Origin of the sequence: Microcoleus sp. PH2017_35_SFW_U_B, from assembly GCF_020737865.1 — a bacterium.
GTDB lineage: Bacteria > Cyanobacteriota > Cyanobacteriia > Cyanobacteriales > Microcoleaceae > Microcoleus.
The window spans coordinates 1-55,459 of the sequence record NZ_JAEQDE010000037.1 but is presented as its reverse complement, the minus strand read 5'-3'; the positions used below and the strand labels follow the sequence as shown (position 1 = coordinate 55,459).

General features: G+C 45.5%; 43 protein-coding genes and 1 pseudogene. 19 read left to right on the top strand and 25 right to left on the bottom strand.

Going from position 1 to position 55,459, the window contains the following annotated elements:
* Positions 1 to 164: 164 nt before the first annotated feature.
* Positions 165 to 635, bottom strand: a complete 471-nt coding sequence (locus JGK36_RS10305; RefSeq protein WP_293176780.1) for a hypothetical protein — start codon at positions 633 to 635, stop codon at positions 165 to 167.
* Between the two features lie 180 nt (positions 636 to 815).
* Here JGK36_RS10305 and JGK36_RS10300 point away from each other — a divergent pair, with 180 nt between their 5' ends.
* Positions 816 to 1,028, top strand: coding sequence for a helix-turn-helix transcriptional regulator (locus JGK36_RS10300; protein WP_193974409.1), 213 nt, complete (start codon positions 816 to 818; stop codon positions 1,026 to 1,028).
* 58 nt (positions 1,029 to 1,086) lie between these two features.
* Here JGK36_RS10300 and JGK36_RS10295 read toward each other — a convergent pair whose 3' ends face one another.
* Complete coding sequence (locus JGK36_RS10295; RefSeq protein WP_293144835.1) at positions 1,087 to 1,305, bottom strand: type II toxin-antitoxin system HicB family antitoxin; 219 nt, start codon at positions 1,303 to 1,305, stop codon at positions 1,087 to 1,089.
* Positions 1,306 to 1,367: 62 nt separating this feature from the next.
* Positions 1,368 to 1,838, bottom strand: coding sequence for a hypothetical protein (locus JGK36_RS10290; protein WP_293176782.1), 471 nt, complete (start codon positions 1,836 to 1,838; stop codon positions 1,368 to 1,370).
* A gap of 200 nt (positions 1,839 to 2,038) precedes the next feature.
* On the opposite strand from JGK36_RS10290, the gene JGK36_RS10285 reads away from it, so the two are divergent.
* The gene (locus tag JGK36_RS10285) at positions 2,039 to 2,233 is read left to right on the top strand and encodes a hypothetical protein (protein ID WP_236506337.1); all 195 of its coding nucleotides are present in this window, start codon (positions 2,039 to 2,041) and stop codon (positions 2,231 to 2,233) included.
* Between the two features lie 47 nt (positions 2,234 to 2,280).
* On the opposite strand, the gene JGK36_RS10280 is transcribed toward JGK36_RS10285, so the two are convergent.
* The 6 genes from JGK36_RS10280 to psaA form a co-directional block, all read right to left on the bottom strand.
* Positions 2,281 to 2,817 (bottom strand): hypothetical protein, encoded by a 537-nt coding sequence (locus JGK36_RS10280; RefSeq protein ID WP_293176786.1) that lies wholly within the window; start codon positions 2,815 to 2,817, stop codon positions 2,281 to 2,283.
* Positions 2,818 to 2,819: 2 nt separating this feature from the next.
* Positions 2,820 to 4,175, bottom strand: a complete 1,356-nt coding sequence (locus JGK36_RS10275) for a ParA family protein (RefSeq protein ID WP_293176787.1) — start codon at positions 4,173 to 4,175, stop codon at positions 2,820 to 2,822.
* Positions 4,176 to 4,238: 63 nt separating this feature from the next.
* Positions 4,239 to 4,445 (bottom strand): hypothetical protein, encoded by a 207-nt coding sequence (locus tag JGK36_RS10270; RefSeq protein ID WP_293176789.1) that lies wholly within the window; start codon positions 4,443 to 4,445, stop codon positions 4,239 to 4,241.
* Between the two features lie 400 nt (positions 4,446 to 4,845).
* Positions 4,846 to 5,352, bottom strand: a complete 507-nt coding sequence (locus JGK36_RS10265) for a hypothetical protein (RefSeq protein ID WP_293176791.1) — start codon at positions 5,350 to 5,352, stop codon at positions 4,846 to 4,848.
* A 75-nt stretch (positions 5,353 to 5,427) separates the two neighbouring features.
* Positions 5,428 to 7,656, bottom strand: a complete 2,229-nt coding sequence (gene psaB / locus JGK36_RS10260; protein WP_293176793.1) for a photosystem I core protein PsaB — start codon at positions 7,654 to 7,656, stop codon at positions 5,428 to 5,430.
* A gap of 108 nt (positions 7,657 to 7,764) precedes the next feature.
* The gene (gene psaA / locus JGK36_RS10255; RefSeq protein WP_293176795.1) at positions 7,765 to 10,059 is read right to left on the bottom strand and encodes a photosystem I core protein PsaA; all 2,295 of its coding nucleotides are present in this window, start codon (positions 10,057 to 10,059) and stop codon (positions 7,765 to 7,767) included.
* A 638-nt stretch (positions 10,060 to 10,697) separates the two neighbouring features.
* Here psaA and JGK36_RS10250 point away from each other — a divergent pair.
* From JGK36_RS10250 to JGK36_RS10240, 3 genes are all read left to right on the top strand, one after another.
* The gene (locus tag JGK36_RS10250; RefSeq protein WP_293196643.1) at positions 10,698 to 12,395 is read left to right on the top strand and encodes a hypothetical protein; all 1,698 of its coding nucleotides are present in this window, start codon (positions 10,698 to 10,700) and stop codon (positions 12,393 to 12,395) included.
* Between the two features lie 101 nt (positions 12,396 to 12,496).
* On the top strand, positions 12,497 to 13,465 hold the full coding sequence (gene arsM, locus JGK36_RS10245) for an arsenosugar biosynthesis arsenite methyltransferase ArsM (protein WP_293196642.1): 969 nt from the start codon (positions 12,497 to 12,499) through the stop codon (positions 13,463 to 13,465).
* Between the two features lie 290 nt (positions 13,466 to 13,755).
* The gene (locus JGK36_RS10240) at positions 13,756 to 14,913 is read left to right on the top strand and encodes a DNA cytosine methyltransferase (RefSeq protein WP_293176801.1); all 1,158 of its coding nucleotides are present in this window, start codon (positions 13,756 to 13,758) and stop codon (positions 14,911 to 14,913) included.
* On the opposite strand, the gene JGK36_RS10235 is transcribed toward JGK36_RS10240, so the two are convergent.
* Both JGK36_RS10235 and JGK36_RS10230 read right to left on the bottom strand, forming a co-directional pair.
* A complete protein-coding gene (locus JGK36_RS10235; RefSeq protein ID WP_293196641.1) occupies positions 14,876 to 15,625 on the bottom strand; it encodes a hypothetical protein in 750 nt (249 codons plus the stop codon). The two genes, JGK36_RS10240 and JGK36_RS10235, sit on opposite strands and share 38 nt — an antisense overlap.
* Positions 15,603 to 15,854, bottom strand: a complete 252-nt coding sequence (locus tag JGK36_RS10230) for a helix-turn-helix domain-containing protein (protein WP_293176859.1) — start codon at positions 15,852 to 15,854, stop codon at positions 15,603 to 15,605. Before JGK36_RS10230 ends, JGK36_RS10235 begins: the two co-directional genes overlap by 23 nt.
* 212 nt (positions 15,855 to 16,066) lie before the next feature.
* On the opposite strand from JGK36_RS10230, the gene JGK36_RS10225 reads away from it, so the two are divergent.
* On the top strand, positions 16,067 to 17,707 hold the full coding sequence (locus tag JGK36_RS10225; RefSeq protein ID WP_293196640.1) for a thioredoxin-like domain-containing protein: 1,641 nt from the start codon (positions 16,067 to 16,069) through the stop codon (positions 17,705 to 17,707).
* Between the two features lie 176 nt (positions 17,708 to 17,883).
* On the opposite strand, the gene JGK36_RS10220 is transcribed toward JGK36_RS10225, so the two are convergent.
* From JGK36_RS10220 to JGK36_RS10190, 7 genes are all read right to left on the bottom strand, one after another.
* On the bottom strand, positions 17,884 to 18,585 hold the full coding sequence (locus JGK36_RS10220; RefSeq protein ID WP_293196639.1) for a polysaccharide deacetylase family protein: 702 nt from the start codon (positions 18,583 to 18,585) through the stop codon (positions 17,884 to 17,886).
* A gap of 413 nt (positions 18,586 to 18,998) precedes the next feature.
* Positions 18,999 to 24,743, bottom strand: coding sequence for an AAA family ATPase (locus JGK36_RS10215; protein WP_293196638.1), 5,745 nt, complete (start codon positions 24,741 to 24,743; stop codon positions 18,999 to 19,001).
* 242 nt (positions 24,744 to 24,985) lie between these two features.
* Entirely contained in the window at positions 24,986 to 25,276 is a 291-nt protein-coding gene (locus JGK36_RS10210; protein WP_293176811.1) for a hypothetical protein, read from the bottom strand.
* A gap of 170 nt (positions 25,277 to 25,446) precedes the next feature.
* Positions 25,447 to 26,865 carry a tetratricopeptide repeat protein gene (locus JGK36_RS10205; RefSeq protein ID WP_293176813.1) on the bottom strand — a complete coding sequence of 473 codons (1,419 nt, stop codon included), beginning with the start codon at positions 26,863 to 26,865 and terminating at the stop codon, positions 25,447 to 25,449.
* A gap of 161 nt (positions 26,866 to 27,026) precedes the next feature.
* Positions 27,027 to 27,926 (bottom strand): tetratricopeptide repeat protein, encoded by a 900-nt coding sequence (locus JGK36_RS10200; RefSeq protein ID WP_293176815.1) that lies wholly within the window; start codon positions 27,924 to 27,926, stop codon positions 27,027 to 27,029.
* 370 nt (positions 27,927 to 28,296) lie between these two features.
* Positions 28,297 to 29,079, bottom strand: a complete 783-nt coding sequence (locus JGK36_RS10195; protein ID WP_293176817.1) for an SAM-dependent methyltransferase — start codon at positions 29,077 to 29,079, stop codon at positions 28,297 to 28,299.
* Positions 29,076 to 30,455, bottom strand: coding sequence for an AAA-like domain-containing protein (locus tag JGK36_RS10190; protein ID WP_293176819.1), 1,380 nt, complete (start codon positions 30,453 to 30,455; stop codon positions 29,076 to 29,078). The genes JGK36_RS10195 and JGK36_RS10190 overlap by 4 nt, the downstream gene beginning before the upstream one ends.
* A 531-nt stretch (positions 30,456 to 30,986) precedes the next feature.
* On the opposite strand from JGK36_RS10190, the gene JGK36_RS10185 reads away from it, so the two are divergent.
* From JGK36_RS10185 to JGK36_RS10155, 7 genes are all read left to right on the top strand, one after another.
* Positions 30,987 to 32,132 (top strand): sigma-70 family RNA polymerase sigma factor, encoded by a 1,146-nt coding sequence (locus tag JGK36_RS10185; protein ID WP_293196637.1) that lies wholly within the window; start codon positions 30,987 to 30,989, stop codon positions 32,130 to 32,132.
* A gap of 157 nt (positions 32,133 to 32,289) precedes the next feature.
* The gene (locus JGK36_RS10180; protein WP_293196636.1) at positions 32,290 to 32,712 is read left to right on the top strand and encodes an ATP-binding protein; all 423 of its coding nucleotides are present in this window, start codon (positions 32,290 to 32,292) and stop codon (positions 32,710 to 32,712) included.
* A gap of 254 nt (positions 32,713 to 32,966) precedes the next feature.
* Entirely contained in the window at positions 32,967 to 35,300 is a 2,334-nt protein-coding gene (locus JGK36_RS10175; RefSeq protein ID WP_293196635.1) for an amino acid ABC transporter substrate-binding protein, read from the top strand.
* 316 nt (positions 35,301 to 35,616) lie between these two features.
* Positions 35,617 to 36,480, top strand: a complete 864-nt coding sequence (locus tag JGK36_RS10170; protein ID WP_293196634.1) for an RNA polymerase sigma factor — start codon at positions 35,617 to 35,619, stop codon at positions 36,478 to 36,480.
* Entirely contained in the window at positions 36,420 to 38,156 is a 1,737-nt protein-coding gene (locus JGK36_RS10165; protein WP_293196633.1) for a tetratricopeptide repeat protein, read from the top strand. The genes JGK36_RS10170 and JGK36_RS10165 overlap by 61 nt, the downstream gene beginning before the upstream one ends.
* Before the next feature lie 1,493 nt (positions 38,157 to 39,649).
* The gene (locus JGK36_RS10160; RefSeq protein ID WP_293196632.1) at positions 39,650 to 41,317 is read left to right on the top strand and encodes an ABC transporter ATP-binding protein; all 1,668 of its coding nucleotides are present in this window, start codon (positions 39,650 to 39,652) and stop codon (positions 41,315 to 41,317) included.
* 43 nt (positions 41,318 to 41,360) lie between these two features.
* A complete protein-coding gene (locus JGK36_RS10155; protein WP_293196631.1) occupies positions 41,361 to 42,224 on the top strand; it encodes a class I SAM-dependent methyltransferase in 864 nt (287 codons plus the stop codon).
* A gap of 532 nt (positions 42,225 to 42,756) precedes the next feature.
* Here JGK36_RS10155 and JGK36_RS10150 read toward each other — a convergent pair.
* From JGK36_RS10150 to JGK36_RS10125, 6 genes are all read right to left on the bottom strand, one after another.
* Positions 42,757 to 42,945 (bottom strand): NfeD family protein, encoded by a 189-nt coding sequence (locus tag JGK36_RS10150; protein ID WP_293176837.1) that lies wholly within the window; start codon positions 42,943 to 42,945, stop codon positions 42,757 to 42,759.
* 155 nt (positions 42,946 to 43,100) lie between these two features.
* Positions 43,101 to 43,496 (bottom strand): NfeD family protein, encoded by a 396-nt coding sequence (locus JGK36_RS10145; RefSeq protein WP_293190056.1) that lies wholly within the window; start codon positions 43,494 to 43,496, stop codon positions 43,101 to 43,103.
* A gap of 282 nt (positions 43,497 to 43,778) precedes the next feature.
* Positions 43,779 to 43,964 (bottom strand): NfeD family protein, encoded by a 186-nt coding sequence (locus tag JGK36_RS10140; RefSeq protein ID WP_293176841.1) that lies wholly within the window; start codon positions 43,962 to 43,964, stop codon positions 43,779 to 43,781.
* An 84-nt stretch (positions 43,965 to 44,048) separates the two neighbouring features.
* The gene (locus tag JGK36_RS10135) at positions 44,049 to 44,300 is read right to left on the bottom strand and encodes an NfeD family protein (RefSeq protein ID WP_293176843.1); all 252 of its coding nucleotides are present in this window, start codon (positions 44,298 to 44,300) and stop codon (positions 44,049 to 44,051) included.
* 15 nt (positions 44,301 to 44,315) lie between these two features.
* Positions 44,316 to 44,498, bottom strand: coding sequence for an NfeD family protein (locus JGK36_RS10130; protein WP_293144766.1), 183 nt, complete (start codon positions 44,496 to 44,498; stop codon positions 44,316 to 44,318).
* A 135-nt stretch (positions 44,499 to 44,633) separates the two neighbouring features.
* A complete protein-coding gene (locus JGK36_RS10125) occupies positions 44,634 to 44,816 on the bottom strand; it encodes an NfeD family protein (RefSeq protein WP_293176845.1) in 183 nt (60 codons plus the stop codon).
* Positions 44,817 to 45,031: 215 nt separating this feature from the next.
* Between JGK36_RS10125 and JGK36_RS10120 the strand changes: the two genes are divergently transcribed.
* The 3 genes from JGK36_RS10120 to rodA all read left to right on the top strand — a co-directional run bounded on the left by JGK36_RS10120 (position 45,032) and on the right by rodA (position 49,528).
* Entirely contained in the window at positions 45,032 to 47,452 is a 2,421-nt protein-coding gene (locus JGK36_RS10120; protein ID WP_293176847.1) for a tetratricopeptide repeat protein, read from the top strand.
* Positions 47,453 to 47,511: 59 nt separating this feature from the next.
* Positions 47,512 to 47,859, top strand: coding sequence for a VOC family protein (locus JGK36_RS10115; protein WP_293176849.1), 348 nt, complete (start codon positions 47,512 to 47,514; stop codon positions 47,857 to 47,859).
* A gap of 409 nt (positions 47,860 to 48,268) precedes the next feature.
* Complete coding sequence (gene rodA / locus JGK36_RS10110) at positions 48,269 to 49,528, top strand: rod shape-determining protein RodA (RefSeq protein WP_293176851.1); 1,260 nt, start codon at positions 48,269 to 48,271, stop codon at positions 49,526 to 49,528.
* A gap of 150 nt (positions 49,529 to 49,678) precedes the next feature.
* On the opposite strand, the gene JGK36_RS10105 is transcribed toward rodA, so the two are convergent.
* On the bottom strand, positions 49,679 to 51,034 hold the full coding sequence (locus JGK36_RS10105; RefSeq protein WP_293176853.1) for a proton extrusion protein PcxA: 1,356 nt from the start codon (positions 51,032 to 51,034) through the stop codon (positions 49,679 to 49,681).
* A gap of 197 nt (positions 51,035 to 51,231) precedes the next feature.
* On the opposite strand from JGK36_RS10105, the gene JGK36_RS10100 reads away from it, so the two are divergent.
* From JGK36_RS10100 to JGK36_RS10090, 3 genes and pseudogenes are all read left to right on the top strand, one after another.
* Positions 51,232 to 52,479 (top strand): transposase, encoded by a 1,248-nt coding sequence (locus tag JGK36_RS10100; RefSeq protein ID WP_293176855.1) that lies wholly within the window; start codon positions 51,232 to 51,234, stop codon positions 52,477 to 52,479.
* Positions 52,480 to 52,481: 2 nt separating this feature from the next.
* Positions 52,482 to 54,731, top strand: coding sequence for a recombinase family protein (locus JGK36_RS10095; RefSeq protein WP_293196630.1), 2,250 nt, complete (start codon positions 52,482 to 52,484; stop codon positions 54,729 to 54,731).
* 338 nt (positions 54,732 to 55,069) lie between these two features.
* Positions 55,070 to 55,459 (top strand): annotated as a pseudogene (locus tag JGK36_RS10090) (RNA-guided endonuclease TnpB family protein); the annotation flags it as partial.

The window sequence follows — 55,459 nt, the reverse complement described above, 5'->3', positions numbered from 1 at the left end:
GCCATAGAGTTGGCGTTCAGTCAAGTTACATCATCAAATATTTTTAACTGGTTTACACACTGCTGTTATTGTACCTCATCTTTGTGAGAAAGGCTATATTAATCATCAATACTTGTCCGCCACCATTGACAAACAAATCAAAATTATCAGTATTCGATCGCACTTTAAAATCTTTCCATCAAATCTTTTTCTTGGGAATAAACATCTCGTAGCTGTTGCAGCCCTGAAGCAGAAATCACCGATTTAAGTTTAGCTACCAACATTCCCCACTCCAGCAAGCTGTCAACTGACACAGCCTCTTTGAACTTGTGCGTATAGAATTTAGTCCAAAATCCCGGTGCTAGCTTGCTTTTCCAGCGTTTGTACCATCTGCCAAAATCTTGAGGGGAAGGCGGATTGACTCGTAAGATTGGGGGAAAATCGGCGTAGCTGACAAACCGGCTGATGCCTTTGGCGTGGACATACACCATGTAGCGGCAGCATTCGATCCGGTAAATGTCGTCTGTTGAGATGTTGAACAGCAGTGCTACTGTGTCTTCTGTGACGAATCTCGCCAGCGGATGCAGGATTGGAGATTTGTGAATTATCTTGGATTCTGCGATCGTCCGCGATTTTGCCGGAGTTTCTGATATCATGGCTAGTATACCTCTGGATATGGTTAGTAGACTTCTGGATATGGCAAATGCGCTTTTGATAGAAAGAAATAATCTGTCTAGATTGAGTTTTTAAGACGATCGCCCTTTAGTTTTCGAGGCCGGGGGGCGATCGCTCTTTACATATACAATTATACGACGCAATTGCATCAACTGTCAAGCATGGGTTTAGTCAGGCTAAAAATTCGGGAACTAGCTGCTGAGAAGGGCTGGACGCTTAAGGAAGTATCCGATCGTTCTGGGGTAATTTATAGCACCGTCAGAAGCTATGCTCGTCGTCCTGAAATGGCAATGGTTGACTTTACTTGCCTGCGGAGGTTAGCTCGAACTTTTGATGTGATGATTGAGGATTTGGTCGAGGTTTTGGAGGAATAGGGCGGCTTTTTAGATATCTAATATTCAACGACAGCAGATTTTCGGCTTGGGATTCTACTCAGGCAATTTGAAGAATGCTAGGTTCCGGGATGGGCGAACCTTCTTCCTGCCAAGCTTCTAGATACATTTCGATCACTTCTTCGCCATGTCGGATAGCTGCTTCGCGGGTTTCACCGTGTGTACAGGGCATAATCACGCGATCGGCAAATTCTGGAATCGTCACTAAGAAAAGTTGATCTTCGTCAGACCATTGGACGATCGTACTGTATCGATTCATCGCCATTTATTTTAATTTTTCCTTTCCTCATTCTCGCAGTTCTTCGTCGGTCGATCGCATATTCAAAAATTTTCCCGCCAATATTTTTCGTATACATAAGCATCTCGCAGTTGCTGCAATGCTATTGCTGAAAACAGGGATTTCACTACAGCTACCAAGAGACCCCATGCAAGCTGTTTATCCGCAGTAATAGCGTTTTTGAATTGATGGGTGTAAAACTGTGTCCAAAAATTAGGTGCTTTTTTGCCTTTCCAGCGTTTGTACCATCTGCCAAAGTCTGGAAGTTTCGGCAATTCTACTCCTAAAATTGGTGGAAAATCAGCATAGCTGACAAACCGGCTGATGCCTTTGGCGTGGACGTAGACCATGTAGCGACAGCATTCGATGCGGTAAATCTGGTCTGTTGAGATATTGAACAGCAGTGCAACTGTTTCTTCGGTGACAAATCTTGCCAAGGGGTGAAGGACTGGGGACTTGTGGAGAATTTTTGAGCAGGCGAGGGTGCTTGATTTTAGCTGGAATGCTGCTATCATGATGGATAACTTAGACAGTTGATACCTGTCTAGATAAGTTTTAAAGGCGATCGCCGCTAAGTTGTCAAGACCGGGGGCGATCGCCTTTTTGTATTTTTTACACTATAGCATGATTAACTATGATTAGTCAAACATTATCATACTTAATCTGACTTAGGATGCTAACATCAAGAAAAGTTATTAATAGTTGATTATTCTTCGTGGCAAAAACTAATACGGCGATCGCGGTCAGTTCCGTGATTAAGGAAGTCATTCAAAAACAAGCCCAAGCGACCAGACTCACCCAGAAGGAAGTCGTGTACTTGGGAATGCTGGCAATTGATGCACTCGACAAGGAAAGTCGCCAAGAGTTGGCGGACAAGGTGCATCAGATGCAAGTTAATGGTGAGATTTGAGGGGTTCAGAGCGATCAAACTTCTCAAAACTTCAAGAACTGGCGAGCTTAGCTTTTTGATTGCTTGTATGCTCTTAGCCAATTTAAGCCCCGCTTAGCACCTAGTTTTTTCTGCATATCTTCCAGAGAACTGTAAACACGCCGATCGCGGATCAGCTTTGCGTATCCATCTTTAACTCCAGGGATTGAGGTAAGGTCAGATTTTGGATTGTTAATAAAATCCAAGAAATCTGTAATATCTTGAGGCTCAACAACCCTTTCATTCAACTTTGACTGCAAAAGTGCTTGTTCAATAGCCTTTTCTGCTTCTGGTTGTTTAGCTGCAATTAGAAATACCCAAATTCGCTCAAGCTCTGCTTCAACTGCTGCTTCATAGATTGGTAGCCCAGTTAGCAAGTGGTATTTGTCTTCCTCATCAGTAATACAAACGATTGGCAGGGCCAAGTTAAATTCCCACACCTTTAAGCTTTCGGAAACTTTTTTTAAATCAGACTTTGAAATTCCAGATTTTTCTTGAGAAACCTTTATCTGATTTAAAACAACAAGGCTAGGCTGACTCTCAATACCCGTATAAAATTTGACCATTTCTACATTCCTACTGAACTTTCAATCTGATTTATTCTTGTCATTATCTGTTGGGTTAATGCTGAGAATTGCGTTGCAACTTCGGCTGCTCCTTTATTATGTTCAGCAAACAAAGAGATAGGCTGACGTACTTGAGATGCTTGACCAACAGCAGCAGCTCTCTTTATTTCTTGCAGAATCGTGAGTCCCTGAAATCTTTGCTGTACTGACTGCTTAATTGTAGTATGGATTTTCACATTTTTTTCTGTCATCATTGGTACAATTCCCAGAATTACTCCCCGCTTTCCCATTTCCTCTTGAACTTCTTTAGCTCGGCTAATTGGGGTTCTGATGCCATAGACTGAAAGATATTCCATCTGGGATGGGATAACCACATATTGAGCTGCATAGAGTCCATTGCTAGTGATCGTAGTAGCGCTTGGCGGTGTGTCTATAAGTACATAATCATAATCATTAGCTATACCGGATTGTTGCAAAGCCTTATTTAATCGCTTTTCACGAATACCGATTAAGTTGGCGAGAGCAGAATCTTTGGTTTTATAGCTACTGGGTAAAACATCAATTTTCCCAGAACAGCCTGTTTTACTAAAAACTTTATTAATAGGGGAACTCTTGATATATTCTTTGTACTTAAAACTTGGGGTGTCATAGTCTTTCAAAAACTCTATAACTTCTTTTCTATCCAGAAAAGAATCCAAAACTGTGTCAAATTCTGCTAAGGTAGAAGCTTTGTCAAACTCATCAGCTTTGTTGACCCCCAAGGATAGGCTAGCATGGGCTTGATCGTCTAAGTCAATAACTAAAACTCTGTTACCTAATTTTGCCAGCTCATAGGCAATGTTGACAACCAAAGTAGTTTTACCAACCCCGCCCTTGGATGTATGAATTGCAATTGTACGCATTTTAACTATATCCAAAAAAAATCTAACGAAATTTGCTACTGGTTGAACTTGTTCTGGGTTTTCTATATTGTGCTTACACTTTAGTGTCGCACTCCCTTGTGTATATTCGTAAATCTCAACTGAAAATGGGTCAATCAGTATCCCAAATCTTGTACGAGAGTATTTCAGATATTTTTCTAATTGAATGCGAGCTTCCGCATTAAGTTTGGTTTTAGCCGTCTTAATTTCAACCAGAAAGTTAATATACCTACTCAAATCTTCAACTAAGAAATCAACCTCTTTTTGAGTCGAAACTATCTGACCATTGGTAGTCAGCCTGGGTACTTTAACCTTAAACTCTGGAATCCAGTGAGAATAACTACTCTTGCGAGGCAAACCCGCCATCTCCAGCATTGTCTGAACCAGATGCAGAGACACATAAGCCTCATTATTCCAGTCAGAAGACAGTTGAACCATGTTGAAAACTCAGGCTTTTCTCTATTATTACCCAAAATGAGGTTTAGAGGATCGATCGTACTTTTATTCCTGCTTGACAGACTCAGCCAACCGCTTCGCATTCTCCCGCCGATAAACATTAATCGGACTGTTGCGAATATCAGCTTCAACCATTGCAATTAGTTCATCTAGTGTTTGAGTCCAAGCTTCCAGCATTCGGTTGCTGTCCCGAAGCATAGCAACAGTTTGCTTAACTTTCTCTGGATCGGGGAGTTTGGGTGTTTCACTCATGGCAGGTTAAAATCTCTTTTCGCTTCCTGGATAGTGGCTTAGATCGCATCGGCGTCAGCTTCTGCTTGCTCAATAGTTTGACCTACTGAATTCGGCGTAGCAGAAGAAAATTATCTAAAGATTTGCCATATCTGCTGTGTTGACAACCAAATTACAGCGATCGCTCCCAAGTATAATGTCACAATATCAAAACCTAAAAGGGTTTCCAATTCTTTCAAAGTAATGGCTCGGTATATCAAGCTACAACTTGATATAATCGCTGTTGTAGCCAAAGCTAAATTCATAAAGTCTGCCAACTTGAAAACAATAGGTCTACGGCGAACATATAACGAACTGATACCTAAAACTATGGTCACAAATGTTAAACAAGCCCAGCTAGAGACTAAAATTTGGTTCTGACTCATTTAACATCCCTACTATCTTCTGTCCTATCGGACGATCGAGAATTTCTCCCGTACCACAATCCAAGGGCAGCACCAGCTACAGCACCGGGTACAGCACCAGGTATTCCAACCACCATATTTCCGATTAAAGCACCGCCTGATGCCCCAACAATCATCTGATTTCCAATGGTCTGAATAAGTTTTTGTCTGTTCTCCGTTTTATCATCTGAAATAGTCCCTAATTCTTGACAAATCGCTTTCATTTCGGCTGCAAATTCTGCATCTTCATACATTGCCACTTGTAAATACACAGCAACTTGCTGCAAATCAGATTTTGAACCATGTTCAGCAGCAAATATAGCACTTCCTGCTTTTGGGTTTTCTTTTAACTTATCGGTAATCCTTTGACGCAACCGACTTATTGTAAGGTTTTGGCTTTCGGTGAGTTCACCCACAGCAACTTTAGGATCAGAGGGGAAAGCCCATAAGACGAGGTTAATGACGATTAAATTCAATGATTCCATAAAAATTTTATAAAAAAAATCCCCCGCCCGAAGGCAGGGGATTTAATTTAATTACCTAGAAACCAGAGTTCAGAGTTATCCGAATTTCCCGGCCGTCGAGGCAATTACAAAGGCTGCGTAAGTGAAGACGTTGCCCACAGTAAAGTGAACTAAGCCAACCAAACGACCTTGGACGATCGACAAAGCAACAGGCTTGTCTTTCCAGCGAACCAAGTTGGCCAAAGGAGTGCGCTCGTGAGCCCAAACCAAGGTTTCGATCAACTCTTGCCAGTAACCTCTCCAAGAGATCAGGAACATGAAACCAGTTGCCCAAACTAGGTGTCCGAATAAGAATATCCAGGCCCAGACTGACAGGTTGTTAGTACCATACGGGTTGTAACCGTTGATCAACTGAGAAGAATACAGCCAGAGGTAATCGCGGAACCAGCCCATCAGGTAGGTAGAAGACTCATTGAACTGAGCGACGTTACCTTGCCAGATGCCTAGGTGCTTCCAGTGCCAGTAGAACGTTACCCAAGCTAGGGTGTTCAACATCCAGAAGACAGACAAGTACATCGCGTCCCAAGCAGAGACATCGCAGGTACCGCCACGGCCGGGGCCGTCGCAAGGGAAAGCATAACCGAAGTCTTTTTTGTCCGGCATCAGCTTAGAACCGCGTGCATCCAGAGCGCCCTTGACCAAAATCAAGGTGGTGGTGTGCAAGCCAAGTGCGATCGCATGGTGAACCAAGAAATCGCCAGGTCCGATCGCCAAGAACAGAGAATTTGTACTACTGTTGATTCCTTCCAACCAGCCTGGGAGCCATACGTTGCCGTAGTTTGGCCAAGCAGTCGCCGCAATGCTGTCTGGGTTAGAAAGTAGCACGTCCATGCCGTACAGAGCCTTCCCGTGAGCAGCTTGGATGAACTGTGCGAACACTGGTTCAATCAAGATTTGCTTTTCAGGAGTTCCGAAAGCGACTACAACGTCGTTGTGAACATACAAGCCGAGAGTGTGGAAGCCCAAGAACAGCGACACCCAGCTCAAGTGAGAGATAATCGCTTCTTTGTGCTGCAACACGCGATCGAGCACGTTGCCTTTATTAGCTTCAGGATCGTAGTCCCGCACCAAGAAGATAGCTCCGTGGGCGAAAGCACCGACCATGATGAAACCAGCAATGTACTGGTGGTGCGTGTACAACGCAGCCATTGTCGTATGATCCTGCGCTATGAAAGCGTAAGGAGGCATCGCGTACATATGCTGAGCGACCAAGGAGGTGATTACACCTAAAGCAGCGAGGTGAAATGCCAGTTGGAAGTGCAGCGAGTTGTTGTAGGTTTCGTAAAGGCCTTGGTGAGGCAGGTTGAACTGACCTTCACTCTTACCGCCTACCAAACCAGCTTTTGAATCCAACATCTCTTTGATGCTGTGACCGATACCGAAGTTAGTCCGGTACATATGACCGGCAACGATAAACAGAACTGCGATCGCCAAATGGTGATGAGCAATGTCTGTGAGCCACAGGGATTCTGTTTGAGGGTGGAAGCCGCCCAAGAAAGTCAGAATTGCAGTTCCAGCGCCTTCGGCAGTACCGAATACGTGGCTTGCTGCATCTGGGTTCTCGGCGTATACGCCCCAATTACCAGTGAAGAACGGAGCCAAACCAGCCGGGTGAGGAGGGGTAGACAAGAAGTTTTCCCAACCTACGTGCTGTCCGCGAGATTCGGGGATAGCAACGTGAACCATGTGACCAGTCCAGGCCAAAGAGCTGACACCGAACAAACCAGCCAAGTGGTGGTTGAGGCGAGATTCAGCATTCTTGAACCAAGACAAGCTCGGGCGGTACTTCGGCTGGAGGTGCAACCAACCTGCGAACAGCATGACAGAAGCCAACAGTAGCAAGAAGATAGCTCCTTGATACAAGTCGCCATTTGTCCGAACCCCTTGGGTGTACCACCAGTGGTAAACACCAGAGTAGGAGATGTCCACTGGGTTAGAAGCGCCCGCTTGAGTGAAAGCTTCTACTGCTGGAGCACCGAATTGAGGGTCCCAAATCGCGTGAGCGATCGGGCGGACGTTTAGAGGGTCTTTAATCCACTGTTCAAAGTTACCTTGCCATGCTACGTGGAACAGGCTGCCCGAAGTCCACAAGAAAATGATTGCTAGGTGGCCGAAGTGAGAAGCAAAAATCTTTTGGTAAAGATTTTCTTCGGTCATGCCATCGTGGCTTTCAAAGTCGTGCGCTGTGGCAATCCCGTACCAGATCCGCCGTGTGGTCGGGTCTTGGGCAAGGTCTTGGCTAAATTTTGGAAATTTCGTTGCCATAAGCCTTGATTAATCCTGAATCCTGAACGTTGAAGAGGTTCGGTTCCGAGGTTTGGATTCTGGGTTTGAGATTGCTCCCAAATCCTGAATCCAAAACCTAAAGGTAGTTTACCCTACCGAGATGATTCGCGCTAGGAAAAATGCCCACGTAGTGACAATTCCTCCTAGGAGGTAGTGAGCTACGCCCACAGCCCGACCTTGAGTAATGCTCAGAGCGCGAGGCTGAATGGAAGGAGCTACCTTGAGCTTGTTGTGAGCCCAAACAATGGACTCAATCAGTTCTTGCCAGTAGCCGCGGCCGCTGAACAGGAACATCAAGCTGAAGGCGAACACGAAGTGTCCAGCTAGGAACATCAGACCGTAGGCCGACAGTGCCGAACCGTAGGACTGAATTACTTGAGAAGCTTGCGCCCACAAGAAGTCCCGCAGCCAGCCGTTAATCGTGATCGCACTTTGTGCGAAGTTGCCGCCGGTGATGTGAGAAATTGTGCCGTCTGGCGATACTGTTCCCCACACGTCCGACTGCATTTTCCAGCTAAAGTGGAAAATCACGATCGAGATGCAGTTGTACATCCAGAACAAGCCGAGGAACACGTGATCCCAACCAGAAACTTGGCAGGTACCGCCACGGCCTGGGCCGTCGCAAGGGAACCGGAAGCCTAAGCTGCCTTTGTCAGGAACCAAGCGAGAACTGCGTGCGAACAACACGCCTTTCAAAAGAATCAGAACTGTAACGTGAATGGTGAAAGCGTGGATGTGGTGGATCATGAAATCCGCCGTACCCAACTCGATCGGCATCATCGCTATTTTGCCACCGACTGCTACTGCACCGCCGCCAAAAGCGTGGCTGACGATTTCCATAGCATTAGGCGCTGTGTTACCTGGTGCCAAAGCGTGGATATTTTGTACCCATTGGGCAAATATCGGACGCAATTGGATACCGGTATCTGAGAACAAATCTTGAGGACGACCGAAAGCTCGCATTGTATCGTTGTGAACGTACAAACCGAAGCTGTGGAAGCCTAAGAATATGCAAACCCAGTTAAGGTGAGAGATGATTGCATCTCTATGGCGGAGTACGCGGTCGAGCAAGTTATTAACGTGCTGAGCCGGATTGTAATCCCGCACCATGAAAATTGCTGCGTGAGCTGCTGCTCCAACAATCAGGAATCCGCCAATCCACATGTGGTGGGTGAACAGGGATAGCTGAGTTGGGTAGTCAGTCGCGATGTACGGATACGGAGGCATCGCGTACATATGGTGAGCCACGAGGATGCTGATAGAGCCCATCCAGGCCAAGTTCCACGACAGTTGGGCGTGCCAAGACTGCGTGAAGATTTCGTACATCCCCTTGTGGCCTTCGCCAGTGAAGGGGCCTTTGTGAGCTTCCAAAACTTCTTTGAAGCTGTGGCCAATGCCCCAGTTAGTACGGTAGAAGTGTCCGGCGATGATGAACAACACTGCCAACGCTAAGTGATGGTGTGCTGTATCGCTCAGCCACAAACCGCCTGTGGTGGGGTTCAGACCACCTTTGAAAGTCAGGAAGTCGCTGTAGGCGCCCCAGTTGAGGGTGAAGAAGGGCGTTAAACCTTGAGCAAAGCTGGGGTAGATGTCAGCCATCAAGGCTGAGTTGAAAAGCCACTCGTGTGGCAGTGGGATATCGGCAACTGTTTTAATCAGTTTGCCACCTACTGTCAACGGTGAGCCTGCATCGATCGCGTCCATGCAAGCGTTGATCGGCAGAGCAACGTGAATTTGTTGTCCTGCAAAGCCCAAGCATCCGCAGCCTAGCAAACCTGCCAAGTGGTGGTTCATCATCGATTCTACGTTCTGAAACCATTCCAGTTTCGGAGCGCGGACGTGATAGTGGAACCAACCGGCAAATAGCATCAGGGCTGCCATTACCAAGGCGCCGATCGCAGTGCAATATAGCTGGTATGAGTTAGTGATGCCGTTGGCGCGCCACAGTTGGAACAAACCAGAGGTGATCTGAATCCCGTGAAAGCCGCCGCCTACATCTGCATTTAAAATTTCTTGACCAAAAATCGGCCAAACCACTTGAGCGCTGGGCTTGATGGCTGTAGGATCTGTCAGCCAAGCTTCGTAGTTGGAGAATTTAGCGCCGTGGAAATATGCGCCGCTCAACCATACGAAAATTACTGCCAAGTGGCCGAAGTGAGCGCTAAAGATTTTGCGCGAAACGTCTTCTAAATCACTTGTATGACTGTCGAAGTCGTGAGCGTTAGCGTGGAGGTTCCAAATCCAAGTGGTGGTTTTTGGCCCCTTAGCTAGAGTGCGATCGAAATGACCTGGTTTTGACCACTTCTCGAAGGAAGTTGGAACCGGATCTTTATCGACTACTACTCTAACTTTTACCTCTCGCTCTGGAGGACTAATGGTCATGAAGACTCTCCTCTCGATAAGACAAGGAACGAGAACTGAATACTGTATCTGACACTCCCCACGCTTAATTAGGCGGGGGATTCTCGGTTCCCCGAAACAGCTTGCACTTCGCTCTTTCCAGAGTTACACGCAGGTCGATCGTCTCCCCAAGCATTTTGCTTCTTTGTAAAGAAGCCAGTTCCCCAGTGTCGCTAACAATGTCCCTGGGTACTGCCAACTCTTCTCGCCAGAGCTGCCGATCGCCTCCTTGATTCAGGTTTGATGCGGCTGCTCCTTTTGAGGGAGTTTTATGAATTATAAGCCTGCTAGAGAAGTATTAATCGCTTGTTAACAATACTTAAAAAAGCCTCAATTCTTGATGCAATTACCCCCTTTAATTTCCACAGCCCATCAAAAAAGTCAAGGGGTATTGCCATTAAGTTTACAAAACTCAAAGATAAAGCAATTGAGGAATACTCATTTATAGAGAGATGTTTAAGAAAATGGCTGGGGCAGTTATTAGTGGGATCGGATTGGTTGCCGGCACAGCCTGAATCCGCGACACAGGGGGCCCTGAATTGCCGATCGGCAATTCGGCAATACTAAATTCAGTTTTGGGCTATAGTTCCCTATGAGAAGGCTTCTAGGAGTATAGTTGCGTGATTGGCATCAATTGGCAGAGAACGGTTGCAGGCAGGCTGCTGGCATTGTTTGCAGCAGCAGTATTGATTTTGGGTGTAGCAAGTTGTGGCGCGGGCCATCCCTCCATGCCCAAATCAGGAAACAAGAGCGGCTCAGCTACCGCCGAGGTAAACAGAATCTCAGAGGTTTCTCCCCCAGAAGCCATTCAACAACTGCGTCAGGCTCTAGAAATTTACCAGCCTCAAATAAGTATTTTGAATCCAAAACCTGACGAAGTGCTTCAGGATATAAATGTGTCTGTTAAGTTCCAAGTCAAGGACTTCCCCATTTTCAAAGAAGCAAACTTGGGTTTGGGGCCCCACCTGCAAGTTTTATTAGACAACCAACCTTATGCAGCAGTTTACGACATCAACCAAACTTTAACGCTCTCCAACTTAGAACCCGGAACCCATACCCTGCGGGTGTTCGCAGCTCGACCTTGGGAAGAAAGCTTTAAAAACGAAGGTGCTTTGGCCCAAACCACCTTTCACATTTTTACCAAAACACAGGACAACAATCCCGATCGCACATTGCCCCTACTAACGTACAACAGCCCGCAAGGCAGCTACGGGGCAGAACCAATCCTGCTCGATTTTTACTTGACAAATGCGCCTTTGCACCAAGTGGCTCAAGCAAATTCCCAAGATGACATACTCGATTGGAAAATTCGAGCCACAGTGAACGGGGAAAGTTTCGCGATCGACCAGTTGCAACCTATATATCTTAAAGGATTCAAACCCGGGAAAAACTGGGTGCAGCTAGAATTAATCGACGAACAGGGAAATACCGTCAAAAACGCCTTTAATAATACAGTCAGACTGATAGATTACCAACCCCAGGGGCAAGATACTTTTTCTAAATTAGTGCGGGGCGAGATCACAGTAGCAGAAACTCGCGGTATAGTCGATCGCAGCTACCAAGTACCAACCCCAACCCCGACACCCGAACCGACACCCGAACCGACACCCGAACCAACACCCGAACCGACACCGACACCTGCATTAGAAAAAACACCAGTAGCCGAACCCTCACCAGCGGTTCCAGAAACCCCAGCTACCGAGCCGAGCTTAGAGCCAAAAGTTGCTCCCGTTCAAACAATAGAACCGACACCAACAGCAACCCCCCAACTCGAAGCACCAAAACTTGTAGAACCAGTTCAAGTCATAGAACCGACACCGACACCGACAGCAACCCCACAGCTAGAAACCCCCAAAGTTGTGGAACCAGTTCAAGTCATAGAACCCAAACCCATAGCAACTCCACAGTTAGAAACCCCCAAAGTTGTTGTACCCGTTAAAATAATAGAGCCGAAACCAACACCATCTCCCCAAACACAGAAACAGGAATACAAAGGATACTACAATCGGTTTCGCAACTTTTTGAATCAAGTTACCGAACCTGCCAATCCTTCAGTACCCCCAACCCTGCCAGAAATAACAGACAAAGCTCCTGTACCTAAAGTAGTCGCTCCTGCGATACCAGAAGCATCTCCCAATCTGGTAGCACCAGCGCCCTCGGTTGCCGCTCCCAAAAGCACCGAATTAGCAGTTCCCGAAACAACAGTTTCAGAACCAGAAAACACACCAAAATCAGAACAAAAAGCAGTTCCCGAAACAACAGTTTCAGAACCAGAAAACACACCAAAATCAGAACAAAAAGTCGAATTTGAAACCTAAAAAATATTTCTGAATTCATCTGCGTACCCTTCGGGAAGGCTTCGCCTACATCAGCCTAAATTCGCCTACATCTGCGGTCAAAAAACACAGGAAAATCGAACATGACATATTTAGAAACAGCAGCCCAATTTTATAGCGACGTTGCCGAAACCCCCCAAATCGGACTGTGCTGCGTCCAAAGCAGCCCCTTGCAACTGCCAGGATTAAAAATTCCCGAACAAATGCAAGAAATGAACTACGGCTGCGGCACCACCGTTCACGCCGCCGAACTTGTCGGAAATCCAGTCGTGCTTTATGTCGGCGTCGGCGGCGGATTGGAAGCACTGCAATTTGCTTATTTTTCTAGGCACAATGGATCGGTTATTGCCGTCGATCCGGTTGCAGCAATGCGAGACGCGGCTGCACGCAACTTGCAAATTGCCGCCCACGAAAATGATTGGTTTGACGAGAGTTTTGTGGAAATTATAGAAGGCGATGCTTTTGCGTTGCCGGTACCGGATGCTTCTGTTGATGTTGTCGCACAAAATTGCTTGTTTAATATCTTTGAACCTGCGGATTTAGCTAAGGCATTAAAAGAGACCTATCGGGTGTTGAAGCCAGGGGGCAGGTTGTTGATGAGCGATCCGATCGCAACTCGCGCAATTCCGCAGCATTTGAAAGACGATCAGCGCTTGCGGGCTTTGTGTTTGTCGGGTGCTCTGACATACGCAGAATACGTTCAACACCTTGTAGACGTGGGCTTTGGGCAAGTGGAAGTCCGGGCGCGCCGTCCTTACAGGCTGCTGGACAAACACAATTACAAATTGGATGCGGATCTGTTGTTAGAAAGCCTCGATACAGTGTCCTTTAAAGTGGACATTCCCCCGGATGGCGCTTGCATTTTCACGGGCAAGACGGCGATTTATGCGGGGTCTGAAGAGCTGTTTGATGACGGAGCAGGTCACGTTTTGCAGCGAGGAGTTCCGGCGGCGGTGTGCGATAAAACTGCTGGGAAGTTGGGGGGATTGATGCCGGATCAGGTGTTGATTACTGATTCGACTTGGCATTATAACGGCGGCGGTTGCTGTTAAATTTATTTCGGAATGGGGAGGTAGCGTTCACCGCAGAGATATAGCGGTTATCAAAAAAGTGAGGTATGCCCACGGAGGCCACGGAGGCCACGGAACCCACGGAGGCCTATCCCCATGAGTACCTCATCTTTTTGAGAAAGGCTATAGCTGCCTCTTTCAAATCTTTATGGTGTATGGGTTATTTGGGAAAATAATTGCAGGGAAAAGCAAGCATAAAATTTAGGAGAAGCAAGAGACGCCAATTGCTGAAGTTGGTTGACAAGCAAGTCCTAATACTATAGTATTCGAGTATGACATATAAGACTATTGACTTATTTTCTGGTGCGGGTGGCTTGACTACAGGATTTCACCTAGCTGGTTTTGAATCTTTATGTGCGATCGAGGTGGATGCTAAAGCCCTAGCGACCTATAAGCACAATTACCCAAACACCAAAATTGTTCATCAGGATATACGCGAGGTCAATCCTTTGGATTTGCGATTATGTTTGGGTTTGCAGAGGGAGGAACTAACAGTGTTGATAGGTGGCCCCCCATGCCAAGGATTTTCAAGAAATATTCCTGCTGACTATCGATATCTTAGCGACTCTCGCAATCAGTTATATCGGACATTTTTAGAATTCGTACAAGAATTTAGACCCATTTACGTTGTTATGGAGAACGTACCTGAAATCTTGAAAGCTTACGGTGGTGTAGTTAAGAATGAAATTATACAACAACTTGAATTGCAAGGTTATAAAGTAACTTATGGATCGCTAAACTCCGCGCATTATGGAGTACCGCAGACCAGATCAAGGGCTTTTTTCGTGGCTAGTTTAGATAAACCACTTCAATTTCCTGAACCTACACACGCTGGCGAGATTAGAAGCGATTACAGAGCTACGAAATCTTGTTACCAACTGAGTCTCCTAAAATCAAACATTTCTTCAGTCGTCACAGTTAGAGATGCGATTGGAGATTTGCCGTCATTGAATGCAGGAGAGGAATATAATGCTGAAGTTTATCCTTTGCCACCCCAAACTGCGTACCAAGCAATGATACGTAATGGAAGTACGAAACTTTTCAATCACGTTGCTCGTGCTTTGAGTCCCATTCAAATGTCAAGAGCGCGTCTTCTTAGTGAAGGGCAAGATGCTAGAGACTTGCCACCTGAATTAGCCCCTAAAAAGCACTATAGCGGTGCATATGGAAGGCTTTACTGGGATAAACCAGCAAGAACTATCACAAGGTGGGTTTTCCATCCAGGATCTGGCAGGTTTTTTCATCCAACCCAAAATCGGACAATTACAATCCGTGAAGCTGCAAGATTGCACTCTTACCCAGATAACTTTCACTTTCTGGGAACGTACACTGATATGGCTTCTCAAATTGGAGAATCAGTACCCCCACTTCTAGGCAAAGTAATAGCTGCATCTATTCTCGAAGTTCACCGTCAAAAGACTGTGTACTGAGTTGATCTTGCAAAGCTGAGAGCACAGTCTGCACATATCGATCAAGTGTAAGACGAGTTCGCTCAACCCTGATGTGAACGGCTTCTGGAGAGATGGTTCTAGCTCTGAAAAGTTGCTTTTGATTCTTGTACCAAACTAACTCTGGCTTACCTGCAATACTGCCTTGTAGCCCTGCTCCTGATTTTCCAGTAACTCTATCAACTGTCCAAGCCCAAGAAAAAGCATTTGGGTCAAGTGGATTAAGAGAGAATTCACAGTAAATATATTCATATCCTCTAATGGTTTTCAGCAATATGCCTTCATAGCTATTGATAATGCTCTGTGCTGCCTGACTCGATATAATTTTCTCGTTCCAATGCTGAACAATAGCTGCTCCTAGTTCAGCAGGTGAGGATTGTTCAGTCAAACCAGGAAAACCAAGTTGGGTAGCCTTTTTGATAACATCTGCTCTCTGAATGACAAACCAAAATGTATTGACAACCGTAAGACTATTCAGTTGAAGAGACTTGAGTGACCAACCAGTTGCAGTCGTGGTGTCAACAGCATCATAGAGGAGTTTGCTACGTCCTAATGCTGGATCTGATAAAGGAATATCCTTGACATAATGAAAAATTGCTTCCCAAGTATAATCCTCTATCGAGCCGATAACTGGAGATGCAATGGTAGTAATAATGGCTTGCCTCAATCTTTCAATTTCGTTTTCTGTCAGCACTCAAGAGTTCCTCTACGGCTCGTAAAAATTCACCCATTGTTATGTCCAGAGCATTTGTAATGTGACTAAGAACCCTCACAGATGGACTTTTCAGCCCTCGCTCAAGCTGGCTGATATAGGTTCTGTGCAGACCTGTGACTTCTGCCAGATATTCCTGTGACCAACGTTTCTCTATGCGACGACGTTGTATTTCTAGTCCTAAAGTTTGGTCTAGTTGGCTAGGTTGCATAGAGAAAGATAGTAAGGTTTTGAATACCAAAGTTCTACAGACTAAAGTATTCAATGCTGCAATATGAACACTGAACTCTCCCCCCTCCTATGCCACAGCCATCTTGCCTATGCCGAAAAGCCCAGATTTAACCAGCTTTTCCCCATCCTCCCAAACTTCTCGCTAAATTAAAGAAGTGTAAAACTTACTCAGCCCGCACCAAGGAGATATCCATGCCTCGCGTCAGAGCACCAGAATTCCCCGTAAAGTACCCCTGGTTGAACACCGAAAAACCTTTATCCATTGCATCCTTAAAAGGGCGCGTCGTCATCCTCGACTTCTGGACTTACTGCTGCATCAACTGCTTGCACGTCCTTCCAGACTTAAAATATCTGGAACAAAAATATAAAGATTCCCTGACTGTCATCGGGGTTCACTCGGCTAAATTTGAAAACGAAAAAGAAGTTGAAAATATCCGCCAAGCTATCCTCCGCTACGATATCGAACATCCCGTAATCGTAGACAGCGGCATGAAAGTTTGGCAAAGCTACGCTGTTCGCGCTTGGCCGACTTTAATGGTGATCGATCCAGAAAGTTATGTCGTCGGCTTTGTTTCTGGCGAAGGCAATAGAGAAGCACTAGATCAGTTAGTTGGTAAGTTAATTGCTGAATACAAAGATAAAAATGCGATCGCCTTTCAAGAACTTCGCTTCAGTTTAGAAAAACAGCGCAAACCTGTATCAACTCCCCTGGCTTTTCCTGGTAAAGTGCTGGGATTTGCGATCGCGCCAACGGAGGCAAAACAGCTTCACCAACATGAGGCGCTGTTGGGCGAAATGACTGAGGACAGTCAATCTGTAGATGAAACTGTACTGCCCGGGCCTGCTAATTCAGTTATCCAAAACTTGGTCGGTTCTTGCTTGTTTATTGCCGATTCGGGACACAATCGAATTGTTGTCAGCAGTACCGAGGGTGAGATACTGCACGTCATTGGTACTGGGAAACCGGGTTTGACTGATGGCAACTTTGAAGAAGCTGAGTTTTTTGCACCTCAAGGTATGGCTTTTGATGCAGAAACTCAAATTCTCTATGTTGCTGACACGGAAAATCACGCTATCAGAACGATCGACTTTACGACTCAAAGGGTGCAAACTGTTGCTGGTACTGGCGAACAAAGTCACGAAATTGCTCCCCGCAGCGGCAAGGCTTTAGAGACGCCATTGAATTCGCCTTGGGATTTAGAAAGAGTTGGCGATCGACTTTTTATCGCCATGGCGGGTTCGCACCAAATTTGGGAGATGCAGTTAGATACTGGTACGATCGCCACTTACGCAGGTATTGGTCGAGAATCCTGTGTTGACGGTAGTCTGGCGGAATCTGCTTTTTCTCAGCCCAGCGGCCTGTCTACGGATCGATCGGAGTTGTTTGTCGCTGACAGCGAAATTAGTTCGATCCGCGCCGTCGGTATCGATGAAGACCCGAAGGTACGCACTGTCTGCGGTAGCGGTGAATTGTTTGGTTTTGGGGATAAAGATGGTCGCGGTGAGGAGGTGAGGTTGCAGCACTGTTTGGGTGTTGAATACGCTCAAAATTACCTCTGGGTTGCTGATACTTACAATCACAAAATTAAGCGAATCGACCACCGGGGCGGTACTTGCATGACGATGATTGGAGATGGTAAAGCTGGTTTGGTAGATGCTAAAGGTCTCAAAGCTCGATTTTTTGAACCTTCAGGCTTGAGCGCTATCGGGTCTCATTTGTTTGTTGCTGATACGAACAATCACGTGATTCGGCGAATTGAGTTGGATACTTTGGAGGTCACAACTTTGGATTTTCACAGTTTGTGTGCGCCGGATGTTTGTCTCCCTGATTGATCCGAAATGTTGATAATAGACCTCTTGCAAAAAAAATCACGGAGTTACAATTAAAGGTTTTGAGTTTTAGACCTGAGAGCTAACTCATAATTGTAAAGTGCTGATCTAACCTGCAATCTGCTCCACTTAAGCCAAACCCTTCATTATAGCATAAAATTATTTTGCAAGAGGTCTAATTATTTCAACAACTCAGAAACAGTTTTAAATTGATAACCTTTTGATTGCAAAGACTTGACAATTATCTCAGTTGCTAATACGGTTTTCGAGCGATCGCCTCCGCCGTCGTGCATCACCACAATCGAACCCGATCGCACATTGTTAATCACCTGATTTGCGATATCCTCTACCGTGTGAGTTTTCTCATAATCTTGAGAATCCACATCCCACATAATCAGTTTTTTGTGCATTTGGGCAAGTAAATAAGATAAAACTACAAATCTCCGTCCCCAAGGTGGCCGAAAACTAATACTATTTTGCTTAACGCCCAATTCCTGCAAAAGTTTGTCCGTTTTTTCAATCTCAGACAGCAAATATTCCCGGGGTTTAAACATCATATCCTTATGAGAGTAGGAATGGTTTGCCAACTCATCGCCCCTCGCCACAATCATTTTGACGATTTCGGGATGTTTCTCTATATTGCGGCCGATTTCATAAAAAGTTGCTTTAACTCGATAGCGGTCTAAGATATCTAAAAGTTGATTTGTATAGGGAGGATAGGGGCCGTCGTCGTAGGTAAGCGCCACCACTTTCTCTTGAGTATCGGCGCGGTTGATGCCAAAATAATTGTGGAATTTAGTAACGTTAATCAGTAGCGATGCTGCAAAAAATAACGCTATTGTCAAAAGCAGAAACTTTTGTAAATTTTTACCTATTCGCATAACTGCACGCACTCGATTGGGAAGAAAAGTGAATGGATCGGGACTTACGCATCAAAACCTTCATAAACCGGGTTTTTGCCGTTGTTGCCGGCTGTAACGCCTCTTCGGGTGAAAAAACAGGTTTCCGAGCGGCCGTGCGTAAGTCATATTGATGTCAGATTATAGCACGATCGAGGGCAGATTATTCTTAACATTATATAAAAAAGTATTATCTTCGCAGTGAGGATTGTCTGCTGATATTTTATAATTGTTCAAACAGAGATTGCAGGTAGATTTGAGATTTTTTGCTTAATTCTCCTGAATTTTCTGCCCTAGATCTACCGGGTGCAGCGACCTGTGCAAGGCAAATACGTGTGTAGGGGCGAAGCATGACCGCAGAAAATATGGGATTATAACTAATAACTTATATGCGGTCATGCTTCGCCCTCTTCAAAAACCAGATGCACCCGATCTATCCCTTCTACCCAACGTTCGTCAAATACCAATTCATAAATACGGTTATTCACTTGGAGATAACCCTCTCGCTTGACTACTAAACCCGACATCAGCAATTCCGTTTCTACTGGACTATCAACAGCCACAACCTGTCTTTGATGTAAAATTTTTCGGTAAAGTTTTAGCAGTTCAACAGCACGCTGTTTATCTTGCAATAGACGATCGCGAATTGTCTTCAAATGCTCTGGTTGATCTTGCGATTCCCAATTTTCTATGATGTGCGATCGCACCAACTCCTCCACATAAGTTGCTTCATTGTTAGTGGGAATAGGAGAGTCAGAAGTGCAAATCAGTTTGCAGACTTTTTGGGTGAGAAAAGGCTGTCCGGCTGTCCAGGCGATTACTTCTGTAAGTAGCGTTTGCGGATTTGTCACTCGTTTCGTTAATCCTTGCAGTAAGGGTTGAGCTTCATGCGCTTGAAAACCTTTGAGTTGAATTGCTTGACCCACATTAAAGGGAGTAGATTTTCTATCTTGAATTAATTGAGAAGGAGTAGCCACGCCTAACAAGACAAAATTCAGACGCTGATAGTCAGAACTATCAGCACGTTTGTTATAGAAAGTTCGGATGAGGCTAAAAAATACACTGTTGTCAAACTGAAGATCGAGGACGCTATCTATCTCATCTATGAAAATAATAATTCTTTCAGAAATATTGGCTAACAATACTTCATTGATAAATTCTGACAAACGTTGGACGGGCGATAATAATTCGCGTTCGCGCCACCAAGTACGGATATTGACTTTATTTAACAGATGCAAACCACTAACTAAAAGGTAGGCAAAGCCTGCGTACCACTGATCTAAAGTGCTCTGAGGACTGCTAATTACAGAAATATCGATCGCGGTACAAGCAAAGCCTTCTGCTTGCAGCTTTTTCATAATTTGCACGCGCAAGCTGGATTTGCCCATTTGTCGGACATTCAGGATGTAACAAAGCTCGCCCAACTTTAAAGCTTTGTATAGGTGTCTGTCGGCCGATCGCACTACATATGTAGGTGCATCCATTGGCAAACTGCCGCCGACTTGGTAATCGAAATTCGGCGGTTCTTCCGCACTTTTCAGCAGGGAATTTTCGATTACTAATTCGGCTTGAGTTGCTTTGAGAATTTCTAGGGTATGCGACAATTCTTGGGTGCGTTCTTCTACTTTTAGCTCCAAAGTTCGGTTGTAATCTTCTAATTGTTCGTAGAGATTGGCATTTTCAATGGAGATGGCGGCTTGAGAAGCAATGATTTTTAAAGTTTCGATGCGTTGGGGGGTAAATGCGCCGATCGCCAGATTATTTTCTAAGTATAAAATGGCAGTTAGTTTGCCTCGATCGAGCAGGGGAATGCAGAGGATTGATTTGGGTTTAGTGGCGGTAATGTAAGTATCGCGGGTAAATTGTCCTTCGGCGGCAGCATTATTTAATACTACATTTTCGCGGCTGCGAGCGACGTAGTTAACTATGGCGGTTGATAGCAGGGGAATTCCGGTTGCGGGTTCGACGGCATCTACCGGAATGGATTGCAGAATTGTGCGATCGCCCTCTACTGCTGCTGCTGCTTCTATAACCCAATTCCCGCCTCGATCCAGGATGAGAAAACCTGTTTGGGCACCTGCATTTGCGATCGCAGTTTGCATCACCTGGTTTAACAATTGTTTGAGGACGATTTCGCCGGAGATAGCTTGGGATGCTTTCAATATGGCGGCAAAATCCAGCACTTCGCCCGATTTGTTACCTGTTGTAACCCGATCTTGCTGATTGTCTCGGGCATCTGTTCGAGTTGAATCGATCGACTGGAGTGCTAAAAACTGCGGGTATCGCGCTTCCAAATCTTTTACCTTAGCCATAGCCCCCCAGCGCTGATAGGCGTAGTGGGCATCTTGCAAGTAGTGACGGGCAATATGATTTTGATTTCTGGCTAAATAAAACCTGCCAGCCAATTCGTAGGCGAGGGCTTCTTCGTTGAGATATTCGTTTTCGCGGGCTAGGATGATGGCTTTGTCGTAATATTCTCTGGCATCTTTATCGTTGCCTAATACGCGCGCGAGTTCCGCTTCGACTAGATAAAATTTGTGCAGGTAATTCATGGGGGCCTGCTTTGCCCATGTGTCCATTTTTTCTTGTTTGGCAGCAACCTTTGTCAGGATTTCTTCTCTTTCCGTCTCTGAGGAATTAGGATAAAGCGCCAGTCGCGCTAACATATCATACAAACAGACAGCAGGGAGAATAAACGAGGAACCTGCATTAGCTGAGTATTCTTCAAAGCTGTCTGCATTCTCAACAGCTTGCTGAAATTCCTCGAAAATATAACAGAGGATAACTTTATGTGAATAAGCGTGCATGAGTGCAGTTCGATCGCCACCTGATAGATGAAATGGTATCATCTTTTCTTCATCGTATACTTCACCAATCAAACGGCACGGATTGTCTGCTTGTCCCATCAAGTTCAGGATTGCCTGCATATAGATTTGAGTCCAATGAAGGTACGCTTCCTGCTGAGTTTGATAAGTAACTTCAAGAACTTTCGCCATCTCTTTCTTGGCATCGCTCAACTCTGCACCGCTGAGGTACAAAGAATAGGCATAGAGACTTCTAGCACTAGCAGCATATTCAAGATCTCCAGTTTCTATCCCACTGTGATAAGCTTCCATGCAAAAAGAAGATGTATCTCTGAGAGGTTCACGCCAATGCCTGATATAGCCCTGATACACCACAGAAATTCTTGCTTTAAATATTCTATCTTTGAATCGTTCTAGTAACTGCAAAGCAAGTTGACCGAACTGATAGCCAGCGTCAAACTCTCCCGAGCAGCAGAGGAGCATTCCGTAACCTACATATGGAAAAGCAGAGCCAGCAGAATTACCGTGCTGAATCGATAAATTCACCTGCCGACACCAATTTAGCAAGCTCAGTTGATTGATTGCTATGAACGCAGGACCAAATAAATAGTTCATAATCCGCATAGCTGCTACTTTATACGGAGCGGTCATTTGCGGTAAGTCGATTAGTTCCTGGATTTGCCTGCCTGCTAAGTCAGATTTTATCTGCTCCATCTCTCGTGTCAGATCGGATTGGTTCGGTTGTTTCGGTAATTCTACTCCAAGTAATTTCAGAACCTCTAGCCCAATGTCGATCGCCTCTAAAAATTTAATTTGGGCGCAATAAGCTTGCATCTTGACTTCATAGACTTTTACTTTGTCTAACAGGGTTTTGGCTTTTTGCAAAACTACCTCAGCTAAGCGCTCCATTTCATCGTAGTTGGCAATTGTATAAGCTACTTCTGCTGTTTCCAAATACAAATCTAAGGTAAGGTTGTACTGCTGCGACCAACTCTTTTTATTTAACAAAATTAAGCCTGTCTGAAGGTAATTGAAAGCTGCTTGGCTGGCCGTTGAAGATTTGGCTTTTTTACCTGCCTGTAAATTAAATCTAGCTAACTGGTATCGCTCTGTTTGTCGAGCTATTAGGGCGCGGCCTTTGTTCAACTGATTGACAATCTCAAATAGCTTCTGTGCCAATGCTTCAGATGGTGAATTTTGGAGTAACAACCTGCCCGCACGCAGGTGTACTGACTGTCTGTCTGCTTCGGAAATGAGAGAGTAAACTGCTTGTTGAATGCGATCGTGGGCAAATTTGTATTCTGCAACTAACCCCTCGGACAAACCTGCTACCTCAAATTCCGCCAACTGATAGGCACGGCTGAGGGGCAGGATGAGGTCTGATTGCAGTGCCGATCGTAAATCTGTTGCTGTTGCTTGGAGAGATTTTTCATAGATAATTGCCAGCGTTTGCAAATCAAACTGATTCCCCACGCAAGCTGCTAATTTTAATACTGCTTGAGTGGCTGTCGGGAGTTTTTGGACATTTTTTACAGTCAGATCTAAAACGTTATCTGTCAGGGATTGCGCTTTGATTTGTTTTAAGTCCCACTGCCATTTCTGAGCTTGGTAGTTAAAATGCAACCATGCTTCAGAATGCAGGAATTTTAAGAATTCATTGATAAAAAACGGATTGCCACCAGTTTTTTGCAGGAGCAATTTGGCAAGCGGTTTAGCATTTTTTGAGTCTGCAAACAGCGTATCGATTAAAAGTTGCGTAATATCGGTCAAGGATAAAGGTGCCAGCAATATTTTATTAACTGTTGTTACTTTGGCTTTGGCAATTTTTTCCAAAATTTGAGTGAGTGGATGCGCCTCAGTTACTTCATTATCGCGATATGCGCCCATGAGAAATAGATATTTATTTTCTGCTAGTGTCATCAGCAGTTGAATTAATTCCAGCGATGCTAGATCTGCCCACTGCAAGTCATCTAAGAAAATTACTAGCGGATGTTCGGGCTGAGTGAATATATTAATAAATTTTTGAAAAACCAGATTAAAGCGCTTCCTCTGTTCTGCTGGTGGCAATTCTGGTAGGGGTGGTTGCGAACCAATAATGAGTTCTACTTCAGGAATAACTTCCACGATTGCCCCGCCAATTTCCCCTAATGACCCTTGTAACTTCTCCCGCCACTGGCTAATTTGCGCGTCACTTTCTGTGAGTAACTGCCGTACTAATGAACGAAATGCTTGAATTAAGGATGCGTAGGGAGTATCTCGTTGAAACTGGTCAAACTTACCAGCAATAAAATAGCCGTGTTGGCGAGTCAGCGGCTTATAGATTTCCTGGATTAATACTGTTTTTCCAATCCCGGAATATCCCGAAACCAGCATCATTTCCCTGGCTCCTTCGCTGACTCGATCGAAGGCGGCTAATAGGGCAGAAATTTCCCGCTCTCGCCCGTACAGTTTTTGCGAAATTTGAAATCGATCCGAAATATTGTGCCGCTCGATCGGGAAAGGGTCGATTTGCTCTTTAGTCTGCCACTGCCTGAGACATTCTTGTAAATCTGCCTCGATATTATATGCTGACAAGTAGCGTTCCTCAGCATTTTTTGCCATTAATTTCAACACGATGGTCGAAATAATTGGTGGAACTTCTGGTTGGAGTTCGTGTGGTGGGAGAGGTTGTTTGGCAATATGACAGTGCACTAATTCCAAAACATCATTTGTAGGGAAGGGTAACTGTCCCGTTAGTAATTCATAAAAGGTTATCCCCAGCGAGTAAAAATCAGTGCGGTAATCGATCGATCGATTCATGCGACCTGTTTGTTCTGGCGAGATATAAGCCAGCGTTCCTTCTAACACGTTCGGGTTGCGAAAGGTTGGATTTTCTCGCGACAGGGTTGTTGAAATTCCAAAATCAATTAGCTTCAGCTTGCCTGTTTCCCGCTCGAAAATAATATTTGAAGGGTTAATATCCTTGTGAACGATATGCTGCTGGTGAACCTGACCGAGAATGCCAACAATCTCAATTGCCAGGTGGAGAAATTCAGCAATTGTAAATTGCTGCTTAGCTATCGTCCTATTCAGGGATTCGCCGCCGAAATCTTCTAACGCAATTACCCACTGATTGTCTAGGTGTTGCAAGCTGTAAACATCGATTACTCCCGGTAAGTTAATGTTTTGGGTTACTTCATACTCTCGCTTGAACCCGGCAATTTGTTCCGGTGAAGGATAGGCTTGTTTGAGCATTTTGAGGATAACAGGCCGATTGTCTGCTTGCCGGTATCCCCGATAGACTAGCGAGTTACTGCTCTCGTGCAGTTTTTCAGTAATTTGGTAAACATTCTGCATAAGTTAGGTGTTTGTATGTTTTTATGATAAAAAAACCGCAACAAGTGCGGTTTGAGTTTGTGAAATATCAATCCACTTTTCCAATTGTAGAAAATTACAGCACTTTTCATGTAAGTGATGCACGCAGAGAACGCAGGTAGGGACACGGCACTGCCGTGTCCTTGCGAGGATTGTTCGATAGACGGGCCTACATCATCAACCTGCAATCTGCTGTATGAGCGATTTGACCTCAAGATCGCATTTTAGTTCAAGTCCGAGTTAGAGTCGGGTTCGGGGTCTTGCGATGGAGAAGGAGGAAAGGGATCTGGATCTGGCAAGGGATCTGGTCCGGGATCGAAAGCAGTAATGGCAAGCGGAACTCGTTCCCCTGCAAAGAGTGCGGTGATTTTAGCGTTTTCACCGCTCATTATTGCGGTTTTTTCTGCTTCAGGTAAACCCACCCCGTCCGTGAAGGAACTGGGGTTATCCATGAAAGCACTTTGTTTCTTGGTGTCAAGCGCTAAATCAGTTAATAAATCCAATAGGTTACTCATGGGATGTTCTCCTAATCTTAGATAGTGAAAAACGAAACTTAAATTGTAGGTTGGGTTGAGGAACGAAACCCAACATTTTTCGTGAATTTGTTGGTTTTGCTACGCTTAACCCAACATACAAACTAGATCCCCCTAAATCCCCCTGATTGTTGGGGGACTTTGAGTTACTTCTAGTCCCCCCATTTGGGCAGGGCGGTTTCCTTAAGGTTGAATCCTATGCCATCGTTCAACTCTTTAACTATGCTTTTTCTGTCTGCATCTGAGAACACTGGAGTTTGGTAAAGCCTTTCTATAAAGACGTAAGGAGCGATAGTCAATGCCAGCTCTCGATAAGGCCTTGCCGTACCGATATTACTGTCTTTTCCGAGAATGTGGCTTAATTCACTAAGTAAGAACAGAACGTAGGTACACATCTGGATCTGTGCAACGTTTTTCCACAGCCATAATTGCGAATTTTCTCTCACACCTGATTTCTGGTTGTTTATCACATCTTCCAAAATCAGCTTTTTTAATTTATGTCCCTCCTCGGCTTGGTTATATATCGATTGCAACTTCTCGATTGTAACTGACGGTTCCGGAACGTTCATTTGATTCCGCAACACCTTTTTACAGATTTGCCAAAAATCCTCCTCTAGATCTTCAAAAAATCGATCCAATTTTCTTTGAAGTTTTTCAATCTCATCTGGTGTTAATGCCTGCCCATCCTGTTTTTCCTGCTTTTGTTTTGTGTCAACTATGGTGAGAATTAGCTTAGCTATTAAATCACCAGGACGCAGAATCAAAGCTTGTTGGAGAAAAGCAATCGCCCTCAGGTAACATTTTTGTTTCTCATGTGGGTCTTCTGTTTGCTTGGTCAAATAAAAAAACAGAAATGCGTGTTCGTAAAGATTTACCCTGCTGCTTTCTAAGAAGGGAACGGGAAAAGAAGAGTTTTGCAGAATCTCAAAATTCGGAGCTACTACAGTCTCAACTTCCAAATCGCAGAATGAATCTTTGTATTCTTGAGCCAACCTGTAAACGGTCGATCGCATCCCCCACGCCCAAGCATATGTAGGCATAAGTTCGAGCGCTCTGTTAAGGTATTGTAGGGCCGTGTCTTTGTTTTGTTGTATGACATCCAGTCCTGACAATTTTCCTTGACTTAATGCCGGAGTTACCAACTCATTAAGTAATTGAATGATACCGCTCGTTATATTCAGCCGATAAGTTGCTCCCAAGTGAGCTAATGCCCACTCGTAGGTGCTATCTGCTGGTTCTTTACCATCAAGCGCTTTTTGAAAATGTTCGATCGCCGAGTCAATGTATTTCTTTCGCCTGTTCTCTGCAAGTGCCCAGAGACGATAGGTTTCACCTAGCTGTGCGTGAGCCCAGAAATAATTCTTGCTCTTGCCGATCGCCTTCTTTAAGCACTCTTCTGCTTTCCCATAATCCATCAACTGGCAGTAAGTTGCTCCTAGATGAGCATTAACCCAAGCATCGTTTGGAGCTTTTTCTAGGAGTTGTTTAAAAATCTCGATCGCCTCGTCATAAGCCCCTGACAACCGAAAAGTTTCTCCTCTTTGAGCATTCGCCCGAGCTCGTTCGTTCATCTGCATAAAATCCTCCTGAAATGTTACTTACTGAACTAAATAAGGGGTTATTCGTGGGAGAGGGCGGGTTTATTTAACCTGTTCGCTACGTTTAAATTCCTTGGCGAACCAGCCCTTACAGGTTATCGACTTTGCTGCAAAATTTCGGTTTTTGCAAACACTTAACTTGCGAGCAATGCCAGAGTTTTCGGGTGATCCCGCCACTCCAACCAAGCCGGATCGTGGCCGACTAACTCAATGGCTTCATCATTAATCGGAATAGCTTCCTGCAAATACTGCCATGCTGGTTCGCAGTTACCTTCCAAAATTTCTAAGCCACAGAGTCGGTACAGAATATCTCCCCGATCGCCAGTTTCCCATTGAGCAAGCAAAGCCGTTCGCGTTCGATCGATTTCGCTTTTTGCCGCCTCCAATCCCTGCCAGCGCGCCTTAGATATTGCGATACAGTACAAAGCTGTAGTATCGTCAGCAACCTCTAGCAACCTTTGTTCGCAACAGGCGATCGCCTCAGAATATTGGCCGTCATAGCAAAAGATTAATCCTTTCTCAATCAGCCAATTTTTCCCACCAAAAATGGTTTTGTCAAAGGCGACTGTTCGATCGAAATCAATCAGCGATTGCTTGTAGCACTTCATCAATTCATAGATGCGGCAGCGATAAGCCAGCGCCCAAACGTAATCCGATTGATGCTCGATCGCCCGATCCAGATCGGTCAGTGCCTTTGTGTAGTATGCTTCTCCCAGAAAGCGGTAAGTTACGCCTCGATGCGCGATCGCCCAATTATAATCTGGGTTCAGTTCGATGGCGCGGTTGAAATCTGCTAGAGCCTCCTCATAGCGTTTCATCAGATAATAAGTTTCACCTCGGTGCGCGATCGCCCAAGCACTGTCAGCCTGCAACTCGATCGATCGATTAAAATCCTCTAGCGCTGCTGCAAAATGTCCTGCCAGTCGGCGATTTTCACCGCGGTGAGCCCAAGCCTTAGCATCCTCAGGGTTTTGTTCGAGCGATGGGTTGATGTCATCTAAAGTTTCGCGATCGTTAGAGCGTGTGGGAGCCATATTTCTCTCCATTACATAAGTTTTTTGACATGGTTTTTTGTCTATATTTTCATAACAATAAGTTATGAAAATAACTTATCACATTTTTTTGATTCTCGCGCACAGTTAATAAAAATAAATTTTTTCCTGCCCGAGCGAGAGAGCGCACAAAAATGTATTCTTTGTTAGTTTATTGTTAGTTTATTGGCAAATTAAGCACTACCAACTTCATAAAATGTTGCTACAAATATGAGCGATCGAATAAACCTTCATCGATCAAACACATCTACTAACTGTAGCAATATTTTCTGATAGCTGAGAACTATCAACTATCAGGGCAGGCACGGGGGCCCCCCCTCCGCTTCGCTTCGCCCCTACCAAATGTCAACTGTCAACTGTCAACTGTCAACCCCAACCGTGCCATCATTTCACTGTTTACAGGTGCTGGCGCTTGAGGCGGAACGTAAAGTGTCGAAACTAAAGTAACGCGAATTCCTGCCAGTTTAGACAGAGGAATATGCTGGATAACTGGCTCGCAAACCGGATAATAAACTGCTGCTTCGTAAACAATTATTTCGTGTTCAGAACCATAGTATGTTTCTAACACTTCAGCTAACACCGTTAGGCCGCGCAGTTGGCTTTCTTCCCGATAAAAACCCAGATTGCCGATCGTCGCAATCTGCCACAAAATTAAAGCACTGGTTGGGTCAAATTTACGCTGCCGAATCAGAAAGTCAGTGGCTTCAAAACTTTGACATCCGTTGCGCCCTGGGTCAAGACCCAAGTCAGCAAACAAGCAATCTTCCGCTGAAATTCCCGGTAACATTTGCGCCCTAAAACCTTCACGACGCGCCTGTTTAATCGCTGCATGGGTGGGGTCAGCAAAAACGCCCGGATGACCGTAAAAAACAGCACACACATTCAATCCCTGACGAACTTCAGCCAAAATGCGATCGACCATCTCCCGATATGTCTCTCTGCGCCGCTGATTGTCGGTATTGTAAGGCAGGGCTTGGGCCGTGGCGTTGAGTGTATGCAGCCATTTTCCAGTAATCGGGTCAGCTACAGCGAACAAAACCTTGTCGGCTTGCTCGATCGACGCCTTTGCAGCTAAGGTCAGATGACCAACCAATTGAATCCCGGTACCAACAACAGTTAAAGAACCCGTTTTCAAACGCAACCTCCTCCAATGCTACTGAATCGATCGCCAAAATACTCCCAATACAACTGGCAACTCACCGCCGCCAGATTGCCTTGTAAATTTACCAACCCCATACCTTCCAACTTAGAGGCCTCCACTAAACCCAACTCTACAGGTATACTGCTTTTCACCACTCGCACAAAGGCTGCTAGCAATTCAGGCTCCTGTTGTAGGTTCCACAATTCTCGTTGTAAGCGATCGCTATAAATTCCCGCTGCAATACCAGAGGTTTGCAGCACTTGCTCGGGAGTCACATCTCCGAGCCCAATATGATAAAGAGCTAATCGTATTAAATAGGGATTTCCGTTTACCAAAGCCACCAGTTGTTTAGCATTTTCAGCAGACAAATCCAGTCCTTGCCGTTTGGCTAAATTCTGTACTTGCTCGCTATTGAATGGTGGCAGTCCGATCGGTAGCCCGACATTAAACGGCGATCTATTCGCACTCAGCGGAATATATATCTCAGCCGAGTGCACTACGACTAACCGCAGTTTTCGCCAAATTTCCCGATTCTTTGCTTCCTCGTGCCAACTTCGCAAAAGCCCGAAAAAGTCGCTCGCCAGGTTGGAATAGGGAAACAAGCGATCGATATCGTCTAAAGCTAAAACTATAGGCTTATCTGTTGCAGCCAGCAGATACTCCTCAAAATACATCTTGCAACTAAGCTGACTGCCAAAAAGTTCATCCCAATATTCCGCCATCTGATTTTCCAGTTGCAAACCCAAACCGACGTTGGCACAAAACCACCGCAAGAATTTATCTAAATCTAGGACGATTTCTCTATCTGCTAACTGAAAATTTATCGCAATCGTTTGATAGCCTTGCTCGGCAGCTTTCTCTAGAATCCTTGCCATGAGGGAGGTTTTCCCCATCCGCCTGGGAGCTTGGATGCGGATTAGCGCTCCCGGTTGCAAAATTGTCTTGTAACACTGAGATTCAATTGGCTGACGCTCCACATAAAAAGACGAATCCAGGGGAACTTGGCCTAATGGTAATTCCAACTCTATGTCTTTTTCTGGTTTGGGCGGGGTATGGGATGCTTTAACCCCGTCACTCTGAGGAAACACCCTGGCATAATCACTGGGCTCCAGAATCAGACTAAAAGCGCTGAAGCACCTTTTTAGCGTGTTGCGATCGACACCAGCTTCGCGAGTGTATATTTTCATCACAGTATTCACAGCTAACCGCGTGCGATCGCTTATTTGTTCCAAAGTATACCGATTCCCGCTATTTTGCTCGAATTCTGCCTTTGTTTTGGCTGCCTCTAATTTCTCTAATCCTTGTAGGGTAAGGATTACACCGCGTTGGCGCTTATCTTTTTCTTTGTGTTGAGCTTGTAACACTATCATGTGATGATGATTGATTTCCCAAGATTATAAAAATTTTATCAAGTTAAGCAACTTAGCAGTTAGATAGAAAAACTTACAAATGCGCCAAACCCTAGCTCCGGGGGAGTTTGGTTAATTGCCGATCGCAAATCTTAAGTTGCGATCTTAAATAGCTAAATTTGAGTGGTGCGATCGGTCTCGGCAGTGCAAAATGATACTGTCTGGCTAGCCAATATTATTGGTAAGCCTGAATTAAACTGCGATCGGGTAAAGCAGCTAAAACTGCTACTAGATCCGGCCTATGAAAATTTAGCGTGTAGTTTTACCGAATATTTAGGGTGCTTTACTAAACCCTGGTGTTAAGCAGCTTTGATGGAACGATCGCGGTAGTGACTACTAACCGCATCCTCAAAGAACACTTAAAGCTTACAACCAGAATAATTGTTACTGATCGCTCTGTCTTTCCTCAGTGGAAAGGCTCGGATTGTCCTTGGCAAAAACTGTCGGGCAGTTGAATTATTGCAAAACTTTTATTAACTTTAGGTATTAGAAATGACATTGGATTCTCAATCATTTACGCTTTCAAAGCAGCGCGATTGCTCGTTAGATCTAATCACAACTTTTTGGCAGCAATGGCAACAGTATCGAAACTCTCTTTACCGTTGCTGTATCAAGTGGATGGGTGGGAACTTTATTGATGCTGAAGATGCACTTAGTCGGGCGATGCTGAAAGCTTGGGAAAAGGTGCAAAAGTATGCAGCGGGCGAAATTGCTAATTTTAAGGCTTGGTTGACAAAACTGACTCATAACCTCTGCATAGATATTTATAGAGAACGCAGTCGGGGTGCGAATCGAGTTGAGGATATAGAAGCGATTCCACAGAAACAAGGACTGGTTTCCTTTGACGATACGCCAGAAATGGCATTGGAGGCCCACGAGCAAAAGATTGTGATTCGCCGTGCAATTGATAACTTATCGATCAGGCTGCGCGAGACGTTTATCCTGCACTTTTATGGGGAACTTTCTCATCAAGAGATTGCCCAACAGCAAGAGATTTCCTACCAGAATGTCTGCAAGCGGATTTCCCAGGCGCGGAAGATTTTGCGAGAGGTATTGAGGGGATATTTTATCGGAGAGGAGAGGGCGGATACGGATAAATCTGTTCCACCGACAGCAACGGAATCGGCAATTGGGGAAATGTCCCAAGGGAATGCAGCAGTTGAAGCGATCGCAGGTGAGACGGTAGTTTCAGTTGCAGTGCAGAAAGTGGAGACTGTGGTGAGTGAGGAATTAATTGAGGTAGTGCGATCGCAGCAGCAGTCGAAGTCGGATTCTGTTGTAGCGACTGCTGACGGGAGGCTATACCAAATCCGGGTTAAAAACCCCTTGATTTTTGAAGATGGGGAGAGGCCGAGATCGGGGAATGGGGAGAAATTAGCTCGCGAACTAAAAAAGAGGGTGAGTAACCCGGATTTAGTATTATACCAATTTAATTTTATCGGCAAACAGATAGTAGGAGCATTCCCCCCGTGGCTGAATTGTTTAGGAGGCATCAGGCGGGGCAAATTACTGGAGAATTTGTGCGATCGTCCCTCTCTCCTCCTGTGTAATGTATTTCATATTTTCACTCCCTTGTCAAGAGTCTCTCAGGAATCAAGATTAGGCTTCGTTTCTTTTGAGTCAAAATTCAGAAACTGATTAGTGTCATCGTCCTTAAGGTATAGAAATGGATACGCAATCAGAGCTTTGGATAGCGACTATGAACTGCGAAAAATTCAACAAATTGCACTGTTCTATTTTGCCAGTATCCCGGCTATACCCCTTATCGCCTTTTGCCGGAGGCATTGTATCATTTATGCACCGGTTAATAGTGCCGGGAAAATTAGATTCTTTAAGTCAGATAGCTGAGTATGTCCTCGTAGCAGCAGCCGAGGCAGCTCTAGATCAAAAAGCATCTTACGGGCTGTACCTAGCAGTCGATGAAATTGCCATAAATATCATCATTCACGGTTATGAAGAATCTGGTAGAGAAGGGGATTTGGAGTTGCGTGCCGAAATTAGCGATCGCAACTTGACAATAATGATTGAGGATACAGCAGTCACCTACGATCCCTTCGAGCGATCGCTAACTGATGACTCAGACAAACACCCGCACGAAAAAAAGATTCGAGGATTCGGAGTTTATTTAGCTATGCAAAATGTAGATGAATTTGCTTACGAGTGGCTAGAAAATCGCAATCGCAATATATTTACCGTCCATCGCACAAGTCACAGTTAGGACAAGATCTCCAGAGGATGCCACCGACATAATTTAAAACTAGGGAAAGTCTACTGCTTGTTGAGCTAGCTATCTATCAAAATAGCAGTAAAACTGTGGGTTATTACCTGAAACAGAGACATTACTTTGCTAGCTGTACGACGAAAATTTCCCAGCACATCCTAATTAAATTAGTCCTGGACGCACCCCGACCTTCATAACCGGGTTTTTTACCGCGAGCGAACAACCCGCCAGAAAAATAAGGGTTTTCAGCTTTGATAAAATTCAAAACCATCCAACAACAGAAACCTGCGGGAATCCGCTGCGGTTGGAGCAGTAATGAGCCTTTATCAAAAACCCTGCCAATTGAACACACAAATTATCTAATTACCAGCATTATGACCATTCCTAACTACAACGAGACCACCTATCTGCAAGAAAATCCAGAAGTGGCAAAAGCCGTAGCTTCTGGCCTTATTCCCAACGGGTTTGAGCATTGGGTAAAGTTTGGTTTTACTGAAAAAAGAAAGCCACAAATTTCATTCAACGAGCAATTTTATCTAGATGCTAACCCCGAGGTAGCAGCAGCAGTTGCCAAGGGTAGTTTATCAAGCGGATTTGAACATTATGCGCGGTTTGGAGCGGCTGAAGGTCGAAAACCAGTTGCCAGTACCACACCCACAGGCCCTAAACTTCAAGAAATCTTAAAGCGCGGGTTTGTGCGGGTTGCAGTTAACGACGATGCGATCGGATTTAGCAAGCGGGAATCCGACGGTTCATTTAGTGGGATTGGCATTGATTTTAGTCGCGCCTTAGCCACCGCTTTGTTCGATAACCCGAAAGCAGTAGAATTCGTAGTCGTCGAGGCGGGCAAAGACTTTAACAGCGTAGCCAGTGGCGCAGTCGATATTGCCGCCACTTTGCCCACTCAATCTATGCTCCGCGATGGCAGTTTAGGAGTAGATTTTTCGCCTACGGTTTTCTTCGACACTCAAGCGGTATTGGTGCGCGGTAATAGTGGAATTAGTTCTGTTAAGCAGTTACCAGGAACAACCATCGGCGTATTAGCAGGAACGCGCTCTCAGCAAAATTTAATAGATGTCGCCAAACGTGCCGGAATCGCCCTCAACATCCAAACTTTTCCTTCTCAAGATACCTTATTTGCTGCCTACGATGCGGGGAAATTGGGCGCTGTTTCCATTAATCGCGGGGTGCTGAGCAATCGCATTCCCACCTTATCCAATCCGGGAAATCAAGTCATCCTGGATGAAGCCATTTCTAAAGAGCCTTTAGCACTCGTCGTGCCGGAAAATCAGTCTGAATGGGCTGATGTGGTGCGCTGGGTGGTCAGCGCTCCCATCCAAGCCGAATTCTTTGGTATTAACTCCCAGAATGTGAATGAATTTCTTAATAAAAATTCCGCCACCAAGAGCTTCTTAGGCGTGGAAGGAAAGTTAGGAGAATCCCTGGGACTCAAAAATGATTTTGCGTTGAAAGTTATCAAACAAATTGGTAATTACGAAGAAATTTACAATCGCAATTTCAATCCCAAAGTGCTGCCGCGCGGGCTCAATGAGCTAATGTTTGTCAAGCCTGGGGGACTGCTTTATTATCTACCCTTTTCGGGGACTGACCAATTAACCGTGCCCTTGGTAAATAACGACAACCGCAACGTTTTACAGGAAGTGTTAGACCGGGGTTTCGTGCGTGTCGGGGTGAGAAATGACGCGCCAGGAGTTGGTTTTGCTGACTCCAAGGGCAACTTCAGCGGATTTGATGTGGATTTTGGTCGGGCACTAGCAGCTTCCCTATTTGGCAACCCCAACGCAGTGGAATTCGTGATTCAGAAAACTGGTCCTCAGCGCTTCAGCGATGTCGCCAATGGCATCGTTGATGTAACTAGCCGCAATGCCAGCCACAACCTCAAGCGGGATGCTTTGCTGGGGGTAGATTTTGCCCCCATTAATAGTTACGATGCTCAATTTGTGGTAACACCAACCGCCAGCGGAATTACCTCTTTTGAACAGCTTGCCGGTCGCCGAATTGGCGTGAGTGCAAATACCAATTCTGAGGTAACTCTGCGAGAAAAGCTGAAAGCTGCGGGCATTAATGCGGAAGTCGTAGCCTTAAATAGCTTGGAGGCCCTATTCGATCGTTATATCAAGGGCGAATTGGATGCGCTCACCGGCAATGGGAATCTGATTATCTCTAGTCTTCTCACCTTACCCCCCGACCAGCGAGACAAACATCAGCCATTTCCCGATGTTTTGGGAGAGGAGCCTTTAGCAATGGTGGTGGACGAGAATCAATCCCAGTGGAAGGATGTGGTAACAGGCGTTACTTATTCTGTTTATGAAGCGTTAGAGCTGGGTTTAACTTCTGAAAATGTGCGCCAGCAAATCAATAGTTCCGATCCAGTTGTCCGCCGCTTTTTGGGAGTGGAAGGAACTGTGGGTGAAAGTCTGGGTTTGTCGAATAATTTCGCTTTGAATGCGATTTCCGCAGTGGGGAACTATCAAGAGATGACCGATCGCAACTTCCCAGGTATTAGTTTGATGATAGCGCCTTATACCGAGGGCGGTATCGTTTTCTCAGTTCCTTTTGCTTGATTTTGCTGAGTCGGGGTGATTGATGAATCACCCTGACAACAATCAACCTTGAATATTGGCTAACGATACTGAATCGAATCTTTAGCCGGATAATACCAAATCCGGGTTTACCACCCCCGTTATTGTCATTGCGAGCGACAGCGAAGCAATCGCAAAGACTCTGCTAATAACGGAGGATTTATAAAGGGGATGGATAACCCGGATTTAGTATAAATACTCAGATCGCACTGAGCTAGATTTTTGCCGGATTGGGGTGCAACGAAAAAAGGAATAGAGGAATGTTCCTTCACATCTATCTTTCACCACTTTTAAAATCATGTCAAATTCTCAATCAGTTAGTGCAAAAGACATTTGGGGTTCTCCAGAAGATATGGAGAAAGCATTTTGGCAGCTATGGGAACAGAATCGAGATTATCTTTACCGTTGCTGTGTCAAGTGGATGGGGGGGAATCCTACTGATGCCGAAGAGGTGCTCAGTCGCGCCATGCTTAAAGCTTGGGATAAATTGCCAAACCATGCCGAAAAAATCACCAACCTCCGAGCTTGGCTGATTCGCTTAACCCATAATCTATGTATAGATATACACCGAGAACGCCGCCGGAAAGCAATGCAGATGGAGGATATTGAAGAATTAGCTGCTACAGGAAATTCAGCAGTTATTTCTGGTTTGGACTCTCCTGAAGAGGCACTTCTACATCATGAGTTGGGACATTACATTCGCCGCGCTATTGATACTCTTCCTTCTCGATTACGCAATCCGTTTATCCTGCGTTACTGCCACCAAATTGCCTATCAAGATATTGCCCAAAAACTTGCTCTCTCGCTCAATAACGTTTACAAGCGCATCCAACAGGCGCGAGAGATTCTGCAAAAGCGTTTGAGCAGGTATTTGTCAGGGTTGGATGATGCTCTGTTAGATTTCTCCGAGTCTTCTCAAAAGGGGGAAGTTGCCCCGATCGCAGATGAATTTACTGTAGGGGTAGTGCAAGAGTGCCTACCCTGTCAAGATTCTGGGGCGGGGGGATTGCCCCTACAATCCGATGAAACGATCGCCCCACCCGCGATCGCCCCCATCCCTCAGAACATTGGCGAGACAATTAATTATCAGGTAACAGCATCATGTCTAGAAACACTACACTCCGGGTGGTATCCCTCACTCAGTCCTCTGGGGTGGAGTTGAATGCTTACCTGGTTGCAGACTCGAAGCCAACCAGACAAGAGCAGAAGCTGAAAACATTAAGTGAGTACGTGCAGCAGTTTCCCTCTGGGTGGAAGAAACGGTTGGAATTGGCGAATCTGCTGTCTGAAATGGGTCAGATCGAGCAGGCGGTTGAGGAATATCGCCAAGTAATCGATCGGCAGCAACCACCATCGATCGGCGTCCAATTGCAATTGGGGAAACTCTTGCAGCTTATGGGACAAGAGGTTGAGGCAGCAGCGGTTTATGAAACTGCCTCGGCCAATGCACGCAATGAGGCGACTCGACAGCATATCAGCGGATCGATCGCACTCTGTAGAGGTGATACTCAGGCAGGGATACTCGCTTTTGAGTCGGCGGCTTCCCTTGAACCTCACAATGCAGCTCACTGGCTGGCGTTGGCCCAGGTGCAGGTGGGGAGAGGCGATGCGGTTGCAGCTTTGCGAGCCTTTGATGCCGTTTTGTCACTGCACCCAGAGGATATTGTCGCGTCGATCGGCAGCTATGACGCTCTGGTGGCGGTGGGGAACGTGCGCCAAGCGCAGCAGCGGTTGAGCAAAGCGCTAGAGGTGGCTCCGGGTGATTTTGGGGTACTCAAACGACTGGCGGATACTCGTTGCCGGATGAGATTGGTATCGGGTGAGGAGGGGAAGCAGACTAAAAAGACGATCGCTTCTGTGCTGCAACTGGCTCCTGATGCGGCGGACGGTCATGAGTTGCTGGCATATTATCACCTTTTCCGGGGGGAGTCGGCTAACGGGGTTGCGGTGTTGGAAGGGTTTACCGAGGAACACCCGAATCATCCTAGGGGTTGGTATTCCTACGGGCGTTACTTGTTCCACACGGGGGAATATCAGAGGGCGGCGGCGGCGATGCTGGAGGCTTATCGTCTGTATCCCCTGGATTGTGAAATTTATCGGGCGTTGTGTGAGATTTTGCCTGTTACCTCTCCCCCAGCCTCTCTAGATCCCCCCCAGCCCCCCTTAAGAAGGGGGGAGATAGAGCAGGCAAAGTCTTCTAATTGCAAGGGGGGAACTCCTCTCAAAGTCCCCCTTTTTAAGGGGGATTTAGGGCGATCGAACCGTGAAGTCACCCTGACATCAATAGTAGAAGAAATGCTCGATTGTTTTCCCGATCGCTGGAGTGTTTGGACGACGGCGGGGCGGGTGTTGGTGGAAAGTTTTCAGGAGATTGAGCGAGGGTGTGCTGTCTCTGCGAAGGGGACGCAACTTGAGCCGCAGTTACCTGATGCTTGGTTTGCTCACGGGCGGGTGTTGGCATTGGCTCTCAAACACCGGGCGGCGGTGGAGGCTTTGGCGCAAGGATGGGAGTTGTTACCAGAAGAGGGGGGTTATCTGCAATCTGTATCTGCTGCGGTGTGGCTGGGGGAGAGTTATGGAGTGTTGGGGGATGAGGTGGCGAGCCGGAAATGCTTGGAAAAGGCTTGTCAGTCTCAGGAATTGATGGAGTTTGACCCAGCGATGGCTGGTTACTGGCGAGGGAGGGCGTTGTTGGGCTTGGGGGATGTGAGGGAGGCTGTGGAGGCCTATCGAAGTGCGCTGAGCCGGCGGTTGCTCTACCCTTTTCGCGGGGAGGTTGAGGAGGCTGTGAAACGGTTGAAAGGTAAGAGGCGAAAGGGATCTCGTTCTAAAGCGTAGATCCTTGACTTCTTCGGAAAGTCGGGGATCTGAACCTCTCAGAGTGCATTAAGTTAGGAAAAAACAGCCTCTAACTCGAAAAATTCAGAAATTGACCTCTGGATTCGTCTTATAGGTGTAGAGACAAAAATAAAATTTTGTCTCCACAGAAAGCACATCAAATTCATCTAAAAAAGGAGAAAAATAATGCTATTTAGATTTCGTTATTAAAAGTAAAAATCAGTTCTGAGCGAAAATCGCTCGGTAATTGAAAATAGATGTAGGGTAGGCACTGCCGTCAGCGCCTATCCTACATCTTTTGTTGCTGATGTTAATTCAATGACAAAATCTAGTGCAATGGGTGGAAATTATAGTTCTTGTGTTTGAGGTGGTTTCATGGGGTGCATTGAGTTAGGAAAAAACAGCGCCTAACTCGAAAAATTCAGAAATCGATCTCTGGATTCGTCTTAAGGATGAACAACAAAAAAAAGGATACTTTATGAGCGCTTGTGCATTACAAACATTCAGTAACATTACTCAAAACCTTCTGGATTGTTTAGAGGCAGCAGCTAGATCCCAAGGATATAATATTTCGGGCAAGAGTGGTTCATATACTCAGGATGGATTCACGGTCACATGGAATTATAATCCATCGAATGAAACACTTCAAATTCAATGTATAGATAGCCCTTGGTATGTTCCCTGTAGCGTGATTAACGGTCGAATACACGATTTAGCTGAGCAATATATTTCACAATGTTCACCTGGATATACAGTAACAGCCTTAATTTAAGGGCTTGTGAGCCAATCGATTCCTGGGAGATCGCGTAGAGTGTCTTCTGTTTGATATTTTAACCTTTGATAAGGAAGTGCAATCGCACTCCACCTATCCCAAAATGATTTTTTCAGTTAGGAATCGTTAGTCGAGGCTTTTGTTAACTCTAGAAATTCAGAAATTATCGCTGGTAATCGTCTTCAGAGTGTAAAGCATTTTTAGGAGTAAAAGTCTGACGCAACCCTTAAAGACGATCGCGCCTCAACACACTCTAATTCAGGAGTCAAGAGAGCATTGCTTCTTTAACCACCTTCCATTTACTTGCCTCACATCTGCTATTTAAAACAGCAGAATAAAGAGAAATAATCCGAGCTTAAAATAATAGCATCGGATTATTTCCTGTTGATTTATTTGTGTTTTTCGGTAAGATAAAGTTTGTGTAAACTCTGTTTCTTAAGCTTGACAAACCTATTAAATCTCGACTAATATTGAGAAAGTTGAGGACAAAAACTCAATCAAGACAACAAGTAAGCTAACAACAAAAAGGAGAGAAGTTGTGCGATTCCGTTATTTTTAACTTAAAAGTTAATCAGTAAAATCCTAGTGATGGTGCTGAGAAATTACAACTGAAAATCCCTGTAGGGTGAACAATGCCCACCCTGCTTAATAAGAAGGCTATCCAATTGAAATTGCACAAGTCAAAGTATAAATCTTGCCTGTAGACAAACTCCCATAACTCATGGAACTTATTTGGTTCTTTAAAACCCTCAACAAATACATTGCCTCCTACAAATGGCAATTCATTTTACTCTTTATCTGCCTGATATGCGACGCAGCATTTGATTCAGTCTTCCGAGCCAGCTTAAAATTTATCATCGATGCCGCCATCGTTCCCCAAAACTATAGTCTTCTGGTTCTAATCCTGTCATTGCTAGTCGTGGGAGCAATTCTATATGCCTGCATCGGTTTGCTAGGAATTTTCCTAGGAGCGCGTTTGGGCATTTTAATCACTAACAATATCCGATACTCTCTATTCGAGCATCTCCAACGCCTTTCAATGGAGTTTTTTGGACGGCGTTCAGCCGGGGATATTGTCAATTGTCTGATCGCCGATGTCCAAAAGGTGGAAAATGGTGTAATTACAATGGGGCTGACAGTTGTTGTTTTACAACTGTCTAACTTCCTATTTTCTATGGTTTTCCTCTTCCTCCTCAACTGGCAATTAGCCCTGCTCAGTTTAATCGGTTTAACTATCTGTACCATTGCTCCAGCAAAAATTGCCAGCCTTGCCACCGAAGTCGGCTATAAGTTGCTGCAAAAAGAAGGACAGATTGCCAGCGTTATCGAAGAGAATATCCTCTCGCAAACCGTTGTCAAGATATTCGGGCTGGAGAACCAAATGACTGAAGATTTTGCCACCGATTTGAATGACTTAAAACAGGTTTATGTCCGGGCAACCTTTCTCTCCTACTTAGTGCAGAAAGTCCCCATGATTGGTTTTGTCTTGACGCAGCTTATCGTTTTAAGTATCGGTGCTGTCATGACATACCAGAATATCATTTCCGTAGGCACCCTTGCCTCCTTTCAAGTTTTAATGCTAGGGTTGAATCTCAATATTCTTGGTTTAACTTCGTCAATACCGGCATTTATTGATGGAGTGGCAGGGCTGCAACGCATCAGCGATATCTTATCAGAAACTCCGGCGATTCAGGATGCACCAGGCGCGATTGATTTACCTCACTTTTTCAGCGATATTTACTTTGACGATGTTACCTTTAGCTACTCCCAAGATAGAGGAGGAGTGAAAAATCTATCCCTGAAGATTCGCCAAGGAGACTTTGTGGTATTTGTCGGTCAAAGTGGAGCAGGCAAAAGTACAATTGTCAACTTGCTAACGCGATTTTACGATCCAGATAAAGGACGCATTCTGTTTGATGGAATTGATTTACGTCATGCCACAGTACGCTCCCTCCGTTCTCAAATTGGACTGGTTTCTCAGGATGTAATTCTGTTTAATTGCTCGGTGCGAGACAACATCCGCATGGGCTATCTACAAGCCACTGACGAACAAGTCGAAGCCGCAGCCAAAGCCACCGAGATTCACGAATTTATTTTGTCCTTACCCCAAGGCTACGACACACCTGTTGGTGACAGGGGCGGACAGTTATCAGGGGGACAACGCCAAAGAATCGCCCTGGCGAGGGCGTTGGTGAGAAATCCAGCAATTCTAATTCTCGATGAAGCCACATCCGCCCTCGATCCCGCCACGGAAGCCAAAATCCTCACCACCATCGAGCGCATTACCAAAGAACGCACGGTGATTTTCATCACCCACCGCATGGCTAATGCGTTGCGTGCGGATGTCACGTATGTGATGGAAAACGGCAGATTGGTGGTGAGTGATTGACACGCAGATTTAACTTGTACTGAACATTTTGGAGTTAAAAATTATGACCGATACAAATGATTACAAATGGCTAATCCCCTCTTCTCAAAACCTTGGCTCGAAATCACTTGAAGAAGAGAAAGCTCTCTGGGATAACAACCACGAAGATTATACCAACACCGCTTTCAGCATTACCCAAGACCCCAAAATCTGCAAAAACTTAATCCGTCCAGAGCGTTCTCCCGGCTATGATATTCCCAACTCGCCTGACATCAAAGTCCTAATTCCCGGTTGCGGCTCGGAAATTTATCTTCAGAAGACTTTACTAGAATTTTGCCCCCAAATTGGACAAATCTACTGTACCGATTTTTCCAAAACAGCGATTGAAAAAGCACGAGCAGATTGGGGAAAAGCAGATGGAGATGCCCGACTCAACAACCAGCAAATCGTGTTTGAGGAAGTAGACTCCACGCGAATCATCGAACAAAAACCGGAGTGGAACGATAAATTTGATTACGTGCTCCTCGCAAATTCGGTAGTTTCCAGCGAGGATAAAACCAACCGCCAGATGATTCGGGAATTTGGTAAAGTTCTCAAGCCCAGTGGCAAGATATACGGATATTTTCCAACTACCTTATGCTTCTTAGAAATTGCCTATTTTAGTCGCAAACACGCTCACTGTGTTACAGAGGGATTTATCGATGTATACTGCAATAAAGTTTGGGACGCTGAGTGGCAAGATGCCCAGATTTATTACACTCCCTTGCGTTTGAATCGCATCTTTAAAGAAGCGGGATTAAAACAACTTTGTTTGGAGATGGAGTTTTTGGACTATGAGCCTTTTGTTTCGATGTTTAAAGCTCAGATCCAGCATGACGATCCGGATATTTTTCTCTGGCATCTTCTGGTTCGTTATGAAAAGTCCTAAACGCACTTGGGCGAAGCATTGAGGGAGATGCTTCGTTTCACTCAGCATGATACATAGGCTGTGGGTAATTAGGGACACTCCAAGAGCGTTTCGGAGTGTCAACTTAACATCAAATTTATTGTCGTCATACAAATTAGGTACGTAGTTGCGATGAAAGCGCTCTTTATAATATTAGGAAAGAGCGCTGAAGCGCAACTACGTACCTTTAATTAACCCTGTCTAGCCCCCCGGATAGTCGGGGGGGACAGGAGTTGTCTCAAAGTCCCCGCAACGATGCGGGGGATGCGAGGGGGATCTGGACTCAGGTAAAAACGAGATTTATCAAGGCTTTCAGGCTTAAGTTTTCACCAATAGGCACGGTACCGTCTTCCTACTGAAAAAAAACCGCCGACAAGACTGTCAGCGGTGAGTAGTTGTTGAGGTTAAACTCTAGAATATTGCAATTAACAGAGGTGAGAAGTACGATCGCGCTTTTGAAGAGATTTGAAGAGATATCCGCCTAGGCGGCAGCGCGATCGCAAATTCCCGCATTTCAAGCTATACCCTCCACCAATAAAGTAATCTTGTCAATTCCTACCACATAAACCAGTTCCCCGGGTTTAAAAGTTATGCCTTTATCGCACTTAGCGGGCCACCAACTACATTGAAAGCGGACGCGGCCGCATTCACCCGGTCGAATTTCTTCTGCAACGATTGCTTCTTCAAAATAGTCAAAAAACATGATTGCTACTCCTAAAAATTGGTTGGAATTGTTTTGAAGGCGAACAGTTTCCGAGGTATTTACCAATTAATAAACCATTCATCAATCTCCCAATCCCCAAATCCTCCAATCTAAAATCTAAAATCCAAAATCTAAAATCGGAAGATGCTTTGCAATTACCCTTCAACAATCAGAGTCACATTGTCAATGGCGATGACTCGAACCGCTTCTCCGGGTTTAAAAGTAATTTCTTGGTCAGATGTTGCAGGCCACCAACTGCTTTGGAAACGGACGCGACCAGATTCTCCCGGACGAATTTCTTCTTCGACGATCGCTTTTTGGTCTGGGGCGATATCTTTTGGCGCTAGATGAGTATGGACTGTTTCTGCATCGCCGACAGCGGGTTTTTCCTCACCGACCGCCGTCTCTTCTGCTACATCGGTGCTGGACTTTTCCGCACCGGAGACGGCTGATTTTGCTTGATTAACACTGCCTACTTTTTCCTCATCAGCGAAGGCTAAGATTCCTTCTTCTTCAATAAAGCTTGCTTCTTCGACATAGTTAGTAGACATGGTGGATGGCTCCTGAAGATAGGTTATGTTTGACTTTTGGATGCGAAAAGCTCGCGCTTTTTAAGTTTGATTAAATGGTCAGATTTCTTATCCCAACAATTGCAAGCGGGAAGTTAAATTCTGCCTTCTACAAACCGATACAAATCCTCAACTTGAGTCTGGCAGATCCCCTGATTTTAGACTGACTTTCAAACTCTCAGATTTAATGAGAGTGTAAATCTAAAATCTAAAATCTAAAATCTAAAATCAACTGACTACTCCCCACCTCAGAGTTTTCCCGAACTAAGCTTCAACTATTAGAGTAATGTTTTCAAGTCTCAGGACTCGAACCACAGCACCGGGTTTCAAAGTTATTTGTAGATCGTCGCACTTCGCAGGCCACCAACTGTTTTGGAAGCTGACGCGACCGGGCTGATTGGGTCGAATTTCTTCATCTACGATCGCTTTTTCCAAATAGCTAACAGTCATATTTTTGGCTCCCAATTTCAAATTTTTCGTAACCTTCAAAGGCGATAAACTTATAACCAGACTCGGTAAATCCTTAATTCCCAACTACGCTTCAACGATCAGAGTCACGTTCTCAAGTGCCAGGACACGAACCACAGCACCGGGTTTCAAAGTTATTTGTCGATCGCACTTCGCAGGCCACCAAGTGCTCTGGAATCGGACGCGACCGGACTCGCCTGGACGGATTTCTTCTTCTACGACGGCTTTTTTCAAATGGTTGAGACTCATAACTTTAGGACTCCTGAGTGCAGATTCGTCGGATTCTTGAGAGGTAAAAACTTGTAGGACTCGATTCACTGGCTCGATCGGCAGCTAGGCTGCCACAATCAGAGTAATGTTGTCAATTCCGATGACGCGAACCACGTCACCCGGTTGAAAAGTCATCTCTTGCTCGCATTTTGCAGGCCACCAACTGTTTTGGAAGCGCACGCGGCCGGACTCTTGAGGGCGAATTGCTTCATCGACGATCGCTTTTTCGGAATTGTCAAAAGTCATGATTGCTGGCTCCTGATTATAAGTTTGGCTGAAGTTTGAGATGCGAAAAACTGATTGCTCGACTCGTTACCAATTTCCAGGTAGAGGTCGCCCTCTTGCTGTCAACTGTCAACTGTCAACTGTCAACTGTCAAAGCTAGGCTGTGACAATCAGGGTAATGTTGTCAATTCCCACAACTCGAACCACATCCCCGGGGTGAAAAGTTATGTCTCGATCGCATTTTGCAGGCCACCAAGTGCTTTGAAAGCGCACCCGGCCGCATTCTTGAGGGCGAATTGCTTCATCGACGATCGCCTTTTCATCAGTGTTAATAGACATAGCTGCTGGCTCCTGAATGTAAGTTCGACTTGATTGGTGCGGATGTCAGAAGCTTGTCGGTCAACTTCCCCTCCACACTCAACAGTCTCGCAGGTCAACCATGGCTGTGTCAGTCGGCAAAAGTCCTTATAAGTCGGCTGTTTGAGCCCGTAAGCGAGTCGGAAAAAGTCTGTTAGAGTTGTTTGATAATAGGTAACGCTAAACCTGGTGACTCAATGGAAGCGGATCAAGCACTGGATTTTACTAACTCGTTACTTGTGGCTCGAAACCTGAAAACTCTCGACAACCTTGACAGCGCGATCTTTCGCGAAGCATGGATGGGGGTGCAAGGCAGGACGTACCAACAGGTTGCAGAGAGTGAAGGATATGGAGTAGGGACTGTTAAGGATGCTGCCTCTAATTTGTGGAAGCGCCTTTCAGCTTTGTTTGGAGAAGGTGAAAAAGTTAAAAGAGATAACCTGCAAGCGGTAATAGATCGATATTGGCGCAGCTACTCGAAACTAGAACCGCAGTCGGGGCAAATTGTTCCGCCCCGATCGTCCCTGGGGCTAGATTCGGACTTGGAAATCGAAAATCCGAACTTTTTGGGCAGGTTTGAGGCGATCGAGGATCTGAATACTCTGGTCGCCCAAGGCGCTAAAGTGATTGTGATCCAAAGTGCCGGCGGTATGGGCAAAACGACTTTAGCCAGACAGTACCTGAAATCTCAAGGGTTCGATCGCGTAATTGAACTGCTGATGGCAAAAGAGACAGAAAACCTCACAGCCTTAGAGAGTGCGATCGAAGAATGGCTCAAGCAAGACTTCCAAGAAGAACCAGGGCCAGACTTTGGTGTCACCCTCGGGCGGCTGAAGCGGCAACTTCAGACTCTCAAAGTCGGCGTATTGATTGACAATTTGGAAGCAGCCCTCGACGGACAAGGTAAATTTATTGAACCGCACCGGCTTTACGTCGAACTCTTGCGAGTTTTGGCTGACGCGGCGGTGCAGTCGGTAACGCTGATTACCAGTCGCGATCGACTTTGCGATTCTGACGTAACCGTCGAACACTACCTGCTTCCGGGATTGGACGTGGAAACTTGGCAGCAGTATTTTGGCGATCGCAACATCAAAATAGATCCTGTCGCACTCCAGGAAATGCACAAAGTTTACGGCGGTAATGCCAAAGCCATGGGCATTCTTTGGGGGACAATCCGAGAAGATTTTGACGGAGATATGGCAGCCTACTGGCTGGAAAACAGCGACGATCCGCTGGTGGAAACCGACTTAAAAAATTTAGTTACCAGTCAATTCAACCGCCTGCAAGAACTCGATCCCGAAGCCTATCAACTCCTTTGCCGCTTGGGCTGTTACCGCTATCAAGACGTGCCGACAGTCCCTAGTGATGCACTTTTGTGCCTGCTGTGGGACGTGCCCGAAGCCGGACGCAGACAAATCATTAAATCGCTGTTGCACCGATCGCTAGTCGAGTCCCAAAAAGGCGAATACTGGGTGCATCCAGCAATTCGGGAAGAAGCAGTCGATCGGCTTTCGCCCGCAGACTGGGACACCGCCAACCGCAAAGCAGCCGAGTTTTGGACGGATAGCGTCGAGATTATTGAAACCGTAGAAGATGCGCTGAAAGCTTTTGAAGCTTACTATCATTACGTGGCAATTAGCTGTTTCGAGCAGGCCGCTAGCGTCATCCTCAAAAAAATCAATATCCAGTTTGCCAAAGATTACAAACTCGGACGAGCTCTCTATAAACTAGGTTTCTTGCAGCCAATAATTTCAGCAACTACTCGCATCGTCAACAATGTGACTTCTGACTATTATTTGAGCGGTCTTTACAGTATTTTAGGCGTTTCTTACAGAATATTGGGCGACATCAATCAAGCCATAGAATGTCACCAAATATCCGAAAGAAAAGCCACTAAATGTCTGCAAAATATAGCAAAAAATAGCGAACCGGAAAACGGCCAAAAAGCTAATCTAGAATTTTGGAAACTTAACGCTGCAATCAATATAGGGTTTTGCAAAATAGAAATGCTGGAATTAGAACCAGCTCTGGAGATATTTGTCAAAATGAAAAATTCGCGGGAGGAAATCGGGATTATCGGGATTAACAGTTATTCGATCGAGGTCGGGTTAGCTTTTCTCAACTCCTGTGTGGGAGTCAAAAAAGCTGCCAAGGAACTCGCCGACAAACTATATGCCGATCGCGAAGAGAGCCAGTTAGTGGGTACGGGATACAAGTTAGTGTTTCTAGCCACCACCTATAAAAACCTCGGAGATCCAGAAAAAGCTTTGAGCTTGTACAGTCAGGCGATCGCCCAGGCCGACGAAAACCTTTACAGCACCGTCAAAGCCAAAGCTCTTAGCGGTATAGCTGCCCTGTACCGAGAACGAGGAGAATTTGACCAAGCCATGCAGCACCATGCAGAAGCAATAGAAATACTCGATCTGCCCAGCGCTAAATTAGACCGAGCCGAAGCTTGCTATCAGCTCGCACTGACAGAACAAAAACTCGGCAACATCGAGAAAGCCCAAGAAAACTTCGATCGCGCCATTCAACTGTTCAGCGAAATGGACGCCAGCAAACAAGTAGAAAAAGTACAGTTTGCCGCTACCAAAAATCCCGAAAAAATCCCTAATTAACTGAGAAACAAAGGAAAAAAGATACAATAAAGTAAAGCACAACAATAAAATTTCTAGACATGAAACTAAAACGATTGGGACACGTAGCCGTCTGCGTGCAAGACATAGAGAAAGCTGCTGAGTTCTACAGCAAATTGGGAATGGAGTTAGTTTGGAAAGATGCAGACTGGGCTTATTTAAAAGCAGGAGATGATGGACTGGCGCTGTTGAGTCCGACTTACGACCAAGCAGGGCCGCATTTTGGGTTTGTATTTGACGATCGCACCGAAATGGAATCCGCCTACGAACAACTCAAAACTGAAGGTGTTTCCGTCACCCAGATTCACGAACACCGCGACGGTACAGCGTCTTTTTACGGCAGAGACCCCGACGGTAACGGTTTTGAGTACCTTTACGAGCCGACTTGACCGATTCTAGGACTTGCGGAGCGAGCTAAATCCGCGTAAGGTGCGCACTGCGCACCCTACAAGATTTGTGCACACTGCGCACCCTACAGATTTGTGCACACTGCGCACCTCGGCCAGTTGCAGACTGCCCGGAACCTCCGTACAACTCGCCGAATAAAGTGACGTACTGACACCAAATCTTCTAAAGTTACAGTGCAGGCTCAGCATCCAAAATATAGCAACCGCCACATGGCGTGAGGGCATAAATGACTGCCATGAATGGAGACGAGAACCCACAGCATAAACGGTTTGATTGCTGTCAACTGTCAACTGTCAACTGTCAACTGTCAACTGTCAACTGCTATATATCCACAACTTCCGAAAATCGGCTCGATAATCTAAAATCTAAAATCTAAAATCTAAAATCCTCATGTTCCAAAGAATACAAGTCAGAAACCGCTGGACATCGATCTTCAAACCCTGGGAAGAAGCAGATCCTTGGCTGTTTGCCGCTTGCATCAGCCTCACCATCTTCGGCGGAATCATGATCCGCAGCGTCGAAATCAACCAGGGCTCGATCGACTGGTGGCGGCACTGGGTAACTGGCGGAGTCGGTTTGTTCCTCGCCATCATCATTTCCCGCTGTCGCTACCAAATACTGATTGAGTGGAAATGGCCGATTTACATATTCATTAATTTGTCCCTGATTGCAGTGCGGTTTATTGGTACTACAGGGCTCGGTGCCCAGCGGTGGATCAATATCGGCGGCTTCTACCTGCAACCCTCAGAATTTGCCAAAGTAGGGATGATTATCACCTTAGCAGCCCTCCTGCACGAGAAGACTGTCCCTACGGTGCGCGATATGTTGAGAATGCTGGCGATTATGGCTGTGCCCTGGGGATTGATCTTTGCTGAACCAAATTTAGGTACTTCGCTGGTGTTTGGCGCGATCACAATGGGGATGTTTTACTGGGGAAATGTCAATCCCGGATGGTTAATATTGTTGTTCTCTCCTCTCTTCTCAGTTCTCCTCAATAACGTGTCCACACCGATTTGGGTAGCCTGGGTAGTCGTGGCGGGTATTATTGCTTGGCGAAGCCTACCTTGGCCTTGGCTGGGGACTTTCGGTGCTGTGTTGGTGAATGTGGTGTCGGGACACGTCGGACACGTATTTTGGGGCGTGCTGAAGGATTATCAAAAAATGCGCCTGACAGGGTTTTTGAACCCCGAGAAAGACCCTTTAGGCAGCGGATATCACTTGATTCAATCTCGGATTGCGATCGGGGCCGGGGAACTCAAAGGCAGAGGTTTGTTTCACGGAACCCAAACTCAGCTTAACTTTATTCCCGAACAGCATACGGACTTTATCTTTTCTGCGATCGGCGAAGAATTGGGCTTTATTGGCTGCATTGCAGTGCTGTTGGTGTTCTGGATCATTTGTTTCCGCTTGGTGACGATCGCACAAACTGCAAACGACAATTTTGGTTCCTTGCTGGCGATCGGCGTACTGTCAATGTTAATTTTTCAGGTATTCGTAAATATTGGGATGAACATCGGCTTAGCCCCGGTTACAGGAATTCCGCTACCTTTCCTTAGTTACGGGAATGCGTCGCTGCTGAGTAATTTTCTCGGATTGGGACTGGTGGAGGCGGTGGCGAACCAGCGACAACGCAAGAAGCGTTGGAATTAGCGGATTATATTTTTTGAGGACTGAAGTCCTCACTACAAACGGAATAATAGGTTTGTAGTGAGGACTTCAGTCCTGATATTTTTTGAGGACTGAAGTCCTCACTACGAACCTAATAAGGGTTATTTAACAAAAAAATTAGATATGAGCAGATTACTCGTTCATATTCTTGTAAGTAGCAACCGCCGAAGGCGAACTCCGGTTTAAATAACGGAATATCCAATACTTAAATACCGTATCCAAGATCACCGGAAACGTGGCAATAAACAGAAAGATAAACTGCCTATTTTCTGGCAGTCCCAAGTGCCTCGATAAACCTTCGAGAATTATTTCCCAACCGTGCGGCGAGTGGAATCCCACAAACACATCGGTAAACAAAATAATTACAAAAGCCTTTGCACTGTCGCTGAGTCCATAAACCACATCATCCATGAAAGATTTTAAAACCTCAATCTCTTTCTTGTTAGTGATGAGAATCGCGGCAAAGGCAATCACAGAAATCAAATCAGCAAAAATATTTTTAATGGCTCCACCGCTTTCTTTGCGATATTCCTCCGCTAATTCAAATGCTTTTTCAGCAATCTTCTTTTCCTTTTCCTCTGGAGCAAGTGGCGGCGCTATGCCAATTAACGTGTCAAATTTGAGGTGCTGCTCAAATGTTTCCAGTTCTTTTAAGGCTTCTTCTTCCAAGTCAACGTTTATGAATAAGGGAGCATTTTGCTTGACTCGAAAGTGGTCAACTACTGGCCCGACTACAAAGTTTTTGGAAATTTGATTTGTCAGCAGGGGAACCAAAATCAAAAGCAAAATAAATCTTAGAGAAATAACTGTTTTTACTTTAGAATTTCGGAAATTTCTAACTACGTCTTTTTCTGCTTCGGGATCTAACTCTTTAGTGATTCGATTCAAAGTTCCCAAAAGCGATCTGGGTAATAAATTCACCTCTTCAGAGCTAGTATCAACCTCCCCATGAGTTTGATTGAGATTAGCTAATCCTTTATTGGCGTCAAGTTGAGAACTGCTTGTAGATTTCACCTGCACGTTTACTGAACTGACAAGTGGGACGATCGCCGTTGATTTACTATTATTAATATACTTGTCAATGACTCCATCAATAAACTCTAGCTTCTCGAATACCAGGGACGATCGATCTTTATTCTCTAAACCCAATCCTTGTTGGTGGCGCGGGGCGCTGTTACCCGCCTGCGGTTTTGCCCCCACGCGATCGGGCAATTCCAAAAAAGAACGGCTAGCATTAAACTCAACCATTCTCGTTTGGATGACCTTGAGGTATTTTTGCAGTTCGGATTTAAAGTAAGACAGGGTGCTGTGTCCGTAATCGGACGATCGCTCGGAGATGCCTTGGCCGCCAAAATGCTCATCTTCGATCGCCTTAATTGCTAGCGCAGCATCATAGGCCTGTTCTAGTGCCCTTTCAGGCGTTTCTCTATACCACTGGTGAGCGCTGTAGAGATATTTTACAAACCTGTTCCACAGAGAAGTATTCATAGCTGGAGTCCATTAGTTAGTAGCAGATATTAGTCATCGAAAATTTGGGTAGAAACCCCGTCCTTCGCTTGACGGCTTTACAGGAAGTATGCGCTGGGGATAGTCCTAGCAATCTCACGGTATGGTAAAACTTCATTGACTTTATAGCCATTAATAGCCGTGTATAGTATAGTATAGTCAAAAAATACGGCAAAACTATGCAGCTCGTTGAAAAGCACATTATCGATCAAAACCACTGGCTATACAAGCAGCTAGATAATTTGTGCTTTCTTTCTAAGAATATTTTCAACTACGCTAACTATATAGTCCGACAAAAGTTTATTAGTTCGGGAGAATACCTCGATTATTACAAAATACAGAAAATATGTCAGGGAAAGACTGACTATCTAGCATTACCAGCCAAAGTATCTCAGCAAGTATTATTGAGATTGCATGAAAGCTGGAAATCTTTTTTTGCAGCTACCCAGGAATATAAGTTACATCCAGATAAATTCAAAGCCCGACCCAAAATACCCAGATACAAACACAAAATATTAGGCAGAAATGTCCTGACTTACACCGCTCAAGCTATCAGTCAAGAATGGCTCAAAAAAGGAATCATCAATCTGTCTTTGACTCAGATATTTCTAACGACTAAAGTCAGCCAAGTAAATCAAGTCAGAATCGTTCCAAAAACTTACCATTACTCGATAGAGGTAGTTTATGAACCCAAGGCTGTAACTGTTTCATCATCAGGTGTTGAAGGAATAGCAGGAATTGATATTGGTCTGAATAATTTAGCGACAATTACATCCAATCAAAACGGGTTTGTTCCGCTGATAATAAATGGCAAACCTCTCAAATCAATCAATGCCTACTATCACAAAAAAAAGGCTGTGTTGCAGTCAGACTTGAAGGGGGAGAGACAAACATCAATCAAAATTGAACAATTAACTCACAAGCGGAATGTAAAAGTAGATAATTACCTGCACAACGCTAGTCGATTCATCATCAATCATCTGGCAGCTAACCGAATCGGGACACTGGTGATTGGTAAAAACGAGAATTGGAAACAGGGAATAAATCTCGGAAAGCGGAACAATCAGAATTTCGCAGCAATACCTCATGCAAGGTTTATTGAAATGCTAACTTACAAAGCGCAGTTAGTAGGAATAGTTGTGAAAGTTATTGAAGAAAGTTACACTTCAAAGTGTTCTTTTTTAGATAATGAACCTTGTGTTAAGCATTCAGAGTACAAAGGTAAGCGAATTAAGCGAGGTTTGTTTCGTGCTGGTGATGGCAGACTGATCAATGCGGATGTGAATGGCAGCGCTAACATTGTCAAAAAAGCATTTCCCAACGATGAAGCTGAGGGAATACAGGGCGTAGTAGTACGTCCGGTAAGGGTCACACCTTACAAAATGGTTGCCCGAGGCAATTGTAATATTTGCCTAGAAAACCTGTAACTATGGTAACAAATTTAGATAAATTAGGAACCGTTTCCGCAGATTCTATTTGGATTGTAGGAGGCGCCCGCAGTGGCAAAACCGCTCGCTTAGTCGAGCAGTTCTGCCTGTGGAGCAAAACAGTCAAGCCTTTGCCCGCAAACGTTTCAAGCCGCGGGCGTTCCGGGCGCTGGCGGGCGGGACAAACAGCCCCAGCAATCTTAGTCTTAGCAGCTAATGGGGACAACCGGTTGGAATTGGCCGATCGCATCGCCATAGCTACCCAAGGAAAATATGCCTTTCACTCCACAACACCGTTCGGTTTTTTTGAGCAGGAAGTATTGCTATTTTGGCCGCTGCTGTTGCAGTCGCTAGATTTGAAGGCTCAATTTCCCCTGCGGCTGCAACCTGAAACAGAATTGGAACTTGCAGCCAGACTCTGGCGTCGCGAGTTAGACGAAGGGATTTTGCAACAAACAGGGGTAAGTCCAAATCGCATGGTGCGTCGAACTCTAGACTTATTACAACTTGCTGCTGTCAGCGGTACGCCCAGAGAAGAAATTCCCCACATTCTCCAACAGGGATTTGCCGCTGGTGACGGCTCGAATAGCCTGTGGACTAGCATGGGAGAGTTGCTCGAAAGGTGGCGGGAATGGTGCTTGACGCGGGGGCTGCTGACTTACGGGATTGTGTGCGAACTCTACTGGCGCTATTTGTTGCCAAATGTCACTTACCAGCAGCAGTTGGCTTCTAGATATCAAGCTGTCATCGCCGATGATGTTGACGATTATCCGGCCATCAGCGGTCATTTGTTCGATCGAATGCTCGACACAGGCGCAGCGGGGGCCTTTTCCTACAATCGGGATGGAGGAGTGCGTTTGGGTTTGGGGGCTGACACGGAATACCTCGCCCGACTCGAAAGCCGCTGCGGAAGCGTGGAAAATTTGGACGCAAAAGCCGGTTTATCCTCAGAGATTGGGGATTTAGCCGTAAGTTTGGCAGTGAATTCTGAGGGTTTTTATCCTTTAGGCTTGAGTTTACCAGGCTCGGTTCGATCGCTCGAAACCACTTCTCGGGCGCAACTGCTGCGAGAAACCGCCGAAATTATCGTGGATGCGGTGAAGTCAAAAGCCGTGGAAGCGCAGGAAATCGCCGTAGTTGCTCCTGGGATGGATGCGATCGCCCGTTACAGCTTAACGGAAATTCTCGCCCGAGATGGTATCGCGGCCGAATCCCTCAACGATCAGCGTCCCCTATCGACTACGCCAGAGATTCGAGCTTTGCTGACTTTGCTAGCGTTGGTTTATCCTGGACTAGGCCGTTTAGTCGATCGAGACGCCGTAGCCGAAATGCTAGTAATTTTAGGCAGCCAGAAACACCGGGAATTGCCGGAAACAGCAGAAGATAACCCCACTTTCAATCTAAAATCTAAAATCCAAAATCTAAAATCGATCGACCAAGTGAGAGCAGGTTTAATTGCCGATCACTGTTTTTGTCCCGATCTCGATCGACCTCAACTGCTGGAAATTACAGCCTTTCCCCGGTGGGACAGAGTGGGACACCGAGCAGCTTTGGCCTACGAGCAAATTGTAGAGTGGATCGAACAACAGCGATCGCAACAACAGGAGCGGCTGTTACCCAGTCCCATTGCGCTGATCGATCGAGCGATCCAGAAATTTCTCATCAACGACAGATATCTGCCGTTCGATCGGCTAGCAGCCCTCCGAGAGTTAATAGAAACCGCCGCCCACTACTGGGAAATACACGCCCGAATGCAGCGTGTAGAACCCACAAACGGTGGCGACTCAGAAACAATCGCCAGGTTCATCCAGTTGTTGCGCCAAGGAACCGTCACCGCCAACCCGTTTCCAGTCCGTTCCCAAGGCCCAGAAGCCCAAGCCGTCACCCTCGCCAACATCTTCCAGTACCGCAGCAGCCGCCGCGCCCACAAATGGCACTTTTGGCTGGATGCCGGTTCGCCCCTATGGCTGAGCGGCGGTGCGGCGACTTTGTTTGGTGCACCCTTATTTGTGCGATCGCAATTGGGGCGTCCCTGGGGAACCGAAGACGAAACGGCCGCCGACCAACAGCGACTGCGGCGAATTCTGGTAGATTTGTTAAGTCGTTGTTCCGTGCTTTACCTTTGCCACAGCGAACTAGCCGTCAACGGCCAAGAGCAAACCGGGCCGCTTCTGCCTCTAATTAACAGCTCTGTTTCTTGTCAACAGTCAGCTATCAGGCATTCGGGAACAAGCAGGAAAGAAAAATCATGAATGAAAGATTTTCATTTTTTCTCCCTCTGGATAGATACTCGGGCTTGACTCGCAGCATGACTTCTAGATTCGAGCGAAATTGGGCGAGATAAAAGTGTACCCAAAACAGGCATCAAAACGTGCAATCATTAATATTTTTAGCTCGAAAGATACCAGAGTTTAAAAATATCTATAGGCCTTGCAATTTTGATTTAGTATGCTATAAATGAGCGAGATTATAAGAAATACCCTGAAAACCCTGCGACAAAAGTCCAGGGATGAAAGGGCATTGCAGGATTTATCCTGCCAGTTAAATATTTACCAATTCTAGTAAAATAAATCAAGGAGGGTAAAAAAAGATGTACGCAGTACAAAGAGACCTGTGGCATTTAACAGGACTCGACAAAACCATTGTCGAGCAACTGTTGAGGTGGTCAAACAATCTGTTTAATGTCGGGACTTACGAAAGTCGGCAACGGTACTTTAAGGACAAAGGTACAATTAAATACCCAGATTTGTACAAAATTGCCAAAGGCAACGAGAATTACGGCTTACTCTACTCGCAAGTCGCGCAACAATCTTTAAAATCGGTCGCTGAATCCTTTAGCTCTTTCCGAACCCTACAAAAGTTAGCGAAGAAAGGAGACCTCAATCAAAAACCGAGGCTACCCAAGTACAGAACTAAAGGGGCGATGTACCAAGTTTCCTATCCTGGTCAAGCTTTAAAAATAGTGGGTAATCGGGTAAGG

Coding starts and splice junctions, on each gene's coding strand:
- JGK36_RS10305 (WP_293176780.1), bottom strand. CDS start 635: ATGATATCAGAAACTCCGGCAAAATCGCGGACGATCGCAGAATCCAAG.
- JGK36_RS10300 (WP_193974409.1), top strand. CDS start 816: ATGGGTTTAGTCAGGCTAAAAATTCGGGAACTAGCTGCTGAGAAGGGC.
- JGK36_RS10295 (WP_293144835.1), bottom strand. CDS start 1,305: ATGAATCGATACAGTACGATCGTCCAATGGTCTGACGAAGATCAACTT.
- JGK36_RS10290 (WP_293176782.1), bottom strand. CDS start 1,838: ATGATAGCAGCATTCCAGCTAAAATCAAGCACCCTCGCCTGCTCAAAA.
- JGK36_RS10280 (WP_293176786.1), bottom strand. CDS start 2,817: ATGGTCAAATTTTATACGGGTATTGAGAGTCAGCCTAGCCTTGTTGTT.
- JGK36_RS10275 (WP_293176787.1), bottom strand. CDS start 4,175: ATGGTTCAACTGTCTTCTGACTGGAATAATGAGGCTTATGTGTCTCTG.
- JGK36_RS10270 (WP_293176789.1), bottom strand. CDS start 4,445: ATGAGTGAAACACCCAAACTCCCCGATCCAGAGAAAGTTAAGCAAACT.
- JGK36_RS10265 (WP_293176791.1), bottom strand. CDS start 5,352: ATGGAATCATTGAATTTAATCGTCATTAACCTCGTCTTATGGGCTTTC.
- psaB (WP_293176793.1), bottom strand. CDS start 7,656: ATGGCAACGAAATTTCCAAAATTTAGCCAAGACCTTGCCCAAGACCCG.
- psaA (WP_293176795.1), bottom strand. CDS start 10,059: ATGACCATTAGTCCTCCAGAGCGAGAGGTAAAAGTTAGAGTAGTAGTC.
- arsM (WP_293196642.1), top strand. CDS start 12,497: ATGACATATTTAGAAACAGCAGCCCAATTTTATAGCGACGTTGCCGAA.
- JGK36_RS10240 (WP_293176801.1), top strand. CDS start 13,756: ATGACATATAAGACTATTGACTTATTTTCTGGTGCGGGTGGCTTGACT.
- JGK36_RS10230 (WP_293176859.1), bottom strand. CDS start 15,854: ATGCAACCTAGCCAACTAGACCAAACTTTAGGACTAGAAATACAACGT.
- JGK36_RS10225 (WP_293196640.1), top strand. CDS start 16,067: ATGCCTCGCGTCAGAGCACCAGAATTCCCCGTAAAGTACCCCTGGTTG.
- JGK36_RS10220 (WP_293196639.1), bottom strand. CDS start 18,585: ATGCGAATAGGTAAAAATTTACAAAAGTTTCTGCTTTTGACAATAGCG.
- JGK36_RS10215 (WP_293196638.1), bottom strand. CDS start 24,743: ATGCAGAATGTTTACCAAATTACTGAAAAACTGCACGAGAGCAGTAAC.
- JGK36_RS10210 (WP_293176811.1), bottom strand. CDS start 25,276: ATGAGTAACCTATTGGATTTATTAACTGATTTAGCGCTTGACACCAAG.
- JGK36_RS10205 (WP_293176813.1), bottom strand. CDS start 26,865: ATGAACGAACGAGCTCGGGCGAATGCTCAAAGAGGAGAAACTTTTCGG.
- JGK36_RS10200 (WP_293176815.1), bottom strand. CDS start 27,926: ATGGCTCCCACACGCTCTAACGATCGCGAAACTTTAGATGACATCAAC.
- JGK36_RS10190 (WP_293176819.1), bottom strand. CDS start 30,455: ATGATAGTGTTACAAGCTCAACACAAAGAAAAAGATAAGCGCCAACGC.
- JGK36_RS10185 (WP_293196637.1), top strand. CDS start 30,987: ATGACATTGGATTCTCAATCATTTACGCTTTCAAAGCAGCGCGATTGC.
- JGK36_RS10180 (WP_293196636.1), top strand. CDS start 32,290: ATGCACCGGTTAATAGTGCCGGGAAAATTAGATTCTTTAAGTCAGATA.
- JGK36_RS10170 (WP_293196634.1), top strand. CDS start 35,617: ATGTCAAATTCTCAATCAGTTAGTGCAAAAGACATTTGGGGTTCTCCA.
- JGK36_RS10165 (WP_293196633.1), top strand. CDS start 36,420: ATGTCTAGAAACACTACACTCCGGGTGGTATCCCTCACTCAGTCCTCT.
- JGK36_RS10160 (WP_293196632.1), top strand. CDS start 39,650: ATGGAACTTATTTGGTTCTTTAAAACCCTCAACAAATACATTGCCTCC.
- JGK36_RS10155 (WP_293196631.1), top strand. CDS start 41,361: ATGACCGATACAAATGATTACAAATGGCTAATCCCCTCTTCTCAAAAC.
- JGK36_RS10150 (WP_293176837.1), bottom strand. CDS start 42,945: ATGTTTTTTGACTATTTTGAAGAAGCAATCGTTGCAGAAGAAATTCGA.
- JGK36_RS10145 (WP_293190056.1), bottom strand. CDS start 43,496: ATGTCTACTAACTATGTCGAAGAAGCAAGCTTTATTGAAGAAGAAGGA.
- JGK36_RS10140 (WP_293176841.1), bottom strand. CDS start 43,964: ATGACTGTTAGCTATTTGGAAAAAGCGATCGTAGATGAAGAAATTCGA.
- JGK36_RS10130 (WP_293144766.1), bottom strand. CDS start 44,498: ATGACTTTTGACAATTCCGAAAAAGCGATCGTCGATGAAGCAATTCGC.
- JGK36_RS10125 (WP_293176845.1), bottom strand. CDS start 44,816: ATGTCTATTAACACTGATGAAAAGGCGATCGTCGATGAAGCAATTCGC.
- JGK36_RS10120 (WP_293176847.1), top strand. CDS start 45,032: ATGGAAGCGGATCAAGCACTGGATTTTACTAACTCGTTACTTGTGGCT.
- JGK36_RS10115 (WP_293176849.1), top strand. CDS start 47,512: ATGAAACTAAAACGATTGGGACACGTAGCCGTCTGCGTGCAAGACATA.
- rodA (WP_293176851.1), top strand. CDS start 48,269: ATGTTCCAAAGAATACAAGTCAGAAACCGCTGGACATCGATCTTCAAA.
- JGK36_RS10105 (WP_293176853.1), bottom strand. CDS start 51,034: ATGAATACTTCTCTGTGGAACAGGTTTGTAAAATATCTCTACAGCGCT.
- JGK36_RS10100 (WP_293176855.1), top strand. CDS start 51,232: ATGCAGCTCGTTGAAAAGCACATTATCGATCAAAACCACTGGCTATAC.
- JGK36_RS10095 (WP_293196630.1), top strand. CDS start 52,482: ATGGTAACAAATTTAGATAAATTAGGAACCGTTTCCGCAGATTCTATT.